Consider the following 42,651-nt stretch of genomic DNA (forward strand, 5'->3'; position numbering starts at 1 on the left):
CTAGTTTCTAGTTCTGTAACCTTGCTAGTAGCACCGTTAACAAGTCCTCTAAGCTCTACAACTGTTTCATTATTAGAAATATCTTGAATGTTGTTAACTCTATCAGATAAGGCTTGAATTTGCTTAGTTGCTTCAACTCTATTTTTACTTATTTCTAAGTTTGTAGCTTGGAATTGCCTGTTGTAGTTTTCAACGGTTGTTGATACTTGGTTTCTAATAGGTGCTAGTTTTTTCTCTAGATCTTCATCAATTTTTGCTATTGTTACTTCACTTGATGCTTTAGCTTTTTCAAATCCATCTTCAATCTTTTTATTGATTTCATCTGTATTTTTCTTAAATAGTTCATCATAGTTTTTACTACGTTCTTCTACTCTACGATCAATATCCATTGATAATCTGTCTGTATAAGCATTAGCTCTTGCTTCTGCTCCACTACTCGAATGAGAAACTTCTGAACCTAATCTGCCTTCTTTTTCACCAAGAATAAACTCTTTCCATTTTTTTAGCATTGGATCATAATGAGTTTCAACTACTCTTATTCTTTCGTCTACACCATATTTTAAATATTTTAAAATTACAGTGTCACCACGATTGATATCTTCTGATAACTGCTCATAAGTTACCTTAATAGAGTTTTTAGGCTTATCAATATTCCCTTTTGTGAAATACTCCATTGCCCATTCTTCAAGTTCTTCAGCTGTTCTTAAATCATTATTAGAAATTGAAATTTCATTAATAAATGGATAATCATTAATCAATGGACTTTCAATAATTAAACTAATAGTAATTTCTTCATCTAGTGAAGCTGCTTCATCTTTTTGTCTAGCTTTTAAAGATTCTATTTCAGATTTTTTTCTATCTGCTAATGCTTGACTTTCAACTCTTCTTACTTGTGCTTTTTGTTCTCTTACTTGATATTTAGCTCTAACTTCTGATTCTATTTGCGAATATGATTTTGATGTTGTTCCACTTCTTTTAACTGATTTATTTTGTTTAGCAAGTTCCTTGGCATACTTCTTAGCTATCTCTTCTTGAATTTGTTGAGATTTTTTTTCAGTGTTCTTACGTTGTGAGTACTCTTTTTGAGACTGCCTTAAGGCTCTTAATTCTTCTCTATGCCTTGCCTGTAAATCTTTCTTATCATCTTTATCTCCGACTCTAAAAGTAGCTGTGGCATATATTCTAGTAACAATTTCATCAGAATTACTAGTATTAACAAATTCACTTATATTTTTAGCTGTAGTTAATACTTCTTCAGTATCTCTGCCAAGCTTCCTCAATAAACTAATTTGCTTATCATGCATATCTATGTCTGCAGAATATACACTTGCTATTTCTCCTAATAAATCGAATGATGACTTAGGCTGACCGTCCTTCTCGTCTTTATATGTTGAGAATGAATTTATATCACTGATATCAGAGTAGTATGAAAAATCTTTCTCACTAGAAAGAAACTGACTATACCATTCATCTAATACAGACATACAATTAACTCTAACTCTACTAAAGTTATTAACTAATCTTTTACTAAAATCATAGTTCTTTTGATAAGCAGTTACAGTAATACATTTATCATTTTCAGATATATCAATATCCTTAATTCTAAATAAGTTTGTTCTGTCATGCTCATCAGCTTTTACAATCATACCTTTTTCAATGAATGAATATAGATCGTTATCAACAGTTGGATATTTGAATGTTAATTTATACATTGTATTCAACACCCAGTGAATGTCTGAATCGTAAGCATTATTCAACACTATTCCGTTATAAGTAAAGTCTGTTTCAAATTCATCATATAACCATAACATTAAATAAACGCCCCCCATCTACACTCTATTTCCAACTTAGTAATTCCATTTCCTAGAACAATCCCACTCACTCCTGGTTTAATCTCAAAGAACGCTCCTAGCATTACACTATTTAATAAATTTCCATTCTTATCATATACATTTTGTTCTCCTTGTTTGCATTCAATAACTAACTTTTCAGATAGCTGTTTTAATCTGACTACCTGATTACTTATGGTTAATGATGTGCCACTCGTTGAATTTCCATATAGAGTGATTCTAGGATACATTATTACATTAGTTTCATTATTGATAATTCCATTTCCTGTGTATGTCTTAATATCAGATGCAATACTATATGAGAATGGATTACAAGTGAATACTACATCTATTTCATATTCATCTACTTCACCTAGTCTAGCTCTAACTGCAGATACTGTTAACACCTCATAATACCTTCCAGGATTATCAGAGGCTATTAATTTCCCACTGCCTTCTAACCAAACTAATAATTCATTAACTTGATTCAATCTTACATTGTGGATTAATAGCTTATATGATTTTTCTACAAGCTCATAAGCTGTAGAACTTCTTACAATTCCTCCTGACATATCATCAGATGTAAATATTTTGTCTTTTCTTTTCCCTTTATTAATTCCATCATTTTCTATTACAAAAATTTCAAAGGGAAAATCGGCGGTAGACTTCCCTTTGAAGATTAATTCATTATAATGTAACGACATTTCTACCACCTCCAAAACTCATATTTTTGTATTCTTTCATAGATCTAACTAATTTTTGTTCAATCTCTTTTACTAATGTATCAATGTCTTCTTTGTTGTTTATATTATTACCTGTCACATTGATGGTAATATTAACATTAGGATTATTAGCTCCATATTGTTCTGCTAATGTTCCACTTATTCCTTTAATTTTCTCTCTTGTTGATAATGGTGTAATGTTCACACCACTTCTTGTTACTTGGAATAATTCTGGACCAGCTTCACCTACGATACCTGTATATTTAGGTGGTAAGTTTTGAGTTGTACTGATGTTTCCACCTGTAGCAAACATCCCAATATGTCCACCCATTGCATGCATTCCGATGTGTCCACCAGTAGCGTGTTCTCCTCCGAAAAATCTACTAATTGTGTTTTTAAAGAAATTCCATGTTGTTTCAACATAAGTAGGTATGTTATTAACTGCTCCTGCTGCACTGTTGGCTTTGTGAGTGATGTTATCATTTGCTTCTAATTGTTTTGTAGGTGTAGGTGTTGCATTAAATCTTTGAGTACTTGCTGTTGCTGCATCAGTGAATGGTGTAGCATTACCTTGAGCCATGATACTCTTAGTTGCTGGATTAGTTGCAGCGAATACATTTGCTCTATCTGTAGCATCTTGAATAAATGGACTGGCATTTCCACTAGCTGATAATACTTTTTCAGCAGGATTAGTACTAATATATGTATTTAAATTTCCTTGTGCATCTGTAATTGGTTGACTTGCATTATCTTTGGCAGTTAGTGTTTTTTCATTAATTGCCAAAACATTATACCCAAGGATATTCTTTATCGCATTTTCAATAACATTGCTTCCATCATCTTTAAACATAATTGATTTAGGTGGCAAACTAGCATTTTTAAACGTATCTATCTTTCCATTAATGTTATCTAACGGAAGACTTGCTTTATCGACAATTTCTACATTTTTAGGTTTGATACCTTTACTGTCTAACCATTCTAAGTCTTCTTTAGTCATCTTAATAGTACGACCTTGACTTTCTGCAATAGTGATTGCTTTCATAATATCTGGCAATGCTAATGCTCTTTCATAATCGTTTTTAAAATTAAATACAAGATCATGACCTTCATATTTAATTCCTATTGATTTAATATCAGAGTGACTAGTCCAGTTATTTAAAATACTATTAACCTCTTGAATCTTAGATTCGATAGAACCTAAATTATTAATGTATTCTTCTTTAGTATCTGTAATTAATCCAATTTGTTTTAATGCAGCAATTTTAGCAGTTAAGGCTGTTTCTTCCATTCCTTGCTGTAAAATTTTCTGTGCTTCTTTACTTTCAGTTGCAGCTTCTGTAGCACTCTTACCTAGTCTCTTATAGAGATTCTCTATTTCATTCATCTCTTGAGTTGTTAAACTTCTATGGTCTTTTGCAACGTTAGATAAAATTTCTTTGATTTTCCCTTGTGCTTCTCTTACAGAATTCACTGAATCATCAAAGGTTTGTTTAATAAATTCAGATTGTTTTTTATATTCTGCTTCTTCAATTAATCCAGCAGCTTTTAAATCATTTAACCTATCATTTTCTGCTTTTCTACGTTTTTCAATACCTTCTATAGTAGATAATGCTAAGTCATTAATAGTCTTAATCTGTGCCATTGCATATTCTGATGTAATGTTTTTATTCTCTAAATAGCTTGATTGAATACTCGATAATGAATTACCTAACATAATCCCATAGTTTCTAAACCTACCTTCGATTTCATTTACATCTTCATCACTTAAAGATAGATTCTCTTTTAGTTTCTTTCTGATTTCTCCATCAGATGAATACCAACTACCTTCTTTAAAGTTTTTATCAAGACTTTCCATGATTGAGGTATTAGCTTTTTTAATTTTTTCAGTTTCCTCTACTATGGCTTTACTATTATTTTGAACATCACCTTTTAATCTGTCGATTGCACTTCCAGATTGTGTTGCACCTTTAATAACTTGGTCATACCACTCTTTGTATTTTCCGTTAGTTTGCTCAACGGATGCTTCATGATTTCTACTGTCTTTTGTCATTTCACGATATATTCCATATCCTAATCCGACAAAAGCAGCTCCAATTAATGCAGCTCCTGCAACATATGGATTAGTTAACATAGAAGCCATGCTTCCAGTAGTTGCAGCCTTAGTTCCTACTCCAGCAATTTCAGTACCTAATTTGGCAACATCAGCCACTGCTTTACCAGTTCGAATTTTACCTAACCATTGAATCAGAGTACCTATACTCTTAACTCCTGCACCTGCACCAGTTGTTAATCTTCCTAGAACAGATAAGAATGGTCCCATACCTAGCACTGCTAATTGGACAGTTGGTGGCAATTTACTAAACCATAACATCATATCACCTAATGTTTTCACTACAGGTTTAGAATGTTGTAATACTTCCGCTAATCTCGGAAGCAATTCAGAACCCATTTCAATTGCCATTTTTTGAATTTCATTCTTAGCCATTTGAATTTTACTAGCACTTGTTTGATATCTGATGCTTGCTTCTTTAGTTAAGGCTGTGTTTTCTTTCCAACCTTTATTAGCAATTTCTAAGGCTTTACCTAATCCACTATCTCCATCTAATGCTCCAGAAAGTCTCTTCATGGCATCAGCTTCACGAATACCTGTTACACCTAATGATTCCAGTACATCGTTAACATTACCTCCACTTTCTTTTACATTCTTAAGACCTTTAAGAACTAATCCAAGTGCCTCTACAGGTCGATTATTAAATGCATTAGCAAATTCACCAGCACTAACCCCAGCAGCTTTAGCAAACTTACCTAAGTTTTCTCCACCTGACATTACTGCGTTTTGCATTTTTGTCATAACCTGTGTCATTGCACTACCACCAGCTTCTGCCTCAATACCAACAGTACTCATTGCAGCTGCTAATCCTAATACATCAGCTTCTGACATATTAGTTTGTTTACCCATACCAGATAATCTTTGAGACATCTCTACAATAGATTTTTCATTTGTGGCAAAGTTATTTCCTAATTCTACTAACGTAGAACCTAGATTTCTAATACTACTTTGACTAGTTCCCATAACTGCCATGAATTGAGCTAAACTAGTTGCCCCTTCTTCACTACTTAAGTTAGTAGTTGCTCCTAAATCTGCGATAGTCTTTGTAAAGTCAACTATATTTTCAGTTTTAATACCTAACTGCCCAGCCACTTCACCAATTCTCGATAATTCATTTGCAGTAACAGGAATCTCTGTAGAAAGATTTAAGAAATTCTGTCTAATCTTTTCTAGCTGTTCTGGTGTAGCGTTAACAGTTTTAACTACTCCAGCAAAATCACTTTCAAAATTAATTGCACTTCTAGCAGCTAATAACATTCCAGATGATATCCCTGCAGTAGCTCTTGTTAAACCGTCACCAACTCCCGACATCTTCTGTCCTAAAATTTGTGCCCTAGTACCAACATCATTAAATCTTTGAGCAGTATCAGCTAACCTACCACCACTATTTCTAAATGCAGAGTGAGTTTTCTCTACTGCATCTCTTAATTTAAAATAGCTTGTTTCAGCATTAGCTATTTTAGTTGGTAATGCTCCTAATTCTTTCTGTTGAGTACTTAACGTACTATTTAAGCCTTTAATTTGCGTTTCAAGGCTTTTTACTTCTTGTTCAGTCTTCTTATATGCTTTGCTTGTATTTGCTACTGTTTCTTTATATTTTTGAACAGCAGCACTACTCTTACCATAAGTGCTTTCTAAGTGTTTTAAATGCTCTTTTTGACTTTGTAACAACGTTCCATTAGTTTTTAGAACTGATTGCTTCTGCCTAAAAGCATTTGATAACTTTTCAATCTCCTTTGGTATCTCACTAGTAGATTTTTTTAAAGCATCATATTTATCTTTTAAACTATTAACATTACTCGCTGATTGTTTCATTTGAGTAGTTAATCCACTCATCTTTGCTTTGTAGACATCGTAAGCTTTCGCACCGCTACCTAATGAAGCTATATTTCTTCTAGCTTCTGCTTGAAGTTGTCGTAAGGCATTTTCACCTTGCTTAATAGCAGAGGTAAAAGACCCTACACCTTCTGCAGTCAGTATGACACCGACTTTATCCATGTAACTTGCCATTTTTACCTCCTATAATATATTACTTGCGTTAGTAACTCTTATGCCCTCTTCTTCAGAATCATTCGTTGTATAATTATCTTCAATATATCTATTAATCATATAAACAATATAATCTAATGAATAATCATACATAAATTCATCTATAGTCATGTTGAACCAAGTTCTACACTTATAAAATATATCGTCCCAATCTATTTCTTGTGCTTCTTCTGTCTCTTCTTGGCTTTCTTCGGATTTCTGCTCACTACTTTTGGTTGTGAATGAACTAGGTCTTCTACCTGTTCTTCTAAAATATTCTTTCCCAGTTCACTATCATCAGTAATCCCTAACATTTGAAGTAATGTTGCTGTTTGATCTCCATACATAGCTTCTTGATATTTTAGAATAAATACTTCCAAGTCAGTATCAGTTACATTTTCTAAAACTTCCTCAAGTGTTGTTTTTAACTTATTAGCTTTCAAAATAGATACTAAAAATTTAGCACTAGCAATATTCTTTTCTTTTAAATATACATCTGCCCATTCACCTTGTTTAATACCAAAGTCTGCTTCCAAATGTAACCAAACTGCTAAATTACATCTTAATTCAACTTCATGTCCTAAAATATCAGTTTTAAAAGTCTTTATATTTTTTGTAAAAATACTCATTTATTACCTCCAAAAAAGAGCCAACTTATGTCGGCTCTTTAAATCTTATTTATTATGCTCTAGGGACTACTGTAGAGTCTGTTTGACCGTCTTTAATACATGCTTTTAAAGTCTCTGCATCATAGAAACCATTTAATAATAATTTCTCACGATCATATAAATTAGTCGTACGTAAGTCAATTTTAGAGTATACTTTTTTATTTCCAATTACTGGGAATGCCTCAATAGTAACCTGTGCAATATTTTCTTTCTTCTCATCAGTTTCAGTTTCTGCATTGAAATCTGGATGTTTTAATTGACAGTATGGGAAGTTGTAAATAATTTCTCCACCATTTTCGTCTGTAACAAGGAATGACCATCTGAAATATTTATACTTCGGACTATCTCCTTGAACATATGCACCATCTGCAAGTTTAATCATTCCACTCATTTCTTCTACGAAACCTTCTGGGAAGAATCCAATATCTACAGTCATCTCTGCACTTGAGAATTTAACAATGTCACGTAATTTATTGTTTGATAAATATACTGTTTTATTTTTTGTCTGCCCTTTAAATGCTACTTTATCTATTGCGAATACTTCGTATACCTTATCCTCATATGTTAATCCACTTTCACTAGTTGGTTCTGTCTTTACTTTTTGTAAATAACCAGCACCAACACCTGTCATTAACGCTCTTTCTACTCTCTCTTTAGTTACTGTCATTTCAGTTCCTCCTATTTATTTAATAATTTATCTTTAACTTTCTTAGCAAATGAATCTTTATGTTGTAATGCTGCAGGTCTAATATGTGGCTTAGGAGCAACATATTTTCTACTGCCTTTTTTATATCTTCTTGCACGCTTACCACGTCTTTCTCTACTAGTAGCTTTAGAAAACCCAGCATGAAATCCTACTTCATGGAAATATAAATGTAGATTGGGCCTACCTGCCCAACCTACTGTACTTTCATATAATGCATGTTTTGTAATAATCCCCTCAACTCCAGCACCAGTTACTTTTAAACCTTTGCTAGTAGCGATTTTTTTTGCATTATCTTTAATTTCTTCTGCTTCTTTTTCTACTATGCTATTAATAGATTTGGCATTACTGCTAATCTTATTTAACTTAGCAATCGCTCCACTAAAACCAAACTCTTTTGTCATGAGTAAATCTCCAAGAAATACATAAATTGAGTTTCTTTTTTGTCAGCATCCACATCAATTACTTCTTGCCAAGAACCAGTATTTAATTTAGTATCATCCAATGAGTTTTGTATCTTTTGTAAAATTTCTGAACTATCCAAATCATGTGGCACTAGATCATAGAAATTTAGCTGATATACATGGTGTTTAATTTTTCGCTTATCAGATAATCTTTTTTCTGTAGTATGTACATGAAAATATACAATTTTAGGAAAATCAGTATCATCACTAAATCCATAAGAAACTGGAATATTCAATTCCATATCTGATATAGTCTGAAATATTAACTCTTTAATGCTCATTTTTAATCACCTCGACCAATGATAATTCAGTTTCATTTTTTTTATGATTATGCCAAATTCTAGAAATCGTATAGGATTTATTTTTAATAATGATAAATAGATCACTTAAAATATAATCATCAATCTGTGGAAATAAACGAATCGCTATTCTTCTTGATACTTCTGTATCAACTTGTAAAGCTTGATATTTTTCTACAGATGTAATATTTAACTTCCTAAACCAAAACTTATTAATTTCTTTTTCAGTTTTTGATGTTAATTTAGTGTTAAACTTATCTTTTCCAAACTCATACTTTACAAATTTAGCTATTCCATCATTATATGTCTGATTAACTTTTTCTTGTTTTTTTCCTAGATTTATCATTCTATTTCTCCTACTGATAAAGCAAGATTAATAATTTGTGTCCTAAAATTTTTATCAAAATATTCTAAACTATCATTGTATGCATATCTAACTCTTTCAAAAATTAACTCCTGTGCTAAAAGATTAGTTGTCTCATCAAAATATCCACACTGATTTTTTAACGAAAAAATAGATGAAGAAAGCAACTGTTTAAGTTGCTCATCTTCATCATTATGTAAAATATGTAATCTATCTTTTAACTTTTTTAATAGTTCATCCATAGATTATTCTTCCGTAGTCTCTACAGTTTTTTCTACTTTTTCTTCTTCAGCTTTCTCTTCTGATGTTACTTCTACTTTTTCTTCTTCAACATTTTCAACAGCTTTGACTTCTTTCGTTTCTTCTTCGAAAAATTCTCTATCATGAACTGATAAATTTTGTTTTAGCTCTTTTAGTCTTTCAGCAGGGAAATCTACAGTATCACCTACTTTATATACTTCATCAGAATATTTATCCACAAAAGAATTTAAAATTTTTACTTTAACCATAACTTATCCTCCTATGCTAGTGGTGTAATATTTAAATTATATACTTGTGCTGCGTAGTTATCTTTTGGCTTACCATTTGCATACATTTTAGTAATATATAATGTTGCATCTTCCATAGCTAGAGTTTCTTTAAATTGACTAATTCCAAAACTTCCAGCAGTAATCGCTAAGTATTCACCCTCTACAAAGAAAATTACTTTTCCTGTTGGAACGAAAATTGACTCAATAATCGTTGGATTAAATGGTAAAGCAGTAATGAATGTTCCAGAAGCATTTTGAACAGTTGCTCTTGCCATAATATCGTAATATTCAAACGGATTAATAAGCATAACTACCTTACCAGCAATATTTCTAGCTTGGAACTCATCCTCTTCAGTAACTCCATCTTTTTTCAATCGTTTATATTTTGCAAGATTTTTATGAACTCCTGCAATTTCAGCAATAATAGTCTTAGTATCTTTAAATGTTAAAGTACCTGCTGAAGCTTTTTCAGCATATTGTCCTTGAGTAACTGCAGCTAATAAATCACGGTTTAATCCAATAGGTTGACTTTTCCCATCACCTAAAATAAACGCTTTTTCTAAAGCTACCTTTAATGCTTCTACTAAGAAAGTTCTTACATATTTTTCAACCCAAACAGGCCCTAATGATAACATATCGTTAGATACTGCAAAGAATGCTGTAAGTTTGTATTCACCGATTTTTTCTTTTCTAAAGTTAGCATTTAAACTACCTTGAATCCCTCCAAATAGTTCTCCCCAAACTGCAGCACCTTCTGGATTACCATAAATAAACTCTGTAATAGCTCCATAGTTTTCTAAACCTAGTTTTGCTAATAGTGGATGTTCTTTTACTAAATCATCAAACACACGCTCTCGAGTTGTTTTTGGTAAAGTATCATGTTCTTTAAAACCACCTTGCTCAATTACAGTGTTAAAGAATTTCAATTCTTCAGATGTTAATACTTGTTGTCCTCTATTACTTAAAATAATATTGTCCGTATTATTAGTATTCACATTTGATAAAATATCATCTCTGATTTCATCAACCATTGTTGACATCATATCATCAAATGCTTTACTTTGTGTTTCCTTTGATTCATTATTTAACACTGAATCTGCATATAAACGTTTTTTCTCTTCGAAATTTTTAAATTTAATTGTCATTTATTTTCCTCCATTATAAAAAGAAACCATTGTTATTTATAGTTTCTTCATCTTCTTTATTGTCTAACACATTGTTATTAACCATACTAGAAACTTTCTGTACAAATGTTTCGTTTTTGAATAAATTCTCAATAAAATCATTCGTTAAAATATTTTCCATATTTTCATCTGCTTTTACTTCTGATTTTTTCTCATCAGCAAAACCAAGTTCTACAGCTTCATCCGCAGTAAACCATGTTTCATTTGAAATATAGTTTTCTATCTCTGACTTATCAATATTAGTTTTTTCGCTATAAATATCAACAAGTAGAGTGTCAATTGTTTCTAACGCTCCTAATGTTTTCTTGATTTCATTCTTATTTCCCCAAGCAATTGTTGAGGCTTCATGAATCATAAGCGAAGTTCCAGTATTCATTATTAATTTATTAGCACCCATTGCAATAATAGAAGCAGCACTACATGCTGTTCCTGTAACCTCAACAGTAACATTGTTTGAGATGTTTTTTAAATAATTGTAGATTTCAATACCTTGAAATACATCTCCACCACCACTATTTAAATATATATGAACATCTCCAGTAGCATTTTCTAACGCTTCTCTAACATCTTTAGCTGATGTTGCTTCATAAAAATATGAACTCTCACCAATAGCACCACTAATAGTTAGTTCAGTTTTTCCATTTGTTTGTACTGAATTAAAAAAGTAATCAACTTTCTTCTTCGTCACTTTGCTCACCTCCTCCTAAAGTTTCATAGTTTTTAGTTATATGATGTCTATTTGCCAACTCTTCAGTAGACAATTTATCACCTAATTTTAATCTAAGCTCATTTATAGTGTACATTCCACTAGCAATCAACTTATCAATAGAACTTGCAGAATTAAATATATTATAGATCATTATTGGAGTTGTATTTGCTTCTAATCCATCACCATTTAATATCTCTTTTTCTGTGAAAAATTTCCCGTTAAACTCGGAAATAATAAACTTAATTAATGGATTAATACAAAACCTCATATAATTATCAGTTTGCTTCTCTACATCTGCTAAATTACCATTCAGCAAACCAACAGGTATTCCTAAACAATTAGCAATATGATTAGTAAAGTTATTAACAACTTTTGCTACTTCATCAACTGATTCAGCCTTTACGCTATTTTTATTTGCTTCACTATATTCAAGTCCCTCTTGCATAGGTACATTAGCGTACTCTTGGTCTCTAAATGCCTTAGTTATCCTATTAATAAATTCTTGAATCTCATGAGTTTTACTTTGATCATATTTTGTAGTATCAATTTTAGTAACTGCTCTTACTTGAGATTTTCTTTTCTGAAATGCTACAATTCTTGAAAATAGTTCTCCGTAATCTTTATATATACCATTTACAAAGTTCTGTAATCTACGGTTACTATAGTGGAAATACAACACACTCTCACTATAGAAATCTCTATCATACCTAAATGTGTCAATTTGTACATTTGAAAACTTATCTTCATATAGTGCGGATCTTTCTCTGTAGAAATCATCTGCAATAACTAAATCATCAGAATCAGTTTTAATAATTAAACACTCATTCTCATAAAATATATTTTCAACAAATTGTTTCCAAAATTCATAAGCATTCTGATTTTTATTAGGTTTAACATTTAGCTTGTAATATAGCCTATCTTTTATATATTCACCATTTTTCACAACAAGAAATTCTAATTGTGAAATAGTTCTTGCGATAAGATCTATATTTGTATGTAATGCCATATTTTTCATATGTACATTTTCATAACTATTTTCTATTAAATCTAAATCTAGGAGTATGTCGATTTCTTTTTTTTTGCCAAAAAATCCCAAAATCTCACCTCTTTTTTAAAATTCTAAATTATTTAAGAAGAAATCAACTTCATCATTAAGCAACTCTCCAGCCTTATACATAGCATGTACAAATGCTTGGAATCCATCTGTTTTTCTTCTGTGTTCATCCTTTTTCTCATATACCTTATTTCCATCTTTTTTTATATTTACATAAACATTAAACGTGTACCATCTCATTAAAGGATTATCGCCCCAAATAATTTGACGGTTAGCAAAAGCACTCTCTATTCTAGGAATTAGTAGAGGATGAATAGCCTTAGGATTTCTAATGCATACAACCTCAAATCCTTGTTTTTCCAAAAGCGGTCGTAGTAAATCTAGTTTATAATTATCAGCAACTATAGTCTCTAACCCATGCTCTTTTCTCATTTCTACAAACCAATTTACAACATGTTCAGGATTTATTGATGGTTCATCAACAACCGTTAAAAGTCCTTGTTTTTCCCATTCCCTTATAGGTGGTTTCAATTTAGCTTTATCAAGATACTCTTTTCTTGCGAATGAGTGAGTTTTCCAAACATAATCACCATCAATTTTAAATAAACATCCTACAGCAGTGAAATCTCGGATAGAACCAAAATCTAGTCCCCCTATGCACGTTCTATGTTTAACATTTGGCATAGGTCTATTAGTTGCAAAAATTTCTTCATCAGTAGCAACACTTTTAGTTAAATCAGTTTCAGGAAGATTCATACGTTTAGTTATGAACTCTTCACGTCCCTCTGGTTCATCTTCTAAATCTCTGTATTCGTCAAAAATAACATCAAAAAGATTATCTGCATATTCACTTCTAGGATTACTAAACATTGGATTAGCTTTTTCCCAAACATCTGGATTATCAATTTCTTCATAATCATCAAGCTTACAGATGAAAATAAACATATTACTGTTAGGACTTTCACCGCTTAAAATTTTACTAGCTTTTGCTTTTTGCTTATCTAAGAATCCATCTCTTACATAACCATCTGTAGTAATAAAAAACTCTCGTGGATTTTTCTTTTTACCTAACCCACTTGAGAATACTCTAACAGTATTATTATTTTCATATTGATGGATTTCATCATATACTACAGCTCCATCTCTTAATCCGTCTTTCGTACTTGCATTTGATGTTCTAAACTTCAAGATACTTCTAGTCTTAAGATTTTGTATTTGTTCAAGAGTACATTTAAAACTCTTAACCATTCGCTGGTTTCTTGTAATAGCATTATAGCTCTCATTAAAAGATGTTTTAGCTTGTTCTTCAGAGTTGGCAACTATTGAAATATTATAATCTGGGATACCATGAAGTGAACTAATTAAAAAATTGGTTAAAACAGAAATTAATCCGTTCTTTCCTCCACCACGTCCCATCATAATTAAAAAACGTCTATAATATGCCTTATCATTCTTCTTGTATAATAAAAAAACAAAAGCAATTATAAACTTTTGAAATGGTTGTAACTTAAAATAATATTTCTCTCCAAACTTTATACACTTTTCAATTAAATCATCATTGAAATATATATCATCTCTTGGAAAAACATATTTCTCTAATATATCTATTAGCTGAATACGTTCTTTATTTAATACTATTTTACCTTCACGATAATCACTAATATACTCTTCTACATATTTATTTAAAATCATATTAGATCATCATCATTAATATCTTCTATGTAATCAACTTTAAAATTCCATGTTCTTTCGATTGCAAGCATACTAGTGTTTAATTTACTAATTTCAGCGATAGCAGGATGAGTTTTTATATAACTTTGACTACCATTTTCTACTACAATAGTTACTCCTTGCTTTTTAATATCTTGCTTAAGTTTCGCTATTAATTCGACAAATTGCATGTACCTATTTACCTTCTCAATCTCAAGAATATTATCAGGTTGATTAATCTTTTCCAAAAGAAATTTTTTTAATTCTCTTTGGTTTACGGTCGATTTTTTTTTATCATTAGCTATACCACTCCCCCCCCTCGTGAAAAAAATATCGATTCAGCTCCGAAAAAGAGACCCGCCCGCTCCTGAAGAAAAAAATTTTTTTCAAAATTTTTTGAGGGGGGTATTTCCGGGAAATAATAGTGGGCTACGTGGGAAATACTACCACTTTTCATCGTTCCATCTCTTCTTCCTACTACCATTGCCAAACAATCTACCATGCTCAACGTTGTGACAATTAATGCACAATGTCTCTAGGTTGTTAATATCAAGTGCATGTTCAGGATAGAATTCTATTTCTAATTTATGGTGAACGTTCTGACCTTTGCTCACCTTACCTAATCTCTTGCACTGTTGACACTCATAGTTATCTCTCTTCAATGCTTTCAGTCGCAACTTTAACCAGTTGCTACTCTTATAGAATCTTTGCTTTTGTTCTTTTGTTTTATACATTTAAAACTCCATACAAAAAAGCGTGATGCAAATCACGCTTAATTGGTATACGATTATTGTTTATATAAAGGATCTTAATACTTGTGAAATCATTCACACATATATTATATTACATTTGAATTTATATTTGTTTATATCTTATTATATATTATTATATTTTATTATATGATATTATATTTTTTTATATTTTATTATATCTGGAATGAATATCTGATTAATAGCTAATGAATGCTTTTGATTTCTAGTTGTATATTCAATATCTAATATATGCTCAACCTCTGCCCATGTCTTACATTCTAAGTATCTTAACTGCAGCAATAATCTATATTCTAAATTCGGCATGCTGTCTATATATTCCTTAATTTTATTTTGCATTTCTAAAAGTGCTTCTATGCTTTTTAGAATTCGATTTTTTAATTCTTCCGATTTATCTAGACGGGATTCAAGAGTTGATTTTGTTTCACCTCTTATTTTATCTTTCGAATAGTCCATACCTTTAATATTGATTAAACTATACTCGTTCTCTTCAAGTAACCTTTTATCAGACTCAATCAATCCTCTTAAGTATTTTACTTGCTCTAGAAACTTTTTCTTTAAATAACTCTCTTTACCTCTTCTATTCGTTTTATTATTCTTATTGTTCGTTTCCTGCATACACATCTCCTATTATTAATAATCTATCATAGATATTACATAAATCAACTGTTATTTGTTTAAACTCAACAACAAACTTACCTTTTATAAATTTAACTGCACCAATTAAATCATCTTTATATTTTACAATATAATCTTCGTATATTAAATTACCCCATATATCTTTTAATTCACTACAACGTAACAACTTAAAATTCTTAGTTTTAACGGGCATATAAGGTGCAACTTCTAGCTCAACTTCTTGTGTTCTAAAATTATAACGTGTCACTGATTTAACCCCTTGAGTTGGAGTATAAGCTTTTAAATCGTACATCTTACTTCCTCCAGTTAATATATCTCTTTAAAGCAACAACCATAAACACCATCACAGATATTAGCGATACACAGAAGAATATTCCGATGATGTAAAGCAGTACGTCGATTATAAACATTGATTTTAATTCCATATTTACCTCCTATATCTCTTCGCATTCAATGTCGCTCACATCCATAAGGTTTAATTTTATACCTCTTAAATCATATTCAAAATACATTATTTCATCGTTTCTTTTTGCCATATCGAAATACCAAAGTAATTTCTTTGTTGTTTCAACATTAAAAACGTAGATTGTTTTTTCTCCATTTTTGAAACTAATTGTAATTTTGTATAGTTTCATAGCTATTCCTCCTACTCATCCAATTCTCCGTTGTATTGTGGTATTTCCATCCAATAAATAACATCATTATCAGTATTTTCAAAACCTAATTCATCTCCAAATTCTTCCCATGTATCGATAGAGGTATCAGTAAACTCTCCAGAAGACAAAGGGATAGTTACTAGCACTTCTTCACCAAGGTTAGGTAATTCACCGTCCCATATTTCATCATGATCACCTTGATAAAATTCTTTTTCTTCTTCAGTCATTTTTCTTAAATATAATTTGTGCCATTTCATTGCTAGTCCTCCAACAATTCTTTATTCTCATAAATGTTACCAATTACTAAATATTCATCCTCCATACCATGTACTCTATCGACAAAGTATCTTTCCTCAATCGTTAAATAATAATAGTATTCTGTATCTTCGTCTTTTTCTACTACATATTTTCTTAAATAACGTTCACCAGTATCTTTATATTCTAATATGTCTCCTGTACAGATATAATTACCGTCCATGTCTTTATATCCAGTGTTATAGATAAATTCAATATCCTCAAAATCATAATAAGAATACATAGCTCTATCCTCGTTATAAACTCCAACTACTTTAGTATCAAATCTAACAGATTCTACTTCTAACACTTTATTTAAATGTTTAATATATACTTTAGGTTGTTTCATCTTCTGTCCTCCTAATCGTCTAACTCTCCGTTATATTGCAGCGATTTTTTTCCATAAATCGTCATTTTCGTAAATATTACCAATTACTTCTAAATTTCCTCTTCTAAATTCATTTAGTTTAGATAAGCTCCCTTTGGAAACTGTGTAATACGAACTATCAAAATAATCTTTTTCAACTTCTTCTGTATAAACACAAGTTTTATCATACGTTGTTCTTTCTACAATATCTCCAACAAATATAGAATTTCCTTTTTTGTCTTTGAAACCTGTATTTTCTATAAGTATCACCTCATCGAACTTATAAGGTACAAAATCAGCATTATCATTAAAATACACTTCTACTATTTTTTCATGGTAATTAATCACTTCTACAGGTAATATCATACCTAAACTTTTAATATATACTTTTGGTTGTTTCATCTTCTATCCTCCTAAAATCTTGTACATAAAAAATATCCAAGCTACTAAACACACTATTATATATGCGATACACCAACTTATTAATAATTTTCTATGATACTTTGATACTCCTTTTTTTATCTTATTTTTCAAATTTTCTACTGCTTCTGAAATTGTTTGTGGTTCGTTTTCCATTAATTCTTCTCCACGTTTTCATCCAAAATCATATACCATCTAAAATAATTTACTTTTCTTAGATCAACTTTCTTTCCATTAAAATCTAGTATTATATTACCTTTTAACTCATCTAAATCTTTATGCAATTTATATACATTATCAACTGTGTTTTTACTAGCCTTAACACAAATTGATTCATCATCTTTCATTGTGAATATTATTTCAAATTCCTTATTGTTAATTTTCACGCTTTATTCCTCTCTTTCTTTTTCAAAGATATAATTAATTCACTCAAATCTACACAAGATCTCATTAGCTCTCTATCTTTCGTTATATATCGATATCTTTTATTCAAAATCAATAACGCCCCTCTAGAAATAAGTTTTAAATTTTCTATTTCAAAATTTCTATTATTCCCATCTAGAAATATTATTACTTTACCTTTAGGGACTTCTTTTTTGTGATGCTGTTCCCATATGTAACGATGTTTAGAGATCCATTTATTTATCCCTACTTTTATTTCAATATATCCATCTTTACTCAATCTTTCTGAATACATCTCTCTAGTATTGGATGGTAAATGACCTTTTTTAAAGCTAGTTTTCCTAGCACCAAAGCAACCTTTAAGGCCTTTATTCCAAGGAATATGACCTTTTTTAAAACTTCCACTATTTCCCATTTTCAATCATTAATGGTAAAGTAGCACCTCTACCAAATTCATTTTTATATTTTTCAGCCTCTAAAGCTAAATTAGCGTTATTAATAATTGTATTCCCAATCATAGTTATTGTTTTTGCTCTATTCATTTCCTCTTGAAGTTTATCCCCTTCTAACTTATCATCATTTATTCTTTCTAGTGCTTCGAATAAATGATTGTTTAAATCTATTAATTTATTTCTTGTCATTTCAAATTACCTCTTAATTGTTTCTAAATGTATTTATACCAAAATTATAAGCTAACCTATATTCCTGACATAGACTCTCAACTCTATCAATAAAACCTAAATAATCTATATCGGCTTTAAACTCTCTAATCAATCCTAAAGTTATCTTTAAATGATTTTCTAATCTACTTACTACTAATTCATCTAAACTTGAATTTATAGCGTCGATATCTATTATTTCTTTTTCTTGAGGAATAGTCGGTGTACTCCATTTATCATCTTTATTAGTGCAAATTTCCGAATATAAAATCTCTTTTTTAGCACAATTATATATTTCTTTGTAAACCTCTGTATATTCTCCATCTTTTGCAATCACTAGGAATAATACTGGAATAGGTGTATCTTCAAATGCTCCTTCGATTAGATTCAATTCTACCAACCTGTCTCCTATTAAATCCCTCATTTTCTGTTCAGTCTTTCTATAAGCAACTCCAGGAAAACAAATATGAAAAGCGAACTTATCAGTATAATTTAAAGATTTTAAGATGAAAATATCATCTACTACACCACTTTTCTTCCAAGGGAATTCATTTTGAATATTTGTTTGTTCTTCTTCTGATAAGTCTTTAAACTTCATAGAAAACGGTGGATTCATAACTATACAATCTGAAATAACATCCTCATCAAAATTAAAGAAACTCATGTTATAAATATTTCTATTCGGAAATAATTCATTGTTTTTCTCGAATGTGTCACAAGATGCTTTCTGCACTTCAACTCCAGTTAGAAACCTGGGTTTGATATATTGTTCTAACTGTCCACTACCAATTGCACCATCAAATACTGTAGGATTTTCACCAACATATTTCTTTACTTTTTCCGCCACATATTGCCTTAATTCTTTACCTGTGATATATTCAGCGTGTTTCTTAGCTATATCTCTATTATTGTGTTCAATCAAACTATATCAACCCCTGTTCTTTTAAACTTGCATATTCTTCTAATATCTCTCTTAACTGTTCAGGTAATACTTGATAAGTTAGAAATATCTCGCTACTCTCAAAGAAATCTAATGAATTTTCTGCCGAAAAGCTTAACATTCCATAAGGTATGATTAATATAATAGGCTCATCTAATTCAGAGTTTTGCTCTCTTTCCAAGAATGCAACGATAAAATCTCTATCACCTTTACACTTTATCCCCCATTGTCTTTTAGGAGCTTTACTTTTATTTCTAAGTGATGAATATTTTACGTCTATCGTTAGCCCTTTGTATTCAAAATCAAATCCAGGATTATTCATTCTGTATAATCTATTTGCATCAATCGCTGTAGGAACATACTTTTGGAATAATTCTTCAGCTTTTGCACCTAACATACCTGCACGACTACCATATTCAATCCTATCTCTAATTTTTAACACTCCACTACCTAACAATTTAATATGTGCAACGTAAGCAGGTAGTCCACTTCTTCTCACTGCTTCCTTAAAGTCATTACACTCTAAGTAAATATCTACAATATCCATTACCCATAAATCTCCTTATATTGCTTAAGTAACTGCAACTGTCTAATTTTTTCTTTTTGCTCTTGAATAGTCCTTTCTTTAACAATATTGTCATTAGATAGCTCCTCAATCGTGTTACTTGAAACGTAAACACCTAATATCAATCCCGCTGTAAACATTGCTAACAACATTGACAGTGTGATTAGTATAATCTCTATGTTATCCCAAATTTTTTTCAACATCTTCTATCCTCCTATTCCGTTCAATTCAGCTATTTTTTTAGTTTGTTCAGCTTGTTCATCATAGAGTTTCAATAACTTTTGTTCTAATTTATATTTTTCTGTTTTTAATTCTTTGTTTTCTCTTTCAAGCTTAGGATAGCAAAGTTCAATTATCATCATACCTATTAATATTCCTATAAAAATCAATAATATATCTCTTGATTCGAAATCTTTTAACATTTTTTCATTTCCTCTACTCTTTCAAATTTCCTATACCAACCACTTAATCAACTCTAGAATAAACACTATTGATATTAAAATTATCATTCCAAATATGCTATACTGTAATATACAAATGCGATTATTTTGTTTTCTAATTACATCATTTAAATCTGTCATTCTTTTACTATTCTCCATATCTAAATAAGTCTGTGCTTGTATAACATTAGCTAAACTCTCTTTATTAGCTTTTAATAATTTCTCCTGCTTCTCAAATTGTTTCATGATATTGTTAACTTCATTAAAAAAATTACTATTCATCTTATTCAATGCATCTAGTTTTTTATCTTGTAATTTATAATCTTTCTTAATATCACTTATTTCATTCTTTAATTCTAATTTTTTTGCTTGTCTTTTATTCATTTTCTATACCTCTACTTTCTCCTTGAATACTCCACTTTTTATTGCAAACTCTTTTGCCCTCTCTAGATGTTTATTTACTTCATCTACTATTACTGGCTCAATATCTAATCCTGTTTCAACTAATAGTTGTTCTCTAGTTTCTCCTAGATCAAATAAAAAGTAACCAGCTTCTTTCATTTTTGCATCACTAACTACTTCAAACATTTCTCTAATAGTTCTTTCAATTCGTTTTGCACCATAATTATGATTTGCTCGTAAGCTCCACGCTAACGCTAGACAAAAGTCTCCTATGAAGTCTGCAACCTTAAGATTAACTTCTCTCTGTAATCGTCTAGTATATCCTTCTTCAATCTCACTTATTGCTAATTCAGCGACCTGATTACGAGTTAATTTCTTTTGACCAGGTTTGCTATATCCAAAAGTATTCCTAACTCTTTTCTTTCCCATCTTCTCCTAACCTTGATATCCTTTCTAATATTTCATCTAGTTCTTCATCATCTATAAAACCTATTACATCATCTGTAAATTCTGATGCTGTATCTCCATATTCTGATTCAGAAAATTCTAATACTGCAAGTTCTAACCCATAACTCTTTTCACCTTCTATCACTGAAGCACCATAACCATTAGGAAATCTATATCTAACCATTCTTCCCTTGAATATATCGTGCTCCTCATCTATAAAAATATATTCTTTAAACTTCTCACTAATCAAATTTTCACACCTCTAACTATTCTTCCTGAAATGGATTCCACCCCATATTAAAATCAATATTATCTTCAAATCCTCCAAAATTATTATTATTATTAGCTTGTTGGTTATAACCAGTATTTTGTGCTTGTCCGTGTTGATTAGTATTTCCTTGTTGTTTTTTGCTCTCTAAGAAAGTTATGCTACTTGCAATTACCTCTGTAACATAAACAGTCTTACCATCATTACCTTGGAAATTCCTTGTAGAGATTCTACCTTCTACAGCTATTAAGCTGCCTTTACTTAAAAATCGTGCCATATTCTCTGCAGTCTTCCCAAAAGCAACACAAACTATAAAATCTGCAGTTTGTACTCCTTGTTCATTCTTGAAATTCCTATTTACTGCTAAAGTAAAATAAGTCATTTCCTTACCCGTACTTGTTTGTCTTAATTCTACATTTTTTGTTAATCTTCCTACTAAAACTACGTTATTAGTCATTTATTATTCTCCTTTAATTTTTATTATTGAATGATTGATTGAATGATTGATTTATTAAATAAGTATGTAACATATCTTATAAACTGTTACATCTGATATATATATCCTAACCGCCCTATTACCAGCATTTAGAATATACTCTGTTTTAAACAATGTAATCTTTTCCTTAATGGTTACATAGTATAGTTTTAAATATAAATGAGGTTACAGTCCACCCCATTTCTTTACTGCTTTACTCATTTCATCTCTCTCAATTCCTATATATCTTAATGTAATACTAGGATCATGATGATTGAATAATTTCATAAGCGTTACTACATCCTTACTCTCTTTGTAGAAATGATATCCAAATGTTTTCCTGAAACTGTGAGTACCTATATTCTTTATCCCACACTCTTTTGCACCAGTTTTAAGTATTCTATAAGCTTGAGTTCTTGTAATTGGTCTATTTGAGTTCTTATAACGTGTTGACTTGAATAAATACTCTTCATCATCTTTATTAAAGCAGTATTCCTCTAACACTCGCTTTAATTTAGGTAAAATAATCATCTCTCTTAACTTTCCAGTCTTCATCTCACGTCTTCTGACTTTATCTCTACCTCTGACATCTCCAACTTTCAGTCCTAATAGATCACTTATCCTAAACGCTACATTAATTCCCATGTAGAAAAGTAAATAATCACGTTCACTCCTACTCTTAAAATAATAATTCATTGCATCTAGTTCTTCTTGAGTTCTTAACGGTTCAACAAACTCCATTGATAACCTCCTAAATAGAAATTATCATTAAACATCACTGCGTTCTTTTCCGTGTAATTCCTGCATTAAGGCATTATATGCTGCCTCGTCCTCTTCAGTAACAATTCTTTCTTTTGTTTCTCTCCCCCTATTATTTACCCTATCTTGTAAATAATCTGGCATTGGAGCTACATATCTACCTTGAGCATTATTTCCACCAGTAAAGGTTGATTTACTGCTTTCATATTGCTCTTTAGCATTATATAGTACTGCCAACATATAATTTTTATGATTAGCAGGATAACTAACCTGGCTTAATCTAGTGAAAATATAGTCAATATGCTCATACCTCAATTCAGCTAATCTTTCAGCAACAACCCCTGCGGTTATAGTTTGCTTTCCGATGTGTAGCTTTGTATCAGGTAGCATTAAACAAATATCAACTGCATATTTAATCCACTTATCAAGCTCTACTTGTTTATTCTTACTGACTCGGGTATACCCAAAGCTGTCTCTGAAATATTGTGTATTGTATTTCTTACGAGGACTAATATCTCTTTTATCCTCTTCAATCAATCGCTCATCATTTCCAATCATTTGCTCGCTATATATAATATTATTATTTGATTGATGATATGATATATTATTATTTTTTATTATATTTTTATTATTTGGTATAGGTGTGGTCAAATTGTCCACTTGAGAAATGGTCATTTCGTCTTCATCTGTGTGGTCATTTTGTCCATCTCGATATTTCTTTTTGAGTGAATTAAATTTTTCATAATTTACTCTATACCAAGATGTTTTATCAAATTTTAATTTATTGTAATTACTTACTATTAAATACCCTTTTTTTTCTAGTCTTTTAAAAACTCTTCTAAGTGTTTTAATTGAACCTAATATATCAAAATATTCTTCATGCCATTTTTCCATTGAACCGTATGTCCAGTAATAACCATCTTCATAGTTTTTCTTATGCTTCTTGTTATATTCAATCCATTGATGAAGTTGAGTAATAATAACAGCTTCCGAAAAACCTATAATTCTTGCTAGTCCTCTATCTACTACTACAGGCTGTTCGTCCATAAGCCATATATTCATTTTTTTCACTCCTTTCTTGCAATTTAACTCAATTTACGATATAATGTAATTAAATCATTGAACGTCTTTTTTAGGCGTTCTTTTCCTTTTTCTGGACAATCTTTTTTCAACTTTATTCATGCATACTACTTTTTTATTTTTATCAATAATTTTATCAAGTAACTTTTTATTTCTATGAATATCTCCTATAATCTCTAAATCATCATTAATTAATCCTAGTAAAACAGGTATGTATTCTTTAAAGTCCACTTCAAAAGCACCATCTTTAAATCTTACTATTCCTAAATCCTTATCAGAATTCTTAACAATATCACCATGAAATATTTCATTACCTTTTCTGTCCTTAAGTCCACTAGACTGCATAATAAATATATCTTCACGCTTAACATTGATTGATTGAACATATTTACTTTCATATTTCCTACTCAAAGTAATAAAATCACCCCTCCACTCCACCATTTTATACATTTTATTATCAACAAATGCTCTATAATTTAGAACACACATAATAGATCACTCCTCTTTTAAATGCAGTTCTTTTAGTACTTTAGCTGCTTTTGTAAAATATGCACCTAGTACTTCAAATAATTCATGTGTTTCATATTCTTTTGGAAACTTATCTTCCACATAAGGTTCAATTCTCACACCATAATATAAAATGTGACTATACATTTTTAATTGAACCTCGTTAAAATTTTCTTTATTTTGATCTGTTTGTACTTCCAAATCCTCCACCTCGTTTGTCTCCTTTCAATCGTACTCCATAACTTACCTTAGGTACTTTATAGAAAATCCCTTGACCGATTCTCTCACCTTTTTCAATTGTTAAATGCTCATTAGTTAAATTGTTAAATTCTAACATTATATGTCCTTCATTTTTTGGATTATTATAATAATCAAAATCAACTACACCTACTCCATTACTCATAATTAATCCACGATTAACAGGTAAACTACTTCTAGCAAATATAAGCAAGCATTCATTCTTAGGCATAAAAGCTTTTATCCCAGTTGGAACTAATGTTGCTGTACTCTTAAATCTAAAAGCTGGGATAACAATATCTGCACTAGCGATAAAATCAATACCAGCACTATGAATGGTTGCCTTAACTGGTAATTCTCCATTCATACCTTCTATTAATTCAAATCCACGTCTAACAAATAATTTCTTTAATCTATTCATCTTCTTCACCATCTGGAAATGCAAAAGCTCCTCTTTCATCTAATCCATAAAACGGAATAGCTATCGAAGCCATAAGTCCCGATATAATCCTTTCCCACTCAATATTGCTAACTATTAGCAAGCATACTGCTACAACAACACATGTCCAATAATAAGTATTAAATTTTCTTCTTCTTAAGTTATTCATTTTTAAGCCACTCCTATCTCTTTAAATTCTTCAACAGTTTTTTTATTAAATCTAACTATTTTTTTCTCTAATCTTTTATCCTGATAATATTCAAAATTTGAAAAGAAATGTAACCAAGCATATACATTAAAGAATTCTTTAGTACCCATTTTTAAATAACATACCGATGGATAATGTTTATCTTTAACTTTTTCTTTAAACATTTTTCTGTATTTGTCATATGCTGTATCTCTTATATCAAAACATTTCATAATCTCTTCTTTTGAAAAATAAGGGAACGATAAATCCAATTTCCTCAACTCTACTAAATCAATTTGTATTTCTGTCATTTTGTCTACCTCCTTGTTTTTATGTTATAATTACCTCAAAGGAGGTGAATTATATATGGATAATATTTTTAAAACTATTCAATTTTGGTTATCTTTTCTGTTCTACGTAATTCTAATGCCTTATGGTTTTTTAAGATTTTTAACTAGATACGTAGAATATCTTGTGAAAACTGATAAAAATGTTGCCTTTGTTACAATATTTAAAAGTTTTAACTCAAATACACTAACATCATTTTTAATGTGTTTATTCTTGAGTTCATTATTATTTATTGCTCCTCTATTATTTTTCAGATATTACAAAGATAAAATTCCACAATATGATATGATACATTATTATTTAATAAGATTATTTATAATAACTTTCATAGTACTATTTAGTTCATTAGGTTTAAATGAAGTTCAATTTTCATTTTTTAGTGCGTTTGTTGGTTTTTTTGCTCTTATTTCCCAACAAATATTTAAAAAACGATAAATTGTCTGTAATATAAAATATATAAAACATTAATCCTAAGTAACATATCTCAAAGATAATAAATGCTATAAATTCGTTAATTATTATCATTCCTTTCTTTCAATTTATGATATAATTACCTCAAAGGAGGTGAATTATATGAGTTTAGAAAAATTCTCTAAAAAGTTATCTAAGTTGACTGACAATGCTAAAGAATTAGAAAAAACTAGCAGTATTCCTTATGAAGATTTGTTAACTTCTACTTTTCTTAAAAAATATACTTCTTTAGATTCTTTAGAATTATTCATTAAAGATAGTCCATTCACAGATGTAAATTTTAGCAACTTTGAAAACATCAGTGAAATTGAATTGGATAATTATGTAAGAACTATCTCAAGTTTTTCTACATGGTCTGAATTTATTAAAACCGCTTGTTCAGAATATGTAAGAAATAAACTATTCAGTTAGTAGATCAAATTCAAAATTTGCAAGTTGAGATAAACATTCTTCTAACTTCTCAACTTGTATTTTTGTTTTTTCTATAAGTTCTTTATACTCATCTAAATTAGTAATAGTAATTTTAACTTTCATCCTCACTCCTCCTTTTATTAAGTTTTTAGTTAGGCTAAAGAATGTTTTCGTTCTCTTTCGGGAACATCTTCAGTAAAAAAAATAGATAAGTTGTTTTTGTTATAACCTAGAATTTTAACCATTTTTAAAAATTCATCTACACCAATATCGGTTATACCTAATTCTCTTTTAACATAAGGCGTTCTTGAACTCCACCCCATTTTATTAGCCATTTCTTCTTGAGATAATCCTTTAGCAACTCTTTCAGCTTTTAATCTTTTAACGTTTAATCTCATAATAGCTCCTTTCTTTAATCGTTCTCTTTCGAGTACAATATAATCTTAACATTGTTGTTCTTATTTGTCAACATTTTTTTTTAAAATAATATAAAATGTTTTTTTTATAATACTTCTTGTATTCGAACGGGAACAATGGTATAATATAATTATTAATAGGAGGTGATTAGAATGAATACTAATAGAGAAGTAGTTGAATTAGTTAAAAAATTAACTGAAGAACAAAATATGTCAATGAGTGAATTAGGGCGTAGAGTAGGTATAGCAAAATCTGCTATTTCAAGATATTTTAAAGGTACACGTGAATTTCCATTGAATAAAATAGGTGATTTCGCTTCTGCATTACATACTACTCCAGATTACCTATTAGGAATGGAATATCAACCTCCTAAACCGCAGGGACTTAAAATACCTGTATTAGGAACGGTGGCGGCTGGAATACCTATATCAGCTGTTGAGGATATTCTAGACTATGAGGAAGTGCCTCAATCGTGGGAAAATCAAGGAGAGTTCTTTGGACTTAGAATTAAAGGTGATAGCATGAAACCAGATATAAACGATGGAGATACAGTTATAGTGAGGCAACAGTCAACAGCTAACAATGGAGATGTAGTAATTGCTCTAGTAAATGGAGACGATGCCACGTGTAAAAAATTTGAAAAGCTTGATAATGGAATAATGCTAATATCTAACAATTCAAAATACTCACCTATGTACTTTTCAAACGAAGAAGTACTTACAAAACCAGTAGTTATTATTGGAAGAGTTATTGAGTTAAGAAGGAAGTTTTAGAAAGGAGTGATACAAAAATGGAATCTAATGAAAATGTAAATAATAAGAAAAAACTAAGTAGAGCTAGAGATATTTTGATTAGTGTTGCAAATAATCCAAGAAATAAAAAATTTAAAAAATTAGCATCTTCTGAAATATTTAGAGCCAAACAATTAAGAAATGACAATAATAACCACACAAAACACTTCAAACGATATAAAAAAGGTTCTATAATCTTTGTTGATTTTGGAACAGGAATAGGGAATGAATTTTCACATCCTCATTTTTGTGTAGTTATGGACAACAAAGATAATCCTAAAAAGGGAACGCTAACCGTGATACCTTTTACCTCTAAAGAAAAGAAAGATTTTATAAATCTTGATAAGAACATGATTTATAAGTTTTTTAACCAAACAGTAAAAGATATTCAAGAAAGGAATAGACTTTTAACAGCTATTTTGGATTTTCAAGCTAATCCAATAACAAAAAAGCCTGGAGTGTATTATCCCAAAGATATGGATATTCAACTTTTAATTGATGATTTAGCGAAACGACACAATAAAACTGGTAATTTAAGAATTAATGAAGCAAAGTTATTAATAAAAAAAGATGAAGATTATTCAAAAGAAATAGCAGAGTTCTATCTTAAATATAATAAAAATACATATGCTAACGTACAAGCAATAACAACTATTAGTAAATTTAGAATTTTTAAACCTATTAATCCTTTAGATCCTATAGGTAAAATAACATTATCGGATAGAATTTTAAAAATATTAGAAACTGAACTTATAAAAAATTTAACAACCTATAAAATTGACAAACCATAATATTTATAATATAATAAAGGTATCTTAGAGATATATGAAAATATAGGCTCTACTGGTAACATTTTTCAGAGAGGTTTTTAACCGGCTCTGCTAAGGTATTTATGGTTTTCCATAGATACCTTTTTTTCTTTTTTAACCGTATCGAATTCGACACGGTAAGAATAAATTTAAACTGGTCGAATTCCACCAGTTTAGACAAAATAAAAATCCCCTACTCCGGCAAGAGTAAAGGATAAAATGAGATACTGCAATATCTCAAAACAATGTGTATGGTATACACATAAGGTATATAGTAATAGTATATCATACACATCTACTTTAAATCAAGAAAGGATGTGTATTTCTATGTGGATAGAAGAACAAAAAAATGGAAAAGTAAAATATTGTGATCGAGTTAAGGATATTTCTGGGAAACTAAGAAAAATAACTGTCACAATGGATAAAAAAAGCAAGAAAAATGAAGATATCGCAAGAGAGATATTAAGAACCAAAGCTCAAGATTTAAAATACGTAGTAGATAACAATATTACATTTTTTGAGGGATTAGATATAATATACGAAAAACATTATAAACATGCTAGAGCAAATACAAGACACAATAATAAATCTATTATAAATTTAATTAAGAAAAAGGGATATGATATTAAATTAAATTTAATCAATGCAAGATATTTAAAAGATGTAATAGAACAAAGCACTACTTCAGACAAATACTATAATGAGGTGCTAAAAAGAGTAAGAGTATATATTCGTTTGTTATATAAATTTGATTATTTGAAAGATATAAATTTTCTTGATAAAATGGACTTAAAGAAAGTCGAAGCTAAAAAAGATAATAGATATCTTGAACAGGATGAAATAGATATAATTTTAGATGAATTAGATCATAATATTAGATATAGAAATCTTGTAGAATTCCTTATTAACACTGGCTTACGAATAAGCGAATGTCTAGCCTTAACATTTGATGATATTGAGGGAGATATACTAACAATAGATAAAAGTTTAAATAGGAATAGAGAAATAGACTTAACAAAAACTGATACTTCAAATAGAAGAATATCATTAAATAAAAGATGTTTAGAGATAATAGAATCGCAACAAACAATCAGCAATAACTTTTCAATTACTCTATCAGATTTTCACAATAAGAATAACATTATATTCTTTAATACTGTTGGTTCGTACTGGATAAAAGAAAATGTAAGTAGATATTTAAGAGAACATACAACTATTAAATTTACATTACATATGTTGAGACATACTCACGCTAGTTTATGCATCGATAAAGGAATAGATGTTGAGTTAATTTCAAAAAGATTAGGTCACAAAAATTCAAGAGTAACTAGAGAAATTTATATTCATAAAACAAATAAACAACAAGAATTAGAATTTGAAAGTTTTAGAAATATTCAATTCTAATTGCCCCTAAACTGCCCCTAAAATAAAAATAGCGTTGTTAACTTCCTAGTTTAACAATGCTTTTTGTATGCTGATGAACACCTTCGCATGATGATAATCATTGATTTCACGGACCTTGATTAACTGTTCAGTATTATCTGATTTTCTATTACCTTCTTTAATTTTTCCGAAATTCTGTCTAAAGCTAGATACATTTTCTGCTTTAGAGTAACATATTGATGTTTCTGGATTTAATTCTCCTAAGATTCCAGCTACTGCTTTAACTGACTGAGATGTTTCCACTAATTGACGAGCAATAAAACCTGTTAATTCTTCATCCGAGAATTCTTCTGTTCTTACTAATCTATTATATTTTTCATCAGTAATTAGGCCTTTTTCTTTTAAGAATTGCCAGAATTTTCTATTGCTTGGTGTTTGAATATCACTTCCTAATGGATATCTATCTGTTTTAGCGGCGTTATATTCTCTTTTTACTAATACAGTATTTGTAAAGCTGTCATCCTTCACTTTGCTTTGTGGATAAATGTGATCTATATCATAGGATGTAGTATTTAACTGAGTAATATCAATCGTTTCACCACTATACATACATCTTCCTAATTGTGTATAGTATAGATATAATTTTTTAGCTTTTAATTTAGATGGTTCTACTGAACTCAATCTTTCATTCAGCTTATCAAAATTCAATGAACCTATCTCTTTTTCTAATTCATTTATATCCTTTTTAACTGCTTTATAGAATAATTCTAATTGTTTCTTACGAGAATCTGTTGGTTTTTTCTTCTCTTGATTAGATCTAGTTGTCTCTACAAAAATTTTCGCTGGAGCACAGCCTATTATTTTCTTAAGTTCTTCTACTATTCTAACAGTTTGCCAAATTGAACGTTTAACAGATGGAGATACATATAAATCATCTAAAATTTCAGGTGTTATTTCTGTTACTTCTTTTTGTAAATCTTTATTGTAATCAGTTATCTGTTGTGCATAATCGAATCTATCTGCCAATAACTCCATGAATAGTATGTTATTTTGACGCATTGCTCCTATTATATTTAAACATTCTCCCGTTTCCTCATTATAAAGCTTTTTACTTACTAATTCTGTCAACAGTTTTCTAGAGAATCTTCCCCAATCTTTATATACTAACCTAGACATTTTTGCTATTTCTTCTTTTGAATATATATCTCCATATACAGCTTCTATCTTAGCTTTTATTAATTTTCTAGATTCTCCGTATAATGTAATCCAAAGAATTATATTTTCTACATGTTCAGTATTAAATTTATCTCCTAGGATTTTTTTGAAATCCCTATATGATTTCAGATCATTTTTTACAGTAATATCAATTCCAGTAATTTCACCCTTACCGTCTATATATCCTTCTGCTTTTAATAAGTTTTTAATTCTTGTTTTTGTAACTTTCTTACCTTGTTCTTTGAAAAGTTTTTCAATAATAACATTTTTAGCTTCTAAACTTATTCTATTACCATCATATTTTAATGCATTCAGCTCATTTAATAAGGCAAACTCAGAATATAATAATGAACTCTTCGGAAGGACATCTTCACCTTTAAGATATGTACATTTATTAGTTAAATTGGTAATAAACTTCTCTGCACTTGCACTTTCATCAATTACTTTCTCATAATTCCAAGGAGTTACTGGTGTATTCTCATACCCTTTATTTCTTACAGACCAAGCAAATCCATCTTCTTTAGCTTTTTTACTAGAATTTAGTGGACCAACATAGTACGGTATTCTAAATTCTAATAATTGAATTACTTTTTCTTTTATACTATATCCACTATCATCTTTTTCATCTAAGAAGCTATGGTATTTAGCCGCATTATCTAAAATTTTTACCAATTCTTCTTTATGGATTTGATACGGTACTACAGAATTATCTTTTGTTCTTTGAAGTGGTAAGAATAGTTCTAATTCTAAATCTCTTAAAATTTCTTCTTTAGCTGAGCTTTCTTCTAGCTTAGCTAATTCTTTTACTAAGAATTTTTTAAAGTCCTCATAATTACATCCTTTTCCTTCTTCACTTTTACGAATATAATTTACATAGTTAGTTCCTTTATCTTTATCCTCTTTAAATATAGCTGAATAAAGTTCAACTTTTTTATCTTCCGATAATTTTGAATCATTTTTTACAAGATTTTTTAATTTCGTTAAATCATCTCTATGTTTATTATAAAGCTCTACTTTTGATTCTGACAATGTCTTCCCTTCTTTTTTAATATCAGAAAGAATAATACTATCATAAACTAACTTAGCTAAATCTAGTAATTCAATATAGTTTGATAGAATTTGTTCATAATCATGTCGAACTTCTTCATAAATTTTTTCTTTAAATGAAACTGATTTTACAGATGCATCTAATTCTTTATACTCATCAATGGCAAATAGTTTATCTAATGATGTTTTCCCTCCAAAAATAAGTCTAAACACTTCCAATAATTGTTTTTCTTTTGGATATAATTTCTTAAGATCATTTACTTTATCAGTTAAGGTTTTCTTCTCTAATGCAATCTCTGTAATTTTATTAATATTTTCTTCCGTTATTTCAATACTTGTGTGTAAAATATCTAGACTAAGCAATTCATTAACTAAATTATTTAAATTACCATCTTTAAAACTTTGCCCCTGTAGTAAAAAGTGTCCTCTGTTCTTTAGAATATGATGTATTGCTAAAAATACTTTTCTTATGTCAGGATTTTCCTCAGTCATAAGTTTTGTTCTTAAATGATAGATTGTTGGATATTGTTTATAATAATCTTTATCTGTATAATCTTGATCATTAAAAATCGCATACGGTACTTGATGAGTTTTATCCTCATAATGATATTGACTTTCTTTTAACCTTAAGAAAAAATTAGCATCAATTTTGGCTATTTCTTGAGTAAATAATTCTTCTAATAAGTTTAAACGCCATTTTCTTCTAGCTAATCTTCTTCTCCCAGAACGAAATCCTCGACGTTCTTCTGCAGTAGTAGCTTCTTCGAATAATCTAACTCCCCATAATCTTTTTTTATTTTTTCTAATAATTTTATATTCAGTATCAGTAGCAGCCCAACCCACACTTGCTGTTCCAATATCAAAACCAAGATACCATGTTTTATCACTCATATTTCCTATTCCTCCTCAAAACTTAAAATAATATTTTATAAAAACATTTTCATCTTTTATTTTATCATATTTACAATAAATATCAAAAGACAATTAATATTATTTTCAAAATTAAATTTACAATATAAAGAAATTTATAAATACTTTGTTACTTTAAAAAAAATACATTCCACATGATTTAGCTAATAAAACAAAAGAAACAACTCAAAACTCTCTTAATTCTGAGTCACTTCCTAATCATGGTTTTATTTAATTATACTAGTTGTAAAATCCTGATACATCATCGCTTAAATCAATTAGGATGTTTTTTATTTATGAATAGTGTTCTAATATTACTTTGTGAGTTTCACATCCAATTCCTGATTTTTTATATCCTCCAAATGGTGCGTGCTCTGGGATTTGGTTATAAGTATTAACCCACATTCTTCCTGTTTCTACTCTACGAGCGATATTCAAAGCACGAGTAATGTTTGTAGATAATATTACCCCTGCAAGTCCATATTCACTATCGTTAGCTTGAGCAATTACTTCTTCATCTGTTTTGAATTTGATGATTACTGAAACTGGTTCGAATGCTTCTTCTTGAGAAATACGGCAACCGTTATTTACTCCAGCGATTAATGTTGATTTAACGAATCTCCCTTTATCACATCTATTTTCTGTGTAACGCTCACCACCAACGATTACTTCTCCGCCTTCTTTTTTAGCTATTTCGATGTAATTAACAATTTTTTCTGCTTATTTTTTCATCTATTTGGCTACCCATTTGTGTATTTGGATCTAGCGGATTACCGATTTTAATTTTCTCAAATTTTTCTTTAACTTTTGCTACAAAGTTATCATAAATTTCTTCTTGTTCAAATATTCTTGAATCTGCACAACATACTTGACCTTAATTGAATAAAATACCTAATTGTCACCGTCAAGTGTTTTTTCAATATTGGTATCATCTAAGATTATGTTCGCAGATTTACCTCCTAATTCTAATGTAGCTGGAATTAGTTTTTCTGCAGCTCTACTGTAATTTTTTACCTACTTCTGTATATCATGTAAATGCTAGTTTATTTAATCCTTGATGATTTTTTAGGAATTCTCCTGATTTTCTTCCACATCAAATAATTTCATTTAATACACCTTTCGGTAATACATCTTGAATTAATTCTACGAATATTAGTAAGCTAAACGATGGAAGACTTGCTGATCTCAAACAATTGTGTTACCTGCAGCTAGTGCTGGTACAATTTTCCAAGCTGCCACTAAGAATGGGAAGCCCAAAAAAATAATTTATCCTCAGCATCTTCCTACTCCCTATTTATAAATATTTTAAAATTTGCTTTTTAAAATTTAGTTATATTTTTTCTTCTTTATTTTTTATTGTAATCTTACACCACCATAAAAAGAGTGCATTTACATAGTATCTATTTATACAACAAATACCATTTTTAAAATAAAGTAATATTTAAGAAAATTAAAACATTATCTATATAAGTTAAAATTACTCCGCCTATCCTCTTACTAACATTTTTTATCGATATGAATATTGTTATATTTTATTATATTAATCATTTTTAACTTTATAATCATTAGGAATATTTAATATTATTGTTATTAGATTTTCGTGTTAAATTATTTATTTATTTGTAATTTTAAATATTTACTTTATAAGTTATGATAAAAGTGATAGAATTAATTATAAGGGGGAATAATTATGAATAAGAAAGTTTTTATAATCTGCTTTATTATCTTCTTAAGTATCTTTATAATTATTATTTCGATTATAAATACTCATGGAGATGACTATAAGGAAGTAAATGTTAATGGAATATTAATTAAAGGTGATAAAACTAAATATAAGGTTAAATTCCTAAAAAAAATTGATGGTGATACGATTCTCGTTCAATTTAACAATAAAGAATTAAAAGTGAGATATTTATTAATCGATACTCCTGAAACAGTTAAACCGGGAGTCGAAGTTCAAAAATATGGACCTGAAGCTAGTGAATTAAACAGAAAGTTATTATCAAACGCTAAAAACGTTGAAATTGAATTTGATGTTTATAAAAAAGAGGATAAGTATCATAGAGCATTATGCTACGTATACGCTGATGGAAAAAGTGTTCAGGAAGAATTACTATTAGCTGGTTTAGCAGAAATTAAATATGTTAAACCACCCGATACAAGATACCTAAAAGAATATAAAAAAGCACAAAATAAAGCTAAAAGCAATAAACGTAATCTTTGGTCTAGTGCATAGGCTTAAGAATTAATATAATTACATAGTAACAACAAAAAAGCAACTGAACAATTAGATCTTTTAAAAGTCTATTGCTGAGTTGCATTTATTTTATATTATTTTAATTTACTATTTTTGTATGAGAATGTAAAGTAAATTATCATACCTACGATTACCCAAACGATGAAGATAATCCACGTTGTTAATGTAACACTGTATAGTAGTGCTCCAAATAAAACGATAGAGATAATTGGTAATACTGGCATACCCGGTACTCTAAATCCACGTTTTAAATCTGGGAATTTTTTGTGAAATACGATAGTTGTATAACTTACTAATGCAAATGCAATAATTGAAGCTACGTTAGCTAAATCAGCTAAGTTTCCTAAAGGTAAGAATCCAGCTAGAACAGCTGTTAAAATTCCTAATCCCCAAGTTACAGTGCTCGGTACTTTGTTTGCATTAACTTTAGTTAATCCTTTTGGTAATAATCCGTCACGAGCAATTGTATAAGTGATACGAATACCTGCATACATGAATGATAAAATACCAGCCATAAGACCGATTACCGCACCAAGAGATACAATTCCTGCTACTTTATTTTGTCCAACCTCTTCTAACACGAACGCTAGTGCATCACCAGTTCCAAGTCTATTATACTCTACAACTCCTGTTAATACTAAACATACTAGAATATAGAATGTTGTACAAATTAACATTGTTATAATAATTGCTTTAGGTAATGCTTTTTCTGGGTTAATTGTTTCTTCTGCAGAAGTAGAAATTGCATCAAATCCTAAGTATGCAAAAAATACAGTTGTTGCAGCTAACATTACTCCAGAAAATCCAGTTGGAGCAAAGTTGTTTGTCCAGTTTGTTGGTTCTACGTAAAATACTCCAACAACAATGAATAATACTACAATACCTACTTTTGCAGCTACCATTAAGTTATTTACTAGTTTACTACTAGAAGTTCCTTTTGATAGGATAAAGGTAATTAATAATACAATGATAATAGCTGGAATATTACCATATCCACCTACAGCCGGTAGTGTATAATATTCTTTTGGAATTTCTACACCTAAACCTGCTAAAAGACGTGAAAAGTAACTTGACCATCCGTTAGCTACAGTCGCTGCGGTAAGAACATATCCACCAATTAAAACCCATCCTATTACATAAGCTACAATTTCACCAACTGATACATATAAATATGTATATGTACTACCACTTGATGGAATAGTCGAAGCTAACTCTGCATAACAAAGTGCCGCTAAACAACATGCTAATCCTGCAATAAGGAATGAGAACACAACTGCAGGTCCTGCTTCTGCTGAAGCTTTCCCTGTTAATACTAAAATTCCTGAACCAATAATCGCCCCAATTCCGAATAAAACTAAATCCATAGTTTTCATCGTGGGATTCAACGTTTTATTTTTCGACTCAGCTAAAATTGAATCAATTGATTTTTTTCTAAAAACGCTCATAATTTCCTCCTAATTTAAAATAAATATTCTCCCCTATTAATAATATTTATTAATTATATCACAGTTAAAGATTATTTACTACTAAATACTTTACTTATGTAAGTAAAGAAAAAACTAAAAAATAAATATCCTAATAAAATAATATATTATTAATTATAATTTATCTAATAAAAGGAAGTGGATAATATATTATAAATATACATACCACTTCCTCTACAATATAAATATTCTATATTTGATTTTTATATATTATATTACAAAGCTTGCTCTACTGGAGTATATTCATATCCTAAATCATCTGCAACTGCTTTGAATGTTACTTTTCCGTTAGCTACGTTAACACCTGGTACTAATTCTGGGAATTTAGCAACTGCTTCTTTAACTCCTAGTTTAGCAATCAGTTTAACATATTTAGCTGTAGCGTTACATAATGCATATGTTGCTGTTTCTGCTACTGCTCCAGGAATATTAGCTACTGAATAATGTAATACACCTTCTTCTACAAATATTGGTTTATCATGGCTTGTAGGACGACCTTCTGTAAATTCAGTTGTTCCACCTTGGTCGATAGCAACGTCTACAATAACACCACCGTCTGGCATATCTTTAATCATTTCTTTAGTAACTAGTTTTGGTGCTTTAGCCCCAGGAATTAATACCGTACTTACTACTAAGTCAGCAGTTTTAATTGCATTAGCAATATTTAATTTATTAGAGTAAACTGTTTCTACTTTACCACCGAAAATATGTGATAATTCAGTTAAACGATCTAAGTTAACATCTAGCATTGTTACGCGTGCTCCTAATCCTGAAGCTGCTGTAGCTGCTGCAGTCCCTGCTACCCCTGCACCAATAACTACAACATGTCCTGGTTGAACTCCTGGAACACCTTGTAATAATTTACCTTTACCTCCTTGTACTTTTGATAAGAATCTTGTACCCTCTTGAATAGCCATTCTTCCTGCAATTTCACTCATAGGTCTTAATAATGGTAAAGTACGACCTACTTTTACAGTTTCGAAAGCAATACCGATAGTCCCTGATTCTACCATTGCTTTAGTTAATTCTGGATCTGCTGCTAAGTGTAAGTAAGTATAGATAATTAAACCTTTTCTGAAGTATTTATATTCTGATGGAATTGGTTCTTTTACTTTATAGATTAAATCTGATTTATTCCATACATCTTCTGCTTTATCTAATAAAACAGCCCCTACTTTTTCATACTCCGCATCTGAAATACCCGAAGCTAATCCAGCTCCTTTTTCTACATAAACAGTGTGCCCATCTAGTACTAATTCATGTACTACTCCCGGAATTGCAGACACTCTACTTTCGTTGTTTTTAATTTCTGTTGGTACTCCGATAATCATTTCCCTTACCTCCTAATTTTTTCTGTACTTATATATTAACACATTTCTTATATCGATGAAAGCGTTTTTCTCGTGAAAGTAATGGTGAAAATATTTTCCCTATTTTATTATAATTATACAAAAATAAAAACCTATAGAATAGCTATTCTTAATTTTAGATTAATACTATTTTTATGAAAATAAGCATTAATTATTTTTAGAAAAGAAATCTGAAAAACAGCTGTTGTACTTTCCAAGTAATTCTGTTTCAAGTGGATAACGATATTAATTTTATTTTTAAAATTTTTAATTTATACAAAATTATTTACTAGAAGTATATACTTTTATTGAAAACTAAAATATTTATACAAAATTAATTTTTCCTTTTCAGTTTGTTATATTTCATATTATTTAATGAAAAATATACCTTCTTGATAATACAATATACTTTTATGTGATATAACTAAACTGTCTATTTTTTCTAAATATTTGATATTAAAAAATATAATTAAAGTTATTTCGGATATCATTTTTCTTCTATCAATGATAAAATACTAATAGTGAAAAGAGGTATTCTCTTTGACCTAATAATCTAAAATAATTTTAAAGCTAAAAACATATAAGTTTTTGCTTTTTTATTTTATGCAGATTTTGCGCAGAAACAAAAACAAGCCCTTTAAACGTTAGTTTAAAGGGCTTAATTTTATTAACGGCTGTAATATTCAACGATAAGTTGTTCGTTGATTTCTGGGTGTAATTCACTTCTTTCTGGAAGTCTTACTAATGATCCTTCTAATTTGTCAGCATCAAAAGTTAAGTACTCAGGTACAAAGTTAGTGATTTCAACAGCTTCTTTAATGATTTCAAGGTTTCTAGATTTTTCTCTTACTGAAACTACTTGACCTGGTTTAACAGCGTAAGAAGCGATATCTACTTTTTTACCATCTACAAGAACGTGACCGTGGTTAACTAATTGTCTAGCTTGACGGTTAGTTCTAGCTAATCCTAAGCTGTATACTACAGAATCTAAACGTGTAGCAAGTAATGCCATGAAGTTTTCCCCGTGAAGACCTTGTAATTTACCAGCTTTATCGAATAATTTACGGAATTGTTTTTCGTTCATTCCGTGTAGGTAACGAAGTTTTTGTTTTTCTTGTAATTGTAAACCATACTCAGATAGTTTTTTTCTTAAGTTAGGACCGTGTTGTCCTGGTGCGTAAGGACGTTTAGCTAACTCCTTACCAGTACCGCTTAGTGAGATTCCTAAACGACGAGATTTTTTCCAAGTTGAACCTGTAAAACGAGCCATTATGTGCTCCTCCTTTTATCTTTTTGTTTTTATTTTTGTGAAAACAAAAAGCACGATTATCGTTGTTGTATATGTTATAAAACTGGAACTTCGCCTAGCAGCATAGGCTACGAGTTGCCACATTAAACAATGTATAACATAGAGGCAATAACAATTAATCCACTGCTATTATTTTACACAAAGAATAGTTTACCATTATTTTTAATAATAGTCAACTATTTTGATGTTGTATTCCTATTTTTTTGTTAATAATAACGTAATACAAAATTCTATTTACATAGATTTAAGAATTTTTTAAATGTATCAATTTCATAATCAACTTCTGGATGCCACTGTAATCCAATTAAGTTTCCTTTTTCAATTGCTTCTACAGTCCCATCTTCAGAAACTGCTGTTACTTTAAATCCTTCTGCAACTCTATTTATTGCTTGATGATGAATTGAATTAACCTCTGCTTTATTTCCATATAAACTATGGACAAATGAATTTTCTTCTATATCTATATTATGACGAACCAATTTCTCTTTACTAGTATGATCATCAATATGCTGTTTTAATGAACCACCATGATAAATATTTAAACTTTGTAATCCACTACAAATTCCAAGTATTGGCTTATTATTTTTTTCAAAAAGCTCAATAAGTTTGAAGTCTAATTCATCCTCATATGGATCTTCAGGATATTCTAAACCTTCTAGAGGTTCTTCCCCGTAAAACTTGGGATTAATATCCCGATCTCTACCAGCAATTATAAGGCCACTACACATGGCTACAATTTCCTCAATTCCGTTTTGAGAACAAACTGGAAATAATATAAATCCAGCTTTTTCTGCTACTTCTGAAAAATAACCATTGATGTATAGACGTCTTTTTGCTATACCAGCATCTGATTGGTAATCGACGCTTCTTGTTGAAATTGCAATTATTTTCATATGCAATGACCTCCTTTTTTAAATTTTATGACTCTTATTATATAAATATTATAGAAAATTGTCAAGAATAGGTTTTTCATGAAAATATATGAAAACTTTAAGTATATTAATAAGTTTAAATATTAACTATAATTTATGTATCAATTATTTTTTTATAAACTATCTTATTTAAATATTACTAAGGATTAGTACTATTTAATTTATCTCCACTTGATAATAGTGAACTTTTAAAATTACCATTATATCTATATATTAAATCCAAAGTATTAATCTAATGTTAAACTTCATACATTCTATTGTAAATATACTGAAAGATATGTATAATAGTAATGTGTTAAATATTAAGGAGGAATAATTGAATGAATTATTTATTGACTGTTAAATATCCTAAACAAGAAGTTATAGAGGATGGCAAAGAGTCGGTTACCAATATTAAGGAAAATCATGAAGATTTAACTTCAGAGGAACTTTTAGAAAAATATCAAGAGTTTCAACGCGTAGGATATGATGTCAAAGTTAACTTTGTTACTTCTGATGTGTATGATGAATTCGATGTTTTTAAACTAGCAGAAATCTTAGATCTTAATGCGATTGATTATAGCGCAAAACTTAAATTTATAAATCGTTCAAATAAAGGATCTCATGATTATATCAGTAGTCTAGCAAAATTATTTGATAGATATACTTTTGATTATGATATTTCAATTAAACTGAAGATTAACGAAAAATCGGAAATTGACTTTAAAAATGAAGATACATGGTTTGGAGAAACTCCAATTTATCAAATAAATCCAAAAATTAACGTAAAGGATGCGAAATTATTTAAAAATTTATATGATGAGTTAAATGAAATAGCTCAAGTTAGCGCAGAAATAAAACCAAAAAAATTAGAAGAAAAAATACTATTATTATCTTTAGATAATTATCCAGAAGGAACTGAAGTTATTTTCACACTAAAAGATTCTGAGATTTATGAATAAAATATGTTAAATTAGAAACTGAGATTACTACTAAATTATAGGTAGCCTCAGTTTCTTTATTTTTACTAACTTAATTTTTGACTATTTACATCTCATTTGACAAAGAACAAAAAAAGACAACAGAGAAAATTCTCTGTTGCCTTGACGTACTTTGGTATAAGACCAATATTAACGTTTTGAGAATTACATAATACTATTTTACGGAGGTACAACCCTCTTTATCCTTGCTAGAACAAGGTTTTATTTTTTAAATTATCTATATATATTGATATAAATTGATAAAAAATGATATAATTTGCACCAATTTACACCAAATAAAATAGATTAGTCACTCACACTTTTTTCTTTTTCTTCTATATATAATAACATCATTCTTATTATTTTTTAATTTATACTACTAACTTTTTTCTTCTATTATAATACCACTTTTATCTTTCAAAATTCAACACACTATTTTTCTTATAAAACTCTTATATTTATTCTATTACTTATATCACTTTTCTGAAAGAATAGTGATTCCTAAAACTTGTAGTTTTACCATTAATGGAATTATTGGTAAAACCTCACAGTTGTAGTCACATCAACCCCAGTAGCTTGAAATACCAACTCTCCAGTTTTTGTTTCTACCTGACATACCCCATCATGGTTCTTAGCTGCTAACACAGTATGCTTTGGAACTACTAAAGAAGTTAAACCTACACCTGTTCCTACTAAACTTAAAGCTAACGAATAGTTAACAACTTTACTTAATTTGTTTTTATTTTTACTCATTAATAACTTTCTCCTTAATCTATAAAGTATCTATTTTTCTTTGTATAGTTTACCAAGAAGTAAGTTAAAAATAAACCAACTCTCTTAACCTTGTTAAGTCAAAAAGCACTAAAGTAATTTACGTAAATAAATAAGGTTTATAGACCATAAATCTATAAACCTTTTAAATATTATTTACTTATACATTAACGAGCTTTTTGACCATCATTGAATTTACCATCTGTGCCATATAGATACATAGCATACCCTTTAGTACCATCTAGTTTTGTTACTGAGTTCCAAGAGTAACCATGTGGAGTGTTTTTGTTGAAATCTTCAAACCACATATTACCTTTTCTAAGTTCACCAATTATGTGCGCTCTATCACTTCTAAAAGCTGGTTCTAAAGCATCATCATTATCGAATACCCCAAGGTCACCATCTACTGATATGTACCCCTTTTACTGGACAACCAGTGAAAGGGGTATTTTTTATGCGTTA

Annotated in this window: 62 protein-coding genes and 1 pseudogene; 7 read left to right on the forward strand and 56 right to left on the reverse strand. The window is 29.6% G+C overall.

The window, feature by feature from the left end:
• The 43 genes from RYK99_RS04505 to RYK99_RS04715 all read right to left on the reverse strand — a co-directional run.
• On the reverse strand, positions 1 to 1,811 hold a 1,811-nt coding region (locus tag RYK99_RS04505), incomplete at its 3' end, for a phage tail spike protein (protein WP_314990523.1).
• Positions 1,811 to 2,533: a hypothetical protein gene (locus RYK99_RS04510; RefSeq protein WP_314990525.1), complete on the reverse strand. Its 723-nt coding sequence runs from the start codon at positions 2,531 to 2,533 to the stop codon at positions 1,811 to 1,813. The genes RYK99_RS04510 and RYK99_RS04505, both read right to left, overlap by 1 nt.
• Entirely contained in the window at positions 2,517 to 6,671 is a 4,155-nt protein-coding gene (locus RYK99_RS04515) for a phage tail tape measure protein (RefSeq protein ID WP_314990527.1), read from the reverse strand. Before RYK99_RS04515 ends, RYK99_RS04510 begins: the two co-directional genes overlap by 17 nt.
• A gap of 9 nt (positions 6,672 to 6,680) precedes the next feature.
• Complete coding sequence (locus tag RYK99_RS04520) at positions 6,681 to 6,821, reverse strand: hypothetical protein (RefSeq protein WP_314990529.1); 141 nt, start codon at positions 6,819 to 6,821, stop codon at positions 6,681 to 6,683.
• A 41-nt stretch (positions 6,822 to 6,862) separates the two neighbouring features.
• Entirely contained in the window at positions 6,863 to 7,318 is a 456-nt protein-coding gene (locus RYK99_RS04525) for a hypothetical protein (RefSeq protein ID WP_314990530.1), read from the reverse strand.
• Positions 7,319 to 7,370: 52 nt separating this feature from the next.
• Positions 7,371 to 8,024, reverse strand: a complete 654-nt coding sequence (locus RYK99_RS04530; protein WP_060913954.1) for a hypothetical protein — start codon at positions 8,022 to 8,024, stop codon at positions 7,371 to 7,373.
• An 11-nt stretch (positions 8,025 to 8,035) separates the two neighbouring features.
• Positions 8,036 to 8,464 (reverse strand): hypothetical protein, encoded by a 429-nt coding sequence (locus tag RYK99_RS04535; protein ID WP_314990533.1) that lies wholly within the window; start codon positions 8,462 to 8,464, stop codon positions 8,036 to 8,038.
• Positions 8,461 to 8,805: a hypothetical protein gene (locus RYK99_RS04540; protein ID WP_314990534.1), complete on the reverse strand. Its 345-nt coding sequence runs from the start codon at positions 8,803 to 8,805 to the stop codon at positions 8,461 to 8,463. Before RYK99_RS04540 ends, RYK99_RS04535 begins: the two co-directional genes overlap by 4 nt.
• Positions 8,795 to 9,169 (reverse strand): head-tail adaptor protein, encoded by a 375-nt coding sequence (locus tag RYK99_RS04545; protein WP_060913951.1) that lies wholly within the window; start codon positions 9,167 to 9,169, stop codon positions 8,795 to 8,797. Before RYK99_RS04545 ends, RYK99_RS04540 begins: the two co-directional genes overlap by 11 nt.
• Positions 9,166 to 9,429, reverse strand: a complete 264-nt coding sequence (locus tag RYK99_RS04550) for a hypothetical protein (protein ID WP_060913950.1) — start codon at positions 9,427 to 9,429, stop codon at positions 9,166 to 9,168. Before RYK99_RS04550 ends, RYK99_RS04545 begins: the two co-directional genes overlap by 4 nt.
• Positions 9,430 to 9,432: 3 nt before the next feature.
• A complete protein-coding gene (locus RYK99_RS04555; RefSeq protein WP_314990537.1) occupies positions 9,433 to 9,696 on the reverse strand; it encodes a hypothetical protein in 264 nt (87 codons plus the stop codon).
• 11 nt (positions 9,697 to 9,707) lie between these two features.
• The gene (locus RYK99_RS04560; protein WP_314990539.1) at positions 9,708 to 10,862 is read right to left on the reverse strand and encodes a phage major capsid protein; all 1,155 of its coding nucleotides are present in this window, start codon (positions 10,860 to 10,862) and stop codon (positions 9,708 to 9,710) included.
• 13 nt (positions 10,863 to 10,875) lie between these two features.
• Positions 10,876 to 11,589: a head maturation protease, ClpP-related gene (locus RYK99_RS04565; protein WP_314990541.1), complete on the reverse strand. Its 714-nt coding sequence runs from the start codon at positions 11,587 to 11,589 to the stop codon at positions 10,876 to 10,878.
• Entirely contained in the window at positions 11,570 to 12,706 is a 1,137-nt protein-coding gene (locus RYK99_RS04570; protein ID WP_314990543.1) for a phage portal protein, read from the reverse strand. Before RYK99_RS04570 ends, RYK99_RS04565 begins: the two co-directional genes overlap by 20 nt.
• Before the next feature lie 15 nt (positions 12,707 to 12,721).
• Positions 12,722 to 14,356, reverse strand: coding sequence for a terminase large subunit domain-containing protein (locus RYK99_RS04575; RefSeq protein ID WP_060913946.1), 1,635 nt, complete (start codon positions 14,354 to 14,356; stop codon positions 12,722 to 12,724).
• Positions 14,353 to 14,622 (reverse strand): P27 family phage terminase small subunit, encoded by a 270-nt coding sequence (locus RYK99_RS04580; protein ID WP_156438959.1) that lies wholly within the window; start codon positions 14,620 to 14,622, stop codon positions 14,353 to 14,355. Before RYK99_RS04580 ends, RYK99_RS04575 begins: the two co-directional genes overlap by 4 nt.
• A gap of 195 nt (positions 14,623 to 14,817) precedes the next feature.
• Entirely contained in the window at positions 14,818 to 15,108 is a 291-nt protein-coding gene (locus RYK99_RS04585; RefSeq protein WP_314990548.1) for an HNH endonuclease, read from the reverse strand.
• A 171-nt stretch (positions 15,109 to 15,279) separates the two neighbouring features.
• Positions 15,280 to 15,762 (reverse strand): hypothetical protein, encoded by a 483-nt coding sequence (locus RYK99_RS04590; protein WP_314990549.1) that lies wholly within the window; start codon positions 15,760 to 15,762, stop codon positions 15,280 to 15,282.
• Positions 15,743 to 16,075 (reverse strand): hypothetical protein, encoded by a 333-nt coding sequence (locus RYK99_RS04595; protein ID WP_314990551.1) that lies wholly within the window; start codon positions 16,073 to 16,075, stop codon positions 15,743 to 15,745. Before RYK99_RS04595 ends, RYK99_RS04590 begins: the two co-directional genes overlap by 20 nt.
• A gap of 1 nt (position 16,076) precedes the next feature.
• The gene (locus RYK99_RS04600) at positions 16,077 to 16,208 is read right to left on the reverse strand and encodes a hypothetical protein (protein WP_314990553.1); all 132 of its coding nucleotides are present in this window, start codon (positions 16,206 to 16,208) and stop codon (positions 16,077 to 16,079) included.
• 9 nt (positions 16,209 to 16,217) lie between these two features.
• A complete protein-coding gene (locus RYK99_RS04605) occupies positions 16,218 to 16,418 on the reverse strand; it encodes a hypothetical protein (protein ID WP_314990555.1) in 201 nt (66 codons plus the stop codon).
• A gap of 11 nt (positions 16,419 to 16,429) precedes the next feature.
• Positions 16,430 to 16,696, reverse strand: a complete 267-nt coding sequence (locus RYK99_RS04610; protein ID WP_314990557.1) for a hypothetical protein — start codon at positions 16,694 to 16,696, stop codon at positions 16,430 to 16,432.
• A gap of 2 nt (positions 16,697 to 16,698) precedes the next feature.
• A complete protein-coding gene (locus RYK99_RS04615) occupies positions 16,699 to 17,082 on the reverse strand; it encodes a YopX family protein (RefSeq protein WP_314990559.1) in 384 nt (127 codons plus the stop codon).
• A gap of 30 nt (positions 17,083 to 17,112) precedes the next feature.
• A complete protein-coding gene (locus tag RYK99_RS04620; protein ID WP_314990560.1) occupies positions 17,113 to 17,502 on the reverse strand; it encodes a YopX family protein in 390 nt (129 codons plus the stop codon).
• Positions 17,503 to 17,505: 3 nt separating this feature from the next.
• Positions 17,506 to 17,676 carry a hypothetical protein gene (locus RYK99_RS04625; RefSeq protein ID WP_314990562.1) on the reverse strand — a complete coding sequence of 57 codons (171 nt, stop codon included), beginning with the start codon at positions 17,674 to 17,676 and terminating at the stop codon, positions 17,506 to 17,508.
• Complete coding sequence (locus RYK99_RS04630) at positions 17,676 to 17,906, reverse strand: hypothetical protein (RefSeq protein WP_314990564.1); 231 nt, start codon at positions 17,904 to 17,906, stop codon at positions 17,676 to 17,678. The genes RYK99_RS04625 and RYK99_RS04630 overlap by 1 nt, the downstream gene beginning before the upstream one ends.
• Positions 17,903 to 18,337: an HNH endonuclease signature motif containing protein gene (locus RYK99_RS04635; RefSeq protein ID WP_314990566.1), complete on the reverse strand. Its 435-nt coding sequence runs from the start codon at positions 18,335 to 18,337 to the stop codon at positions 17,903 to 17,905. Before RYK99_RS04635 ends, RYK99_RS04630 begins: the two co-directional genes overlap by 4 nt.
• Complete coding sequence (locus tag RYK99_RS04640) at positions 18,327 to 18,563, reverse strand: hypothetical protein (protein WP_294681974.1); 237 nt, start codon at positions 18,561 to 18,563, stop codon at positions 18,327 to 18,329. The genes RYK99_RS04635 and RYK99_RS04640 overlap by 11 nt, the downstream gene beginning before the upstream one ends.
• Positions 18,564 to 18,576: 13 nt before the next feature.
• Complete coding sequence (locus tag RYK99_RS04645) at positions 18,577 to 19,503, reverse strand: N-6 DNA methylase (protein ID WP_314990570.1); 927 nt, start codon at positions 19,501 to 19,503, stop codon at positions 18,577 to 18,579.
• Position 19,504: 1 nt separating this feature from the next.
• A complete protein-coding gene (locus tag RYK99_RS04650) occupies positions 19,505 to 20,068 on the reverse strand; it encodes a hypothetical protein (RefSeq protein WP_314990572.1) in 564 nt (187 codons plus the stop codon).
• On the reverse strand, positions 20,068 to 20,289 hold the full coding sequence (locus tag RYK99_RS04655) for a hypothetical protein (RefSeq protein WP_314990574.1): 222 nt from the start codon (positions 20,287 to 20,289) through the stop codon (positions 20,068 to 20,070). Before RYK99_RS04655 ends, RYK99_RS04650 begins: the two co-directional genes overlap by 1 nt.
• 3 nt (positions 20,290 to 20,292) lie before the next feature.
• On the reverse strand, positions 20,293 to 20,508 hold the full coding sequence (locus RYK99_RS04660) for a hypothetical protein (protein ID WP_314990575.1): 216 nt from the start codon (positions 20,506 to 20,508) through the stop codon (positions 20,293 to 20,295).
• Between the two features lie 30 nt (positions 20,509 to 20,538).
• Positions 20,539 to 20,910: a hypothetical protein gene (locus RYK99_RS04665; RefSeq protein ID WP_314990577.1), complete on the reverse strand. Its 372-nt coding sequence runs from the start codon at positions 20,908 to 20,910 to the stop codon at positions 20,539 to 20,541.
• A gap of 3 nt (positions 20,911 to 20,913) precedes the next feature.
• Entirely contained in the window at positions 20,914 to 21,357 is a 444-nt protein-coding gene (locus RYK99_RS04670; RefSeq protein WP_314990579.1) for a hypothetical protein, read from the reverse strand.
• Positions 21,338 to 21,625 carry a hypothetical protein gene (locus RYK99_RS04675; protein WP_314990581.1) on the reverse strand — a complete coding sequence of 96 codons (288 nt, stop codon included), beginning with the start codon at positions 21,623 to 21,625 and terminating at the stop codon, positions 21,338 to 21,340. Before RYK99_RS04675 ends, RYK99_RS04670 begins: the two co-directional genes overlap by 20 nt.
• Before the next feature lie 16 nt (positions 21,626 to 21,641).
• Positions 21,642 to 22,100 carry a single-stranded DNA-binding protein gene (locus tag RYK99_RS04680; RefSeq protein ID WP_314990582.1) on the reverse strand — a complete coding sequence of 153 codons (459 nt, stop codon included), beginning with the start codon at positions 22,098 to 22,100 and terminating at the stop codon, positions 21,642 to 21,644.
• A gap of 204 nt (positions 22,101 to 22,304) precedes the next feature.
• Positions 22,305 to 22,859 carry a site-specific integrase gene (locus tag RYK99_RS04685; RefSeq protein WP_060913923.1) on the reverse strand — a complete coding sequence of 185 codons (555 nt, stop codon included), beginning with the start codon at positions 22,857 to 22,859 and terminating at the stop codon, positions 22,305 to 22,307.
• 27 nt (positions 22,860 to 22,886) lie between these two features.
• A complete protein-coding gene (locus tag RYK99_RS04690; protein WP_314990584.1) occupies positions 22,887 to 23,939 on the reverse strand; it encodes a hypothetical protein in 1,053 nt (350 codons plus the stop codon).
• Positions 23,940 to 23,993: 54 nt separating this feature from the next.
• Entirely contained in the window at positions 23,994 to 24,446 is a 453-nt protein-coding gene (locus tag RYK99_RS04695; RefSeq protein ID WP_314990586.1) for a YopX family protein, read from the reverse strand.
• A gap of 6 nt (positions 24,447 to 24,452) precedes the next feature.
• Entirely contained in the window at positions 24,453 to 24,665 is a 213-nt protein-coding gene (locus RYK99_RS04700) for a hypothetical protein (RefSeq protein WP_314990588.1), read from the reverse strand.
• Complete coding sequence (locus RYK99_RS04705) at positions 24,640 to 25,122, reverse strand: hypothetical protein (RefSeq protein WP_314990590.1); 483 nt, start codon at positions 25,120 to 25,122, stop codon at positions 24,640 to 24,642. Before RYK99_RS04705 ends, RYK99_RS04700 begins: the two co-directional genes overlap by 26 nt.
• Entirely contained in the window at positions 25,115 to 25,309 is a 195-nt protein-coding gene (locus tag RYK99_RS04710) for a hypothetical protein (RefSeq protein ID WP_314990592.1), read from the reverse strand. Before RYK99_RS04710 ends, RYK99_RS04705 begins: the two co-directional genes overlap by 8 nt.
• Positions 25,310 to 25,311: 2 nt before the next feature.
• Positions 25,312 to 25,638 (reverse strand): hypothetical protein, encoded by a 327-nt coding sequence (locus RYK99_RS04715; RefSeq protein WP_314990594.1) that lies wholly within the window; start codon positions 25,636 to 25,638, stop codon positions 25,312 to 25,314.
• Between the two features lie 55 nt (positions 25,639 to 25,693).
• Here RYK99_RS04715 and RYK99_RS04720 point away from each other — a divergent pair, with 55 nt between their 5' ends.
• Positions 25,694 to 26,110 carry a hypothetical protein gene (locus tag RYK99_RS04720; protein ID WP_314990596.1) on the forward strand — a complete coding sequence of 139 codons (417 nt, stop codon included), beginning with the start codon at positions 25,694 to 25,696 and terminating at the stop codon, positions 26,108 to 26,110.
• A gap of 138 nt (positions 26,111 to 26,248) precedes the next feature.
• Positions 26,249 to 26,557, forward strand: coding sequence for a hypothetical protein (locus RYK99_RS04725; RefSeq protein WP_314990599.1), 309 nt, complete (start codon positions 26,249 to 26,251; stop codon positions 26,555 to 26,557).
• On the opposite strand, the gene RYK99_RS04730 is transcribed toward RYK99_RS04725, so the two are convergent.
• Both RYK99_RS04730 and RYK99_RS04735 read right to left on the reverse strand, forming a co-directional pair.
• Positions 26,546 to 26,680, reverse strand: a complete 135-nt coding sequence (locus RYK99_RS04730; RefSeq protein WP_314990601.1) for a hypothetical protein — start codon at positions 26,678 to 26,680, stop codon at positions 26,546 to 26,548. The genes RYK99_RS04725 and RYK99_RS04730 overlap by 12 nt on opposite strands.
• 29 nt (positions 26,681 to 26,709) lie before the next feature.
• The gene (locus tag RYK99_RS04735) at positions 26,710 to 26,955 is read right to left on the reverse strand and encodes a helix-turn-helix transcriptional regulator (RefSeq protein WP_314990603.1); all 246 of its coding nucleotides are present in this window, start codon (positions 26,953 to 26,955) and stop codon (positions 26,710 to 26,712) included.
• A gap of 171 nt (positions 26,956 to 27,126) precedes the next feature.
• Between RYK99_RS04735 and RYK99_RS04740 the strand changes: the two genes are divergently transcribed.
• From RYK99_RS04740 to RYK99_RS04750, 3 genes are all read left to right on the forward strand, one after another.
• The gene (locus RYK99_RS04740; RefSeq protein WP_314990605.1) at positions 27,127 to 27,747 is read left to right on the forward strand and encodes an XRE family transcriptional regulator; all 621 of its coding nucleotides are present in this window, start codon (positions 27,127 to 27,129) and stop codon (positions 27,745 to 27,747) included.
• Between the two features lie 17 nt (positions 27,748 to 27,764).
• The gene (locus tag RYK99_RS04745) at positions 27,765 to 28,556 is read left to right on the forward strand and encodes a type II toxin-antitoxin system PemK/MazF family toxin (RefSeq protein WP_314990607.1); all 792 of its coding nucleotides are present in this window, start codon (positions 27,765 to 27,767) and stop codon (positions 28,554 to 28,556) included.
• A gap of 345 nt (positions 28,557 to 28,901) precedes the next feature.
• Positions 28,902 to 29,978 carry a site-specific integrase gene (locus RYK99_RS04750; protein ID WP_314990610.1) on the forward strand — a complete coding sequence of 359 codons (1,077 nt, stop codon included), beginning with the start codon at positions 28,902 to 28,904 and terminating at the stop codon, positions 29,976 to 29,978.
• Between the two features lie 45 nt (positions 29,979 to 30,023).
• Here RYK99_RS04750 and cas9 read toward each other — a convergent pair whose 3' ends face one another.
• The 5 genes and pseudogenes from cas9 to RYK99_RS08855 form a co-directional block, all read right to left on the reverse strand.
• Complete coding sequence (gene cas9, locus RYK99_RS04755) at positions 30,024 to 33,110, reverse strand: type II CRISPR RNA-guided endonuclease Cas9 (RefSeq protein ID WP_314990612.1); 3,087 nt, start codon at positions 33,108 to 33,110, stop codon at positions 30,024 to 30,026.
• Between the two features lie 312 nt (positions 33,111 to 33,422).
• Positions 33,423 to 33,839, reverse strand: a complete 417-nt coding sequence (locus tag RYK99_RS04760; RefSeq protein WP_314990627.1) for an aldehyde dehydrogenase family protein — start codon at positions 33,837 to 33,839, stop codon at positions 33,423 to 33,425.
• Positions 33,832 to 33,975 (reverse strand): aldehyde dehydrogenase family protein, encoded by a 144-nt coding sequence (locus RYK99_RS04765; RefSeq protein ID WP_314990629.1) that lies wholly within the window; start codon positions 33,973 to 33,975, stop codon positions 33,832 to 33,834. Before RYK99_RS04765 ends, RYK99_RS04760 begins: the two co-directional genes overlap by 8 nt.
• 44 nt (positions 33,976 to 34,019) lie before the next feature.
• Positions 34,020 to 34,121: pseudogene (locus RYK99_RS04770) on the reverse strand (aldehyde dehydrogenase family protein); the annotation flags it as partial.
• A gap of 192 nt (positions 34,122 to 34,313) precedes the next feature.
• On the reverse strand, positions 34,314 to 34,367 hold the full coding sequence (locus tag RYK99_RS08855; RefSeq protein ID WP_399544079.1) for a hypothetical protein: 54 nt from the start codon (positions 34,365 to 34,367) through the stop codon (positions 34,314 to 34,316).
• Positions 34,368 to 34,818: 451 nt separating this feature from the next.
• Between RYK99_RS08855 and RYK99_RS04775 the strand changes: the two genes are divergently transcribed.
• Positions 34,819 to 35,364 carry a thermonuclease family protein gene (locus tag RYK99_RS04775; RefSeq protein ID WP_314990614.1) on the forward strand — a complete coding sequence of 182 codons (546 nt, stop codon included), beginning with the start codon at positions 34,819 to 34,821 and terminating at the stop codon, positions 35,362 to 35,364.
• Positions 35,365 to 35,459: 95 nt separating this feature from the next.
• On the opposite strand, the gene RYK99_RS04780 is transcribed toward RYK99_RS04775, so the two are convergent.
• The 4 genes from RYK99_RS04780 to RYK99_RS04795 all read right to left on the reverse strand — a co-directional run bounded on the left by RYK99_RS04780 (position 35,460) and on the right by RYK99_RS04795 (position 40,420).
• Positions 35,460 to 36,833, reverse strand: a complete 1,374-nt coding sequence (locus RYK99_RS04780) for an amino acid permease (RefSeq protein ID WP_314990630.1) — start codon at positions 36,831 to 36,833, stop codon at positions 35,460 to 35,462.
• 251 nt (positions 36,834 to 37,084) lie between these two features.
• Positions 37,085 to 38,200 carry an alanine dehydrogenase gene (ald, locus tag RYK99_RS04785; protein WP_314990616.1) on the reverse strand — a complete coding sequence of 372 codons (1,116 nt, stop codon included), beginning with the start codon at positions 38,198 to 38,200 and terminating at the stop codon, positions 37,085 to 37,087.
• Positions 38,201 to 38,885: 685 nt separating this feature from the next.
• Positions 38,886 to 39,488 carry a 30S ribosomal protein S4 gene (rpsD, locus tag RYK99_RS04790; protein ID WP_003145898.1) on the reverse strand — a complete coding sequence of 201 codons (603 nt, stop codon included), beginning with the start codon at positions 39,486 to 39,488 and terminating at the stop codon, positions 38,886 to 38,888.
• Positions 39,489 to 39,757: 269 nt separating this feature from the next.
• Positions 39,758 to 40,420, reverse strand: coding sequence for a gamma-glutamyl-gamma-aminobutyrate hydrolase family protein (locus RYK99_RS04795; protein WP_314990618.1), 663 nt, complete (start codon positions 40,418 to 40,420; stop codon positions 39,758 to 39,760).
• A 359-nt stretch (positions 40,421 to 40,779) separates the two neighbouring features.
• On the opposite strand from RYK99_RS04795, the gene RYK99_RS04800 reads away from it, so the two are divergent.
• Positions 40,780 to 41,400 carry a hypothetical protein gene (locus RYK99_RS04800; RefSeq protein WP_314990620.1) on the forward strand — a complete coding sequence of 207 codons (621 nt, stop codon included), beginning with the start codon at positions 40,780 to 40,782 and terminating at the stop codon, positions 41,398 to 41,400.
• A 549-nt stretch (positions 41,401 to 41,949) separates the two neighbouring features.
• On the opposite strand, the gene RYK99_RS04805 is transcribed toward RYK99_RS04800, so the two are convergent.
• Together RYK99_RS04805 and RYK99_RS04810 are read right to left on the reverse strand one after the other, a co-directional pair.
• Positions 41,950 to 42,171, reverse strand: coding sequence for a hypothetical protein (locus RYK99_RS04805; protein WP_314990622.1), 222 nt, complete (start codon positions 42,169 to 42,171; stop codon positions 41,950 to 41,952).
• Positions 42,172 to 42,356: 185 nt separating this feature from the next.
• Positions 42,357 to 42,497: a hypothetical protein gene (locus tag RYK99_RS04810; RefSeq protein WP_314990625.1), complete on the reverse strand. Its 141-nt coding sequence runs from the start codon at positions 42,495 to 42,497 to the stop codon at positions 42,357 to 42,359.
• Positions 42,498 to 42,651: the final 154 nt, after the last annotated feature.

This window comes from uncultured Gemella sp. (assembly GCF_963537375.1).
Taxonomy (GTDB): Bacteria; Bacillota; Bacilli; order Staphylococcales; family Gemellaceae; genus Gemella.

What these genes read in the sequence shown, in the direction of transcription:
- ald (WP_314990616.1), bottom strand. Translation starts at nt 38,200, where the DNA reads ATGATTATCGGAGTACCAACAGAAATTAAAAACAACGAAAGTAGAGTG.
- RYK99_RS04665 (WP_314990577.1), bottom strand. Translation starts at nt 20,910, where the DNA reads ATGAATAAAAGACAAGCAAAAAAATTAGAATTAAAGAATGAAATAAGT.
- RYK99_RS04605 (WP_314990555.1), bottom strand. Translation starts at nt 16,418, where the DNA reads ATGAAACTATACAAAATTACAATTAGTTTCAAAAATGGAGAAAAAACA.
- RYK99_RS04655 (WP_314990574.1), bottom strand. Translation starts at nt 20,289, where the DNA reads ATGTTGAAAAAAATTTGGGATAACATAGAGATTATACTAATCACACTG.
- RYK99_RS04775 (WP_314990614.1), top strand. Translation starts at nt 34,819, where the DNA reads ATGAATAAGAAAGTTTTTATAATCTGCTTTATTATCTTCTTAAGTATC.
- RYK99_RS04695 (WP_314990586.1), bottom strand. Translation starts at nt 24,446, where the DNA reads ATGTGTGTTCTAAATTATAGAGCATTTGTTGATAATAAAATGTATAAA.
- RYK99_RS04595 (WP_314990551.1), bottom strand. Translation starts at nt 16,075, where the DNA reads ATGTACGATTTAAAAGCTTATACTCCAACTCAAGGGGTTAAATCAGTG.
- RYK99_RS04745 (WP_314990607.1), top strand. Translation starts at nt 27,765, where the DNA reads ATGGAATCTAATGAAAATGTAAATAATAAGAAAAAACTAAGTAGAGCT.
- RYK99_RS04705 (WP_314990590.1), bottom strand. Translation starts at nt 25,122, where the DNA reads ATGAATAGATTAAAGAAATTATTTGTTAGACGTGGATTTGAATTAATA.
- RYK99_RS04680 (WP_314990582.1), bottom strand. Translation starts at nt 22,100, where the DNA reads ATGACTAATAACGTAGTTTTAGTAGGAAGATTAACAAAAAATGTAGAA.
- RYK99_RS04635 (WP_314990566.1), bottom strand. Translation starts at nt 18,337, where the DNA reads ATGGGAAATAGTGGAAGTTTTAAAAAAGGTCATATTCCTTGGAATAAA.
- RYK99_RS04670 (WP_314990579.1), bottom strand. Translation starts at nt 21,357, where the DNA reads ATGGGAAAGAAAAGAGTTAGGAATACTTTTGGATATAGCAAACCTGGT.
- RYK99_RS04525 (WP_314990530.1), bottom strand. Translation starts at nt 7,318, where the DNA reads ATGAGTATTTTTACAAAAAATATAAAGACTTTTAAAACTGATATTTTA.
- RYK99_RS04560 (WP_314990539.1), bottom strand. Translation starts at nt 10,862, where the DNA reads ATGACAATTAAATTTAAAAATTTCGAAGAGAAAAAACGTTTATATGCA.
- RYK99_RS04730 (WP_314990601.1), bottom strand. Translation starts at nt 26,680, where the DNA reads ATGAAAGTTAAAATTACTATTACTAATTTAGATGAGTATAAAGAACTT.
- RYK99_RS04710 (WP_314990592.1), bottom strand. Translation starts at nt 25,309, where the DNA reads ATGAATAACTTAAGAAGAAGAAAATTTAATACTTATTATTGGACATGT.
- RYK99_RS04575 (WP_060913946.1), bottom strand. Translation starts at nt 14,356, where the DNA reads ATGATTTTAAATAAATATGTAGAAGAGTATATTAGTGATTATCGTGAA.
- RYK99_RS04520 (WP_314990529.1), bottom strand. Translation starts at nt 6,821, where the DNA reads ATGACTATAGATGAATTTATGTATGATTATTCATTAGATTATATTGTT.
- RYK99_RS04650 (WP_314990572.1), bottom strand. Translation starts at nt 20,068, where the DNA reads ATGGATATTGTAGATATTTACTTAGAGTGTAATGACTTTAAGGAAGCA.
- RYK99_RS04515 (WP_314990527.1), bottom strand. Translation starts at nt 6,671, where the DNA reads ATGGCAAGTTACATGGATAAAGTCGGTGTCATACTGACTGCAGAAGGT.
- RYK99_RS04535 (WP_314990533.1), bottom strand. Translation starts at nt 8,464, where the DNA reads ATGACAAAAGAGTTTGGTTTTAGTGGAGCGATTGCTAAGTTAAATAAG.
- RYK99_RS04545 (WP_060913951.1), bottom strand. Translation starts at nt 9,169, where the DNA reads ATGATAAATCTAGGAAAAAAACAAGAAAAAGTTAATCAGACATATAAT.
- RYK99_RS04620 (WP_314990560.1), bottom strand. Translation starts at nt 17,502, where the DNA reads ATGAAACAACCAAAAGTATATATTAAAAGTTTAGGTATGATATTACCT.
- RYK99_RS04740 (WP_314990605.1), top strand. Translation starts at nt 27,127, where the DNA reads ATGAATACTAATAGAGAAGTAGTTGAATTAGTTAAAAAATTAACTGAA.
- RYK99_RS04625 (WP_314990562.1), bottom strand. Translation starts at nt 17,676, where the DNA reads ATGGAAAACGAACCACAAACAATTTCAGAAGCAGTAGAAAATTTGAAA.
- RYK99_RS04750 (WP_314990610.1), top strand. Translation starts at nt 28,902, where the DNA reads ATGTGGATAGAAGAACAAAAAAATGGAAAAGTAAAATATTGTGATCGA.
- RYK99_RS04585 (WP_314990548.1), bottom strand. Translation starts at nt 15,108, where the DNA reads ATGTATAAAACAAAAGAACAAAAGCAAAGATTCTATAAGAGTAGCAAC.
- RYK99_RS04720 (WP_314990596.1), top strand. Translation starts at nt 25,694, where the DNA reads ATGGATAATATTTTTAAAACTATTCAATTTTGGTTATCTTTTCTGTTC.
- RYK99_RS04685 (WP_060913923.1), bottom strand. Translation starts at nt 22,859, where the DNA reads ATGGAGTTTGTTGAACCGTTAAGAACTCAAGAAGAACTAGATGCAATG.
- RYK99_RS04555 (WP_314990537.1), bottom strand. Translation starts at nt 9,696, where the DNA reads ATGGTTAAAGTAAAAATTTTAAATTCTTTTGTGGATAAATATTCTGAT.
- RYK99_RS04715 (WP_314990594.1), bottom strand. Translation starts at nt 25,638, where the DNA reads ATGACAGAAATACAAATTGATTTAGTAGAGTTGAGGAAATTGGATTTA.
- RYK99_RS04615 (WP_314990559.1), bottom strand. Translation starts at nt 17,082, where the DNA reads ATGAAACAACCTAAAGTATATATTAAACATTTAAATAAAGTGTTAGAA.
- RYK99_RS04805 (WP_314990622.1), bottom strand. Translation starts at nt 42,171, where the DNA reads ATGAGTAAAAATAAAAACAAATTAAGTAAAGTTGTTAACTATTCGTTA.
- rpsD (WP_003145898.1), bottom strand. Translation starts at nt 39,488, where the DNA reads ATGGCTCGTTTTACAGGTTCAACTTGGAAAAAATCTCGTCGTTTAGGA.
- RYK99_RS04690 (WP_314990584.1), bottom strand. Translation starts at nt 23,939, where the DNA reads ATGAATATATGGCTTATGGACGAACAGCCTGTAGTAGTAGATAGAGGA.
- RYK99_RS04600 (WP_314990553.1), bottom strand. Translation starts at nt 16,208, where the DNA reads ATGGAATTAAAATCAATGTTTATAATCGACGTACTGCTTTACATCATC.
- RYK99_RS04640 (WP_294681974.1), bottom strand. Translation starts at nt 18,563, where the DNA reads ATGACAAGAAATAAATTAATAGATTTAAACAATCATTTATTCGAAGCA.
- RYK99_RS04795 (WP_314990618.1), bottom strand. Translation starts at nt 40,420, where the DNA reads ATGAAAATAATTGCAATTTCAACAAGAAGCGTCGATTACCAATCAGAT.
- RYK99_RS04725 (WP_314990599.1), top strand. Translation starts at nt 26,249, where the DNA reads ATGAGTTTAGAAAAATTCTCTAAAAAGTTATCTAAGTTGACTGACAAT.
- RYK99_RS04735 (WP_314990603.1), bottom strand. Translation starts at nt 26,955, where the DNA reads ATGAGATTAAACGTTAAAAGATTAAAAGCTGAAAGAGTTGCTAAAGGA.
- RYK99_RS04540 (WP_314990534.1), bottom strand. Translation starts at nt 8,805, where the DNA reads ATGAGCATTAAAGAGTTAATATTTCAGACTATATCAGATATGGAATTG.
- cas9 (WP_314990612.1), bottom strand. Translation starts at nt 33,110, where the DNA reads ATGAGTGATAAAACATGGTATCTTGGTTTTGATATTGGAACAGCAAGT.
- RYK99_RS04510 (WP_314990525.1), bottom strand. Translation starts at nt 2,533, where the DNA reads ATGTCGTTACATTATAATGAATTAATCTTCAAAGGGAAGTCTACCGCC.
- RYK99_RS04800 (WP_314990620.1), top strand. Translation starts at nt 40,780, where the DNA reads ATGAATTATTTATTGACTGTTAAATATCCTAAACAAGAAGTTATAGAG.
- RYK99_RS04660 (WP_314990575.1), bottom strand. Translation starts at nt 20,508, where the DNA reads ATGTTAAAAGATTTCGAATCAAGAGATATATTATTGATTTTTATAGGA.
- RYK99_RS04610 (WP_314990557.1), bottom strand. Translation starts at nt 16,696, where the DNA reads ATGAAATGGCACAAATTATATTTAAGAAAAATGACTGAAGAAGAAAAA.
- RYK99_RS04810 (WP_314990625.1), bottom strand. Translation starts at nt 42,497, where the DNA reads ATGTGGTTTGAAGATTTCAACAAAAACACTCCACATGGTTACTCTTGG.
- RYK99_RS04550 (WP_060913950.1), bottom strand. Translation starts at nt 9,429, where the DNA reads ATGGATGAACTATTAAAAAAGTTAAAAGATAGATTACATATTTTACAT.
- RYK99_RS04590 (WP_314990549.1), bottom strand. Translation starts at nt 15,762, where the DNA reads ATGCAGGAAACGAACAATAAGAATAATAAAACGAATAGAAGAGGTAAA.
- RYK99_RS04530 (WP_060913954.1), bottom strand. Translation starts at nt 8,024, where the DNA reads ATGACAGTAACTAAAGAGAGAGTAGAAAGAGCGTTAATGACAGGTGTT.